At 68.2% G+C, this 44314-nt stretch carries 40 protein-coding genes, 7 pseudogenes and 1 other annotated feature; of the genes and pseudogenes, 25 read left to right on the top strand and 22 right to left on the bottom strand.

Annotation, left to right across the window (positions count from 1 at the left end):
- Positions 1-112 precede the first annotated feature (112 nt).
- Positions 113-1108, bottom strand: a complete 996-nt coding sequence (gene speB / locus HPY23_RS31030) for an agmatinase (protein WP_200601973.1) — start codon at positions 1106-1108, stop codon at positions 113-115.
- Positions 1109-1289: 181 nt separating this feature from the next.
- On the opposite strand from speB, the gene HPY23_RS31025 reads away from it, so the two are divergent.
- Together HPY23_RS31025 and HPY23_RS31020 are read left to right on the top strand one after the other, a co-directional pair.
- Positions 1290-2525: a M24 family metallopeptidase gene (locus HPY23_RS31025; protein ID WP_200601972.1), complete on the top strand. Its 1236-nt coding sequence runs from the start codon at positions 1290-1292 to the stop codon at positions 2523-2525.
- A gap of 44 nt (positions 2526-2569) precedes the next feature.
- Positions 2570-3445, top strand: a complete 876-nt coding sequence (locus HPY23_RS31020; protein ID WP_200601971.1) for a LysR substrate-binding domain-containing protein — start codon at positions 2570-2572, stop codon at positions 3443-3445.
- 141 nt (positions 3446-3586) lie between these two features.
- Here HPY23_RS31020 and HPY23_RS31015 read toward each other — a convergent pair whose 3' ends face one another.
- From HPY23_RS31015 to HPY23_RS30980, 8 genes are all read right to left on the bottom strand, one after another.
- Positions 3587-4405, bottom strand: a complete 819-nt coding sequence (locus HPY23_RS31015) for an ABC transporter permease (RefSeq protein WP_200601976.1) — start codon at positions 4403-4405, stop codon at positions 3587-3589.
- Positions 4406-4418: 13 nt separating this feature from the next.
- Entirely contained in the window at positions 4419-5657 is a 1239-nt protein-coding gene (locus HPY23_RS33725; protein ID WP_200601978.1) for an ABC transporter permease, read from the bottom strand.
- Between the two features lie 4 nt (positions 5658-5661).
- Entirely contained in the window at positions 5662-6801 is a 1140-nt protein-coding gene (locus HPY23_RS31005; RefSeq protein WP_200601970.1) for an ABC transporter ATP-binding protein, read from the bottom strand.
- A 98-nt stretch (positions 6802-6899) separates the two neighbouring features.
- Positions 6900-7946, bottom strand: a complete 1047-nt coding sequence (locus tag HPY23_RS31000) for an ABC transporter substrate-binding protein (RefSeq protein ID WP_200601975.1) — start codon at positions 7944-7946, stop codon at positions 6900-6902.
- Positions 7947-8879: 933 nt separating this feature from the next.
- The gene (locus HPY23_RS30995) at positions 8880-9434 is read right to left on the bottom strand and encodes a sarcosine oxidase subunit gamma (RefSeq protein ID WP_200601969.1); all 555 of its coding nucleotides are present in this window, start codon (positions 9432-9434) and stop codon (positions 8880-8882) included.
- Between the two features lie 8 nt (positions 9435-9442).
- A complete protein-coding gene (locus tag HPY23_RS30990; RefSeq protein WP_200601968.1) occupies positions 9443-12520 on the bottom strand; it encodes a sarcosine oxidase subunit alpha family protein in 3078 nt (1025 codons plus the stop codon).
- The gene (locus tag HPY23_RS30985; protein ID WP_200601967.1) at positions 12517-12819 is read right to left on the bottom strand and encodes a sarcosine oxidase subunit delta; all 303 of its coding nucleotides are present in this window, start codon (positions 12817-12819) and stop codon (positions 12517-12519) included. Before HPY23_RS30985 ends, HPY23_RS30990 begins: the two co-directional genes overlap by 4 nt.
- Positions 12820-13097: 278 nt before the next feature.
- The gene (locus HPY23_RS30980; RefSeq protein WP_200601966.1) at positions 13098-14351 is read right to left on the bottom strand and encodes a sarcosine oxidase subunit beta family protein; all 1254 of its coding nucleotides are present in this window, start codon (positions 14349-14351) and stop codon (positions 13098-13100) included.
- 188 nt (positions 14352-14539) lie between these two features.
- Here HPY23_RS30980 and HPY23_RS30975 point away from each other — a divergent pair, with 188 nt between their 5' ends.
- The 6 genes and pseudogenes from HPY23_RS30975 to HPY23_RS30955 all read left to right on the top strand — a co-directional run bounded on the left by HPY23_RS30975 (position 14540) and on the right by HPY23_RS30955 (position 20876).
- On the top strand, positions 14540-15523 hold the full coding sequence (locus HPY23_RS30975; protein WP_200601965.1) for a GlxA family transcriptional regulator: 984 nt from the start codon (positions 14540-14542) through the stop codon (positions 15521-15523).
- A gap of 169 nt (positions 15524-15692) precedes the next feature.
- Positions 15693-15959, top strand: a complete 267-nt coding sequence (locus tag HPY23_RS33960) for a helix-turn-helix domain-containing protein (RefSeq protein WP_329618733.1) — start codon at positions 15693-15695, stop codon at positions 15957-15959.
- A 319-nt stretch (positions 15960-16278) separates the two neighbouring features.
- Positions 16279-16422, top strand: a pseudogene (locus tag HPY23_RS30970) (IS3 family transposase); the annotation flags it as partial.
- A pseudogene (locus HPY23_RS30965) lies at positions 16414-17625 on the top strand (ATP-binding protein); the annotation flags it as partial. The pseudogenes HPY23_RS30970 and HPY23_RS30965, both read left to right, overlap by 9 nt.
- A 117-nt stretch (positions 17626-17742) precedes the next feature.
- A complete protein-coding gene (locus tag HPY23_RS30960) occupies positions 17743-19221 on the top strand; it encodes a PAS domain-containing protein (RefSeq protein ID WP_200601964.1) in 1479 nt (492 codons plus the stop codon).
- Between the two features lie 119 nt (positions 19222-19340).
- Entirely contained in the window at positions 19341-20876 is a 1536-nt protein-coding gene (locus HPY23_RS30955; protein WP_200601963.1) for a GGDEF domain-containing protein, read from the top strand.
- A 75-nt stretch (positions 20877-20951) separates the two neighbouring features.
- Here HPY23_RS30955 and HPY23_RS30950 read toward each other — a convergent pair whose 3' ends face one another.
- Positions 20952-21962, bottom strand: a complete 1011-nt coding sequence (locus HPY23_RS30950; protein WP_200601962.1) for an HWE histidine kinase domain-containing protein — start codon at positions 21960-21962, stop codon at positions 20952-20954.
- Positions 21963-22185: 223 nt separating this feature from the next.
- Here HPY23_RS30950 and HPY23_RS30945 point away from each other — a divergent pair, with 223 nt between their 5' ends.
- The 8 genes from HPY23_RS30945 to HPY23_RS30910 all read left to right on the top strand — a co-directional run bounded on the left by HPY23_RS30945 (position 22186) and on the right by HPY23_RS30910 (position 28544).
- A complete protein-coding gene (locus tag HPY23_RS30945) occupies positions 22186-22356 on the top strand; it encodes a hypothetical protein (protein WP_003604883.1) in 171 nt (56 codons plus the stop codon).
- A gap of 146 nt (positions 22357-22502) precedes the next feature.
- Entirely contained in the window at positions 22503-22745 is a 243-nt protein-coding gene (locus HPY23_RS30940; protein ID WP_003604884.1) for a hypothetical protein, read from the top strand.
- A gap of 15 nt (positions 22746-22760) precedes the next feature.
- Entirely contained in the window at positions 22761-23636 is an 876-nt protein-coding gene (locus HPY23_RS30935) for a type 1 glutamine amidotransferase (RefSeq protein WP_200601961.1), read from the top strand.
- 109 nt (positions 23637-23745) lie between these two features.
- Entirely contained in the window at positions 23746-24450 is a 705-nt protein-coding gene (gene gntA / locus HPY23_RS30930; RefSeq protein WP_200601960.1) for a guanitoxin biosynthesis heme-dependent pre-guanitoxin N-hydroxylase GntA, read from the top strand.
- Positions 24440-25111, top strand: a complete 672-nt coding sequence (locus HPY23_RS30925) for a DUF1989 domain-containing protein (RefSeq protein WP_200601959.1) — start codon at positions 24440-24442, stop codon at positions 25109-25111. Before gntA ends, HPY23_RS30925 begins: the two co-directional genes overlap by 11 nt.
- A gap of 45 nt (positions 25112-25156) precedes the next feature.
- The gene (locus HPY23_RS30920) at positions 25157-26158 is read left to right on the top strand and encodes an SDR family oxidoreductase (RefSeq protein ID WP_200601958.1); all 1002 of its coding nucleotides are present in this window, start codon (positions 25157-25159) and stop codon (positions 26156-26158) included.
- A gap of 83 nt (positions 26159-26241) precedes the next feature.
- Positions 26242-27420 carry a zinc-dependent alcohol dehydrogenase gene (locus tag HPY23_RS30915; protein WP_200601957.1) on the top strand — a complete coding sequence of 393 codons (1179 nt, stop codon included), beginning with the start codon at positions 26242-26244 and terminating at the stop codon, positions 27418-27420.
- 47 nt (positions 27421-27467) lie between these two features.
- Entirely contained in the window at positions 27468-28544 is a 1077-nt protein-coding gene (locus HPY23_RS30910; protein ID WP_200601956.1) for a patatin-like phospholipase family protein, read from the top strand.
- 65 nt (positions 28545-28609) lie between these two features.
- Here the strand turns inward: HPY23_RS30910 and HPY23_RS30905 are convergent, their stop codons facing one another.
- The 4 genes from HPY23_RS30905 to HPY23_RS30890 all read right to left on the bottom strand — a co-directional run bounded on the left by HPY23_RS30905 (position 28610) and on the right by HPY23_RS30890 (position 33558).
- Entirely contained in the window at positions 28610-30355 is a 1746-nt protein-coding gene (locus HPY23_RS30905) for a methyl-accepting chemotaxis protein (RefSeq protein ID WP_200601955.1), read from the bottom strand.
- Entirely contained in the window at positions 30352-30714 is a 363-nt protein-coding gene (locus HPY23_RS30900) for a hypothetical protein (protein WP_236012853.1), read from the bottom strand. Before HPY23_RS30900 ends, HPY23_RS30905 begins: the two co-directional genes overlap by 4 nt.
- 82 nt (positions 30715-30796) lie before the next feature.
- The gene (locus HPY23_RS30895) at positions 30797-33184 is read right to left on the bottom strand and encodes a bifunctional diguanylate cyclase/phosphodiesterase (RefSeq protein ID WP_200601953.1); all 2388 of its coding nucleotides are present in this window, start codon (positions 33182-33184) and stop codon (positions 30797-30799) included.
- A 170-nt stretch (positions 33185-33354) separates the two neighbouring features.
- The gene (locus tag HPY23_RS30890; RefSeq protein WP_200601977.1) at positions 33355-33558 is read right to left on the bottom strand and encodes a hypothetical protein; all 204 of its coding nucleotides are present in this window, start codon (positions 33556-33558) and stop codon (positions 33355-33357) included.
- On the opposite strand from HPY23_RS30890, the gene HPY23_RS30885 reads away from it, so the two are divergent.
- The gene (locus tag HPY23_RS30885; protein ID WP_200601952.1) at positions 33551-33697 is read left to right on the top strand and encodes a hypothetical protein; all 147 of its coding nucleotides are present in this window, start codon (positions 33551-33553) and stop codon (positions 33695-33697) included. The two genes, HPY23_RS30890 and HPY23_RS30885, sit on opposite strands and share 8 nt — an antisense overlap.
- A gap of 190 nt (positions 33698-33887) precedes the next feature.
- On the opposite strand, the gene HPY23_RS34190 is transcribed toward HPY23_RS30885, so the two are convergent.
- The 6 genes from HPY23_RS34190 to HPY23_RS30855 all read right to left on the bottom strand — a co-directional run bounded on the left by HPY23_RS34190 (position 33888) and on the right by HPY23_RS30855 (position 37244).
- Positions 33888-34274, bottom strand: a complete 387-nt coding sequence (locus HPY23_RS34190; protein ID WP_338101762.1) for a Uma2 family endonuclease — start codon at positions 34272-34274, stop codon at positions 33888-33890.
- A complete protein-coding gene (locus HPY23_RS33955; protein ID WP_200601951.1) occupies positions 34217-34504 on the bottom strand; it encodes a PDDEXK family nuclease in 288 nt (95 codons plus the stop codon). Before HPY23_RS33955 ends, HPY23_RS34190 begins: the two co-directional genes overlap by 58 nt.
- A gap of 549 nt (positions 34505-35053) precedes the next feature.
- Positions 35054-35416 carry a hypothetical protein gene (locus HPY23_RS30870; protein ID WP_200601950.1) on the bottom strand — a complete coding sequence of 121 codons (363 nt, stop codon included), beginning with the start codon at positions 35414-35416 and terminating at the stop codon, positions 35054-35056.
- A 23-nt stretch (positions 35417-35439) separates the two neighbouring features.
- The gene (locus tag HPY23_RS30865; protein ID WP_200601949.1) at positions 35440-35838 is read right to left on the bottom strand and encodes a hypothetical protein; all 399 of its coding nucleotides are present in this window, start codon (positions 35836-35838) and stop codon (positions 35440-35442) included.
- A 385-nt stretch (positions 35839-36223) separates the two neighbouring features.
- Positions 36224-36877, bottom strand: coding sequence for a hypothetical protein (locus HPY23_RS30860; RefSeq protein ID WP_200601948.1), 654 nt, complete (start codon positions 36875-36877; stop codon positions 36224-36226).
- Positions 36878-36995: 118 nt separating this feature from the next.
- On the bottom strand, positions 36996-37244 hold the full coding sequence (locus HPY23_RS30855; RefSeq protein ID WP_200601947.1) for a hypothetical protein: 249 nt from the start codon (positions 37242-37244) through the stop codon (positions 36996-36998).
- Positions 37245-37593: 349 nt separating this feature from the next.
- Here HPY23_RS30855 and HPY23_RS30850 point away from each other — a divergent pair.
- The 3 genes and pseudogenes from HPY23_RS30850 to HPY23_RS30840 all read left to right on the top strand — a co-directional run.
- Positions 37594-38525, top strand: a pseudogene (locus HPY23_RS30850) (IS3 family transposase); the annotation flags it as partial.
- Positions 37875-37991 (top strand) — a sequence feature (AL1L pseudoknot). (Overlaps the previous pseudogene by 117 nt.)
- A gap of 47 nt (positions 38526-38572) precedes the next feature.
- Entirely contained in the window at positions 38573-39973 is a 1401-nt protein-coding gene (locus HPY23_RS30845) for an IS30 family transposase (RefSeq protein WP_200601946.1), read from the top strand.
- Between the two features lie 7 nt (positions 39974-39980).
- A pseudogene (locus HPY23_RS30840) lies at positions 39981-40280 on the top strand (integrase core domain-containing protein); the annotation flags it as partial.
- A 38-nt stretch (positions 40281-40318) separates the two neighbouring features.
- Here HPY23_RS30840 and HPY23_RS30835 read toward each other — a convergent pair.
- Positions 40319-40954, bottom strand: a pseudogene (locus HPY23_RS30835) (IS3 family transposase); the annotation flags it as partial.
- A gap of 883 nt (positions 40955-41837) precedes the next feature.
- On the opposite strand from HPY23_RS30835, the gene HPY23_RS30830 reads away from it, so the two are divergent.
- A complete protein-coding gene (locus HPY23_RS30830; protein WP_200601945.1) occupies positions 41838-42095 on the top strand; it encodes a hypothetical protein in 258 nt (85 codons plus the stop codon).
- 118 nt (positions 42096-42213) lie between these two features.
- Positions 42214-42852, top strand: coding sequence for a hypothetical protein (locus tag HPY23_RS30825; protein WP_200601944.1), 639 nt, complete (start codon positions 42214-42216; stop codon positions 42850-42852).
- On the opposite strand, the pseudogene HPY23_RS30820 reads toward HPY23_RS30825, so the two are convergent.
- Positions 42836-43207, bottom strand: a pseudogene (locus HPY23_RS30820) (ISL3-like element ISMex26 family transposase); the annotation flags it as partial. The gene HPY23_RS30825 and the pseudogene HPY23_RS30820 sit on opposite strands and share 17 nt — an antisense overlap.
- On the opposite strand from HPY23_RS30820, the pseudogene HPY23_RS30815 reads away from it, so the two are divergent.
- The 3 genes and pseudogenes from HPY23_RS30815 to tnpB form a co-directional block, all read left to right on the top strand.
- Positions 43202-43542: pseudogene (locus HPY23_RS30815) on the top strand (transposase); the annotation flags it as partial. The pseudogenes HPY23_RS30820 and HPY23_RS30815 sit on opposite strands and share 6 nt — an antisense overlap.
- A gap of 283 nt (positions 43543-43825) precedes the next feature.
- Entirely contained in the window at positions 43826-44206 is a 381-nt protein-coding gene (tnpA, locus tag HPY23_RS30810; protein ID WP_200601943.1) for an IS66-like element accessory protein TnpA, read from the top strand.
- The coding region (tnpB, locus tag HPY23_RS30805; protein WP_200649727.1) for an IS66 family insertion sequence element accessory protein TnpB at positions 44203-44314 on the top strand (112 nt) is incomplete at its 3' end. The genes tnpA and tnpB, both read left to right, overlap by 4 nt.

Here is a 44314-nt window from a genome sequence, read left to right as displayed (position 1 = left end):
GCCGGCCCGGATGTCTGCTTCATCTTCGCTCCTTGGGGGCTACGATGAACCAGTCATCCTCCGTTCGTGAAGGGCCTCACTCTGTCTCACGGGCGCTGACGGCGGACACACCTTAGAAGGTATGACTCTCAGACTGGTCCACCCTGGAATGATGGCCATCGACTCGGCGAAACAGTACCCGTCCGATTAGATTAAGCAGAAGCTGCGCTGCCAGGATCGCCGTCGTGCCGCTTCGATCATAGTCGGGAGCCACCTCGACCAGATCGATCCCGACGACCGGGTTGCGCTTGATTAAAGCGTCAAGGAATTCCAACACCTCATAGTAGAGGAAGCCGCCGTGACTCGGCGTGCCTGTGCCCGGTGCGATCGAGGGATCGAAGCCGTCGATGTCGATCGTGATGTAGAGCGGCATGCCGGCGGGCACGCGGTCCGCGAGGGCAGCGGTACCGAGTGCCCGAGCCTGCCGCACCGACAGGATGTCCGATCCCAGCGCGCGTGCGGCCTCATACCCTTCCTTTGCGGTCGAGGAGACGTTGCGGATGCCGACCTGCGTCATCCCCGACACCCAGGGCCTTTCGGCCGCGCGTCGCATCGGGCTGCCATGGCCGAAGCGAACACCATGCCGCTCGTCCACGAAGTCGAGATGCGCGTCGATCTGCACCACGTGGATCGGCTCGTGTCCCTCGAAGGCCTTGATGCAGGGGATCGTCACCGAATGGTCGCCGCCGAGGATGACGGGCAGTGCACCGGCCGCGAGGATCGCGCGAACGCCCGCCTCGATGTTGTCGTGGCTCCGCAGCGTATCGGTGTGGATGATGTCCGCATCGCCGATGTCGACGATGTCGACGTCTTCAAGGTACGTCGCGTCGTCCTCGTGGTCGTAGGCGCCCGCGTGGCCGAAGGAGAACAGCGTCGACGCCTCGCGGATCGCGCGGGGTCCGAACCGCGCGCCCGACCGCCACTGCGTGCCGAAATCGTAAGGTGCGCCGAGAATGGCGACATCGGCCGCGATGGCGCTCCAGTCAGGCTGATAGGGACGCTTTCCAAAGGTCGAAATGCCGACGAAGGGCAGGTCGAGCCGCCCGCCTTCGTAACCGTGCCGTGCCATGCCGGGAACCTCCGTCCGAGGGTACTTCGGCAAGTGTAAGCGCCTCGGAACCGCGCCGGCATGAGAAGTGCTGATGCGCCGATTTCGGCTTTTCATTTCATCGGCAAAGGGTCTGCTGCTTAACAACACGAAGACCTGAAGGGCGTCCGCTTTCAGCGCCCGATCACCACGAGGAATGCCGATGACCGAGCCCCTTGCCAGCGGCCAGAACGAACTTCTGCGTCTGCAGCGCATGCATAATGGCGCCAAGGTCACGCCGACCTTCAGTGCTGCAGAGATGAGCCGGCGCCAGGACGGGCTCCGTCATAGCCTCGCCGACCTGAGGCTCGATGCGGCGCTGCTAACTTCCTATCATAATATCAATTATTTTTCGGACTTTTTGTATTGTTCCTTCGGCCGACGCTACGCCTTCGTAGTATCGGCGCATCGTGCCACGTCGATCTCGGCCGGGATCGACGCCGGACAGCCTTGGCGCCGCACTTTCGGGGATAACATCACCTATACGGATTGGCGCAAGGACAACTTCTTCTACGCCCTGCAGGGTGAATTGCAGGGCGCCCGACGCATCGGCATCGAGTTCGATCACGTGTCGGTCGATCTGTTCCGACAGTTGCAGGATGCGCTGCCCGGGGTCGAACTCGTCAATATCGGGCAGGCCACGATGTGGATGCGCACGATCAAGTCGGAGGAGGAGATCGCCCTCATCAAGGCCGGGGCCCGGACGGCCGACCTCGGCGGTGCGGCGATCCGGGACGCCATCCGCGAGGGCGTCGGCGAGCATGAAGTGGCTCTGGCCGGGACGCAGGCGATGGTCCGGCACATCGCCGAAACCTTCCCCTATGCCGAGCTGATGGACACCTGGGTGTGGTTCCAGTCCGGCATCAACACGGACGGTGCCCACAACCCGGTCACGTCGCGCCGCCTGCGCCGGGGCGACATTCTCTCGCTCAACTGCTTCCCGATGATCGCCGGCTATTATACGGCGCTCGAACGGACCCTGTTCCTCGACCATTGCGACGAGGCGAGCCGGCGGATCTGGGAGGTGAACGTCAAGGTGCATCGCCGCGGCCTGGACATTCTTCGCCCCGGCGCAAGGTGCGGCGATATTGCGGCAGAACTGAACGAGATCTACCGATCGGAAGGCCTGCTCGGCTATCGCTCCTTCGGCTACGGCCATTCGTTCGGCGTCCTGTCGCACTATTATGGGCGCGAGGCCGGTGTCGAATTGCGCGAGGACGTGCATACGGTGCTCAAGCCCGGCATGGTCGTCTCCATGGAGCCGATGTTGACGATCCCCGAAGGGATGCCGGGCGCCGGCGGATATCGGGAGCACGACATCCTGGTGCTCACCGAGACCGGGGCCGAGAACATCACCGGCTTCCCGTTCGGACCGGAACACAACATCGTCCCGGCCTGAATCTTGCAAAGACGGCGGCTCCGGACACGAGGGGCCGCTCATCAATGCGCAGTATTCCTACCGACCTGCTCCGTGCATTCGTGACGGTGATCGACCTGAAAGGCTTCACGCGTGCCGGGGAGCGGCTCGGGCGGACACAGCCGGCGATCAGCTTGCAGATGAAGAAGTTGCAGGATCTGGTCGGGCAGCCCCTCTTCGCGAAGGAAGGAGCCGTCAGCGATCTGACCGAGGCCGGTGAAATCGTCGCCGGCTATGCCCGGCAGATCCTGGCGCTCAACGACGATATGATGCTGCGCCTCGCCAAGCGTGACACGCGCGGCAAGCTGCGCCTTGGCATCACCAACGATTATGCGGATCACTTCCTGCCGCGCCTCCTATCCGGGCTCGCGGCCGAAGGTCTGGGCGTCACCTTCGACGTCACGTGCGATCTTTCGATCGATCTGCTGAAGGGCCTGCGCGACGGGCGATACGACATGGTGGTGGCCATGACGCCGGATGGTCCGGCCGAGGGCGCCTTCATGACGTGGCGGGAGAGCCTCACCTGGGCCGGTGCCTTTCAGCGACCGGCCATCCCAGAGGGCGAGCCCGTTCGCCTCGTCTGCTATCCCGAAGGCTGTCTCTATCGTCGCGCCATGCTCTCGGCCTTGCAGCGCGAGGGGCGGTCCTTCGAGATCGTCTATGCCACGCCGAGCCAGTCCGGCATTGAGGCGGCGGTCAATTCGGGTTTCGGTGTCACGGCCATCGCCGGCCGCGTGCTGCCGCGCACGCTTCATGCGCTCGGCGACGAAACCGGCCTGCCGCGGCTGGCGGACATCGTGCTGGGCATTTATCTCGCCGAGGGCCGGAACCGCTCCGTCGTGGCACAGAGCCTCGCCGCGCGTTTCGCCGATATGCTCGTCGACTGCACCAGGGCGGCCTGAGCCATGGATGGCTCCGCACCCGCTGTGGGCTGTCCCCATCGCGCCGCGCTGCCGTCCTTCGCAGGCGTGCGGAGCCGCGGGCTCCGCCGCGCGGGCTCGTGAGACCAGATCCGGACGTGATCGTCCGGATCCGGAATACCATTACGTTTTTACCCGACGCGCCCGCGCGCTGAGCCAGGCGACGGTGACGAACAGGGCGGTGGACAGGGCCAGCAGCAGGGTTGCCGCCGCCATGATGGTCGGGTTGATCTGGTCCCGGATCCCCGAGAACATCTGCACAGGCAGGGTCCGCTGTTCGGCGCTGGTCATGAACAAGGCCACGACGACTTCGTCGAACGACGTCGCAAAGGCGAAGACCGCGCCGGCGACGACGCCCGGCAGGATCACCGGCAATGTCACGCGCCGGAAGGCGGCGAGCGGGGACGCGCCGAGCGAGCGCGCCGCGCGGGTCAGCACGGGGTCGTAGGTCGACAATGTCGCCGACACGGTGATGACCACGAAGGGGGCGGCCAGCGCCGTATGGGCCAGCACCAGTCCGGTCCGGGTGTTGGTGAGACCGAAGAAGCCGAACAGCAGATAATCCCCCACCGCCACGATTACGATAGGCACGATCATCGGCGAGATCAGCAGGGCCATCACGGCGCGGCGACAGGGGAAGTTCGGCCGGGCGAGGCCGAGCGCCGCCATGGTCCCGAGCGTGCTGGCGATCACGGTCGTGAACACGGCCGTGACGACGCTGTTCTCCAGCGCCGCGATCCAGCGCGTATTACTGAAGAAATCGCGGAACCAGCGCAGCGAATAGGTGTGGATCGGGAATGAGAAAAACGGGTCGTTGTTGAAGGACAACGGCACGACGATGAACAGCGGCGCCACCAGGAACGCGAGCACCAAGGTGACGCCGGCAATGAGCGCGAAGCGCGTCACGCGTTCGCGCGTGCCGGCGTAATGCGGAAGTCCCATCTCTGGCATGACGTCACCCGAGCCTGAGCTTGTCGGCGCCGACCACACGCAGGAAGACGCCGTAGATTCCGAGGGTGACGACGAGCAGCACGACCCCGAGCGCGCTCGCGAGCCCCCAGTTGAGTTCGCTGTTGATGTAGATCGAGATGAAGTTGGAGATCATCTGGTCGTTCGGGCCGCCGACGAGCGCCGGAGTGATGTAGTAGCCGAGCGAGAGAATGAAGGTGATGAGCCCGCCGGCCATGACGCCCGGTAGGGTCTGCGGTGCGTAGACCTGCCAGAAGGCGGCCGCCGGTGGAGCGCCGAGCGATCGGGCGGCCCGCATATGGGCGGCCGGGATCGTGCGCATGACGCTGGCGATCGGCAGGATCGTGAAGGGCAGCTGGATATGCGTCATGGCCGCCACCGTGCCGAAGCGCGTGAAGATCAGTTGCAGCCGCTCGCTGCTGAGGCCGAGCGCCAGGATCACGTCGTTGACGACACCATTGGTCTGCAGCAGCACCACCCAGGCCGTGGTGCGCACCAGCAGCGATGTCCATAGCGGGAGCAGGATGCACAGCATCATCACGGATGCGAGCAGCGGCGGTGCCAAGGCCAGCGCGTAGGCGACCGGATAACCGAGGACGAGCGTCAGCACCGTGACGAGCCCGGCGATGAAGAGCGTTCGGCCCAGGATGCCGAGGAAGATGCGCTGGTCCGCCGGTGCCGGGACGATGGCGCCATCGGCCGTCTGTCGCAGATCGGCGGCGGCGAGAAGATAGGAGGGCGTGAGGCGGCGGCCGTCGCGCTTGATCGTCGCCCAGACGATCGGATCGCCCCAGACGGGGTCGAGCTTGATGAAGGCCGCCTTGAAGGGCGCTTGCACCACCCCCGCGCTTCGCGCGGCCGTTATGACCCGGCTGCGCATCCCGGGGATCTCGTAGTTGAGCCGCTTACCGAGTCCGGCCGCCGTGCGCCCGCTGGCCGCACGCGCGAGATCCCGGGCGAAGGCCGCGAAGACGGCTTCGTCCGGCGCCCCTGCGCCCGGCCACGCATCCAGCGCCGCGACCGTCGCGGGCAGCACCGAGCGGGTCTCGGGATTGTCGACGGCCTTCGCGAAGAGCGAGACGATCGGCACCACGAAGGTGACGAGCAGGAACAGCAGCAGCGGGATCGCCAGCGAGAACGAGGCGCGGCTGGCCGGGCGGTTGGCTTTCCGGACGGCGCGGTCGAGGCCGGCCGGCTGCGACCGCGTGGGAAGGTCGGGCGTCACGGTCTCAAGCCTCGAGCAGACGGCAATCGTGAACGTGGCACCGCAACGCGATCGTATCGCCGCAGGCGAGCGGGAGCCGCTGGAGCGCCGGAATGCGCGCCACGATCGGCTTCTCGGCCCCGACATCGACGGCGATGCGGAGATGGTCACCGAGATAGAACAACTCGCTGACGGTACCGCTCAGCCGGTTGGTCTCCGGCGTGTCCCCGGTATCGACGAAGAAGCGTTCCGGGCGTATCGCGAGCGTCGAGGCGCCGGAGGAGCGCGTCGCCGTGGCGGCAGGGGCCCGCAGGATCGTGCCATCGCCGAGCGCCATGACGGCCGTGCCGTTCTCGATCCGCGTCACGTGTGCGGGGATTAGATTGTTCTCCCCGATGAAGCCGGCCACGAAGCGGTTGGCGGGCTGCTCGTAGAGCACTTCCGGCGTCGCGAGTTGCTGGATCCGGCCGTCGTTGAAGACCGCGATGCGGTCCGACATCGTCAGTGCCTCGCCCTGGTCATGCGTGACATAGACCATGGTGATGCCGAGCATGCGTTGAAGCTGCTTGATCTCCACCTGCATGTGCTCACGCAACTGCTTGTCGAGTGCACCGAGCGGCTCGTCCATCAGCACCAGCGTCGGGTCGAAGACCAGCGCACGGGCCAACGCCACACGCTGCTGCTGCCCGCCCGAGAGCTGGCTCGGCTTGCGTTCGCCGAGGTGACCGAGATGCACCATGGCGAGAGCCTTGGCGATCCTGCCCGCGGCGGCCCGGCCCTTGATGCCGCGGTAGCGCAGCGGGAAGGCGACGTTCTCGGCCACTGTCATGTGGGGAAACAAGGCATAGTTCTGGAAGACGAAGCCGATGTTGCGCTTTTCGGGCGGCAGGCGCTCCACCGGCTCGTCGTCCAGGAAGATATGTCCGAAGGTCGGCGCCTCGAAGCCGCCCAGCATCATCAGCGAGGTGGTCTTGCCGGATCCCGAGGGCCCGAGCATGGTGAGAAATTCCCCCTTGCGGACCGCCAGGTTCAGGTCGTCGACGACGAACTGCTTGCCGTCGTAGGATTTGCGTACGCCCTCGAAGCGCACGAAGGATGTGGCGTCCATGATGGCGTCGGCATCCCCGACCCGCACGCGGAAGGACGCAGATGCGACGGCACTCATGGCTTTCTCCCGAAAAGGCTGGAGCGGATGGTCAAGTTCTGCTCCAGACAGGGCAGGATGTCGTTAAAACCGAGGCCGGTGGACGCGAAACGCTCGCCTTACTGCGCCAGCCAGGTCGTAAAGCGCTTGCGGATCTCGTCCGCGTGATCGGCCCAGAAGTTCACGTCGAGCGTGAAGCTGTTGGTCATGTTCTTGGGCGTCGTCGGCAGGTTTTCGGCAATGTCCGGCGCGACGTCTGCAACTGCTGATTGCGTCACCGGACCGTATGGAATGTATTTCGATACTTTTGAAAGGATCTCTGGCTGCACATAAAACTTGATGAAATCATAGGATGCCTGGGGATTCTTGGCGCCCTTGGGGATGACCCACAGGTTCGAGTCGAGCATCTCGTGATCCCATACGATCTTAAACTGCCTGCCCTCCTTGTTGGCGTTGTAGATGCGGCCGTTCCAGGCCGTGGTCATCACCACCTCTCCTGAAGCGAGGAGCTGCGGTGCCTGGGCGCCCGCATCCCACCACACGACATCCTTCTTGATCGTGCCGAGTTTCTTGAAGGCGCGGTCGATCCCTTCCGGCGTGCCGAGGACCTTGTAGACATCGCCGACCGGGACGCCGTCAGCCAGCAGCGCGAATTCCATGTTACCGTAGGGGCTCTTGAACAATCCGCGCTTGCCAGGAAATCTGGCCGTGTCGAACAGATCCGCCATCTTGGTCGGACCGTTCTTCATCTTGGCGGCATCGTACGCCACGATTGTCGCATAGACGATGGTGCCGACGGCGCAGTCGGTCGCCGTGCCCTTGATCCAGTTGGACCGGTCACCGATCCTGCTCCAGTCGATAGTTTCGAACAGACCCTCGTCGCAGCCTTGAGACGCGGTCGGCGCGTCGACGTCGATGACGTCGAGCGTCGTATTGCCGGTATCGACCATCGCCTTGATCTTGGCGATCTCGCCGCCGTATTCCTGCTCGATGATCTTGGTGCCGGTCTTCGCGGTATAAGATTCGAAGACCGCTTTCCGCTGAGCCTCTTGATAGGCGCCGCCGAAGCTCATCAGAGAGAGCGTGGTCTCGGCGCGAGCGGCCGTGCCCGCAACGACGCTCATGCCGCTCAGAAACGAGGCAACCAGGAGACGCTGGCGAAACATCATCGAAATTCCTCTCGTCGAGCCGATATGGGTGAGATCGTGAGCCGGGCGTTGGCAAAAATCGTAAGTTGGGCGTTTCAGAACGGGAAATCAGAAGGCATTATGCCTCGATCAGGGCACCATATGATGCCGCCATTTTTTGCAATATGCTGTGAAGCGCGCATGTTCCGCCGCTTGTTTGGGCGAATGCCGTCATTGCCGTGGAAAGATGCTCACTCTGCCAATCGGGCAATCGCCTGTTGTGTGAGGGAGGGCGCTCCCTCGGGTTTCTGCCGCACATGCGTGGCACGGGGCGTCGTGCGGGCGATGCCGATGCCGGCGACCGGACGCCTTTCAATCGGGCTCGACAGGGGCTTGCCGCAGAGCAGGATCGCGCCTTTGGCAGCGGAAACCACGATGAACAGCGTTCGAGCGACATCGGCGGACGATCGGGATCGATCCGTGCAGCGAACGTGCCTGCATCAGGCAGATTGATCCAACCCTGCCAATAGAAATTTGAGAGTCTGTTTGATCGACTGCGTCGATGAACCCGGCATACCCACCGACACCACTCGACGTCATCCCGGGGCTCGTCGAAGACGAGAACCCGGGATGACGACGGAGTATTCGATTGAATTCATCCCAATCAAACAGGCTCTGATACATGATCGAGGCTTCCGCAATAATTAAATGTTATAATAAAAATCCATAAAAACCGTCATCTGCGCCGATAATTGGAGTCGAATTACGCAATCTGAAAAATTATAATCTCTTTTACGCTCGATTTGACGCTCGAATGCGTCACCATCCTCGGCCGTTGCCGTCGCACGAGTTCCGGTCGCCGCCGGCGATCCCGACGGGATCGCCTCCGCGGTGCGATGAGCCACGACGCTCGAGACGACGTGCCGGTTCTTTACGGGATCTCCGTGCTGAAGCGCCCGGAGATCCCCTCCGTCAGATGTCGAGCGCGATCTCGCGCGAGACGGCCGCGAGCAGGCTCCAGACGTGGTCGGCGAAGGATTGCCACACCTCGATGCGGTATCGCTCCGCGTCGTGCTTGACGAGCACGGCTGGCGCCCTGTCGAGGATGGTACGGGTTGCGGAGCCTGCCGGCATCGACTCGAGATCGAAGGCACAGAAGGACGAGAGAGCGAGCGTCGCGGCCGGGCCGCACACCGCGATCCCCACCTCGCGGTGGCTGACGTCGACGAGGCTGAACGGGCTCGTCGCCGTTGCCGCCATGCGCTCGTCCGCGGCCGCCGCCTCGCACTCGGGCAACAGCACGAACCATTCGTCGGGTCCCAGGCAGATCGCGAGACGCTCGCCGGACTCGTCGACCTCGCCGAACCTGTCGGGCAGCGTGAGGCCGAGGGCCGTTCCGGCCGCCGCGCGGCCCTCCGGTCTCAGCCGCAGGACGAGGCGGGCGCAGTCCGGTGCCAGCGTCACCGCGAGGCGGCCCGGTATGCCGGGGATCGCCGTGCCCTGCAGGGTCTTACATTCCTGGATCATGGTCGCACCTATGCCGCCAGCCGCTGGCCTTCGGGGTCGAGGAACACCATGCCGCTGACCGTCGCCGCATGGACGGTGTCAGGCATCGGCACGTAGATCGTCTGCCCCTGGAGGGACCTGCCTCCCTCGATCACCGCGAGGGCGATCGAGCGGCCGAGCGCCTCGCTCCAGTAGGCGGAGGTGACATGGCCGATCATCCGGCGCGGGATCGGTCCGTCGCGCTCTGCCACGATCTGCCCGCCCTCTTGGAGCACGATCCTGGGATCCTGCGTCAGCAGGCCGACGAGCTGCTTGCGATCGGGCTTCAGCATGTCGAGCCGGGAGAGCGAGCGCTTGCCGACGAAGTCGGCCTTCGCCTTGCCGACCGCCCAGCCGAGGCCGGCATCGTCCGGGGTCAGGGTGCCGTCCGTGTCCTGGCCGACGACGATGTAGCCCTTCTCGGCGCGCAGGACGTGCATCGTCTCGGTGCCGTAAGGCACGATGTCGTAGGGTCGGCCCGCCGCGTGGACCGCCTCCCAGACCGCCCGGCCGTAGCGAGCCGGGACATTGATCTCGAAGCCGAGCTCGCCGGTGAAGCTGACGCGGAACAGGCGCATCGGCACCCCGCAGATGCGCCCCTCCGCCACCGCCATGTGGGGGAAGGCCTCGGGCGCGAGGTCGATCCCCTCGACGAGCGACGCGATCACGTTGCGTGCGTTCGGTCCCTGAACGGCGATCACCGCCCATTGCTCGGTGGTCGACGTCAGGAAGACGTCGAGCTCCGGCCACTCGGTCTGGAGATAGTCCTCCATCGTGTTGAGCACCCGCGCCGCGCCGCCCGTCGAGGTCGTGACGTGGAAGCGGTCGTGGGCCATGCGCCCGATGACACCGTCGTCACGGATGAAGCCGTCCTCGCCAAGCAGCAGGCCGTAGCGGCAGCGCCCGGGTTCGAGCTTGGTCCAGGCGTTGGTGTAGAGGCGGTTCATGAAGGTCGCGGCGTCCGGGCCGACCACCTCGATCTTGCCGAGCGTCGACGCGTCGAACAGGCCGACGCTGGCGCGGACCCCACGGCACTCGCGGGCGACGGCCGCGTGCAGGTCCTCCCCGGCTTTCGGGAAGTAGCGGGCGCGCCGCCACAGGGAGACCGGCTCCCAGACGGCGCCGTTGGCCGCGGCCCAGGCGTCGATCGGCGTGCGCCGGGTGACCTCGAACAGGCTGCCGCGATTGTAGCCGGCGAAAGCCCCGAAGGTGGTCGGCGTGTAGGGCGGCCGGAAGGTGGTCAGGCCGACGCTCGGGGCCGAGCGGTCCAGGGCGTTCGCGGCGATCTGCAAGCCGTTGATGTTCGAGGTCTTGCCCTGATCGGTCGCCATGCCGTTGGTGGTGTAGCGCTTGATGTGCTCGACCGACCGGAAGCCCTCCCGAACGGCCAGCCGGATATCCTTGGCCTGCACGTCGTTTTGGAAATCGACGAAGGCCTTGGCGAAGGCGGCATCACGATCGGTGGGCAGGTCGCGGCAGGCGATGCCGGTCATCGCCGCCTCGCCCTCGACCGCGAATCCACCGGCCTTCGCGGCGAACCCCGCATCGCGCGCGGCCGCCGCCCCGGCCGCCGCCCCGTCGGCGAGCGCCGCGGCGAGGCCGAAGCGGCCGGTGCCCGCGCCTGCGCAACGGCAGGCCTCCGTCGCCTGGCCGGGCAGGAAGATCTGGTCGTCCTCGTCCCAGATCAGCTTGCCCCCGGTATGGGAGAACAGGTGCAGGCTCGGCGTCCAGCCGCCGGACATCAGGAGCACGTCGCAGGCGACCCAGCGCCCCTCCCCGACTGTGCCGGACGCCGCGACCGGGTTGACGCGCACGGCCGAGATCCGGAGCCGGCCCCTGGTATCCGTGACGGTCCCGCCGCACATGACCTCGATGCCGGAGCGGCGCGCCTCGGCGAGCAGGTCCGGGGACACGGTGGGCCGCAGGTCGACGATCAGCGGCACGGCGGTGCCGGTGCGGGCGAGATCGAGGGCGGCCGCCCAGGCCGAGTCGTGAGAGGTCACCACCACAGCCCGCTCGCCGACGCGCACGCCGTAGCGGTTGAGGAAGCTGCGTGCCGCACCCGCCAGCATCACGCCCGGCCGGTCGTTGCCGGCGAAGACGAGCGGCTTCTCGATCGCGCCTTGCGCCAGCACGACCTGCCTGGCCCGGACCTTCCAGAGCCGCTCCCGGGGCGCGCCTTCGGGCACCGTCGCCAGATGGTCGGTCAGCCGCTGGCACAATCCCAGGAAGTTCTGGTGGTAGTATCCGATCGCGGTGGTGCGGGTGAGGACCGTGACGTTCGGCATCCCGGACAGGATGCGCACGACATCCGAGAGCCAGACCCAGGCCGGCCGGCCGTCGATCGTCACGTCGGGCTCCGACAGGAGCCAGCCGCCCGCCTCCGCCTGCTCGTCGACCAGGATGACCTTGGCGCCGCTACGGGCGCCGGCGAGCGCCGCGGCGAGCCCAGCGGCGCCGGCGCCGACGACGAGGAGGTCGCAATGGGCATAGCGGGCCGCGTAGGTATCCGGATCGGGTTCGGTCGGCGGCTTGCCCAGGCCGGCCGCACCACGAATGATCGGCTCGTAAACCTTGTTCCAGAAGGACTTCGGCCACATGAACGTCTTGTAGTAGAAGCCGGCTGAGAACAGCGGCGCGAGGCGGTCGTTGATCGCGCCGACATCGGTCCTGAGCGATGGCCAGCAGTTCTGGCTCGTGCTGCAAAACCCTTCGAAGATCTCCGCGGTGGTCGCGCGGGTATTGGGCTCGTAGCGCCCTTTGCCGCGATCCGTGCCGACGAGGGCGTTCGGCTCCTCGCAGCCGGCCGAGAGTATGCCGCGCGGCCGGTGATACTTGAAGGAGCGGCCGACGAGATGGATGCCGTTGGCGAGGAGCGCCGCGGCGAGCGTGTCGCCCGCCCGTCCGGTCAGGCTGCGGCCATCGAAGCTGAAGCGCACCGGTGCGCCGGCGGCGTTACGGCCCCGGCCGGGCACGCGCAGGCTCGTCGCGGCGACCACGGGGATGACGGATGGCCGGGCGGTGGGGCTCTCGGTCTCCGCAGCGTCGATCACGCGGGCATTGGTCATCGCTGGACACCTTCGGAGAGGAGGGCGGAAGGGCGCGCATCGCCGGCCCTGTAGGTCGCGGCGAACTTGTCCGTGACGGTGTCGCGGGCCGCGTTGAAGAAGCGCCCGCACCCGTTGATGTGGCGCCAGCGCTCGACATGCAGGCCGCGCGTGTTGCTGCGGATGTAGAGGTAATCGCGCCACGCCTCGTCGCCGAGGGCGGCAGGATCGGCCGGGCGGGCGATGTGCGCTTCGCCCGCATAGGCGAATTCGATCTCGGGCCGCGCCGCGGCGCAGTAGGGACAGGTGATGAGGAGCATCGGACGGGTCTCCTGAGCATCATTCGCCGAAGTGGTCATCGGTCCGGCGGCGGGAATGATGCAAAAACAAGGCGCTGGAGCATATTCCGACGAATTGGATGCCGGTTCGTCGAAGAAAATGCGACAGAATCAAAGATCTAGAGCGGTGCTCGATTGCAATATGATCGGGCGCTGCTCTAGAGCATTTTCCGACGAAGTGGATCCCGGTTCGTCGCAGAAAATGCGGCAAAACCAAAGACCTAGAGAGCTTCGCGATTGCAACGCGATCGTGAAGTGCTCTAGTGCGCGACGGCCGCGGCGGCGGCCTCGTCGATGAGGCGGCCGGTCGTGAAGCGCTCGATCGTGAAGGGCGCGTTGATAGGATGCGGCTCGTCGCGTGCCACGGTGTGGGCGAAGACGTTGGCGGCTCCGGGAGTCGCCTTGAAGCCGCCGGTACCCCAGCCGCAATTCACGTAGAGCCCCGGCACCGGCGTCTTGGCGACGATCGGCGAGCGGTCGGGGGTCACGTCGACGATGCCGCCCCATTTGCGCAGCATGCGCATGCGGGTGAAGATCGGGAAGACCTCGCAGATCGCCGCGAGCGTGTGCTCGATCAGCGGCAGGCCACCGCGTTGGCTGTAGGAGACGTACTGGTCCGTGCCCGAGCCGATGACGAGCTCGCCCTTGTCGGACTGGCTCATATAGGCATGGACCGTGTTGGACATGACCACGCAGGGAAAGGCCGGCTTCACCGGCTCCGAGACCAGCGCCTGGAGCGGGTAGCTCTCGAGCGGCAGCCGCACGTCGGCGGTGCCCATCACGACCGAGGTGCTGCCGGCGGCCGAGACCGCGACCTTCTTCGCCCTGATGAAGCCGCGCGCCGTCTCGACGCCGCTGATGCGACCGGAGGCGTCGCGCCGGATGCCGATCACCGGGCAGTTCTGCACGATGTCGACGCCCCGCGCCGCGGCGCCGCGCGCGTAGCCCCAGGCGACCGCATCATGCCGGGCGACGCCCCCGCGCCGCTGCAGCGCGGCGCCGACCACGGGGAACCGCGCGTCGGGCGCGATGTTGAGCGCTGGGCAGAACGCCTTCGCCTGCTGCGCCGTCAACCACTCGTTGTCGATCCCGTTGAGGCGGTTCGCGTGGATGTGGCGGCGGAAGCTCTGCTCGTCGTGGACATTGTGCGCGAGCATCATGACGCCGCGCTGCGAGAACATGACGTTGTAGTTGAGTTCCTGGCTCAACCCTTCCCAGAGCTTCATCGCGTGCTCGTACAGGCGCGCGCTCTCGTCGTAGAGATAGTTCGAGCGGATGATGGTGGTGTTGCGGCCCGTGTTGCCACCGCCGAGCCACCCCTTGTCGATGACGGCGACGTTGGTGATCCCGTGCTCTTTGGCCAGGTAGTAGGCAGTGCCAAGGCCATGGCCGCCTGCGCCCACGACCACGACGTCGTACTCCGCCTTCGGCTCGGCATCCGGCCATTGCGGCTGCCAGCTCTTGTTGCCGGTGAAGGCCTTTGCAAGCAGGGCAGGAAGCGAGAAGTGGCTCATGACGTGGTCCTTGGCCGAACGGACCTGTCCTAGGCCTCCGTCACCCCGCAAGACAGAATGATTGCGTGGGGATAGCATGATATTTGCGACACCGGGTCCGGACGCGGGTACGCCTCGGTCGCGGCCGATAGCGAAACTGGTGCGGCGTCCAGCCGTCGTGGCAGCGATCCTTCAGGAGGGTGCCCGGTATGCAGTCCGACCTCCGCCTCGCCGGGGCGACGCCGCGGGTTCGCCTGCGCGTCGGCTTCATCCTGGCGCGGCGCTTCACCCTTTGCGCCTTCGCGAACTTCGTCGACGTGCTGCGGCTCGCTGCGGACGAGGGCGACCGGAGCCGCCAGATCCTGTGCGAATGGGCGATACTGTCCGACAGCATGGAGCCGGTGATCTCGAGTTGCGGCGTCGCCGTGCAGCCCGACATACGCCTGGAACGCGCCCATGCGTTTGACTATATTGTCGTCGTCGGTGGCCTGATCAATGAGATCCCGAATCTCGGGCTCCGCCTCGTGCACTATTTACAGGCGGCCGCATCCCGGGGAATCCCGCTCGTCGGCGTCTGTACGGGCGCGTTCATCCTGCACCGCGCGGGGCTGATGAACGGGTACCGGTGCTGCGTGAGTTGGTTTCACCATGCCGATTATCTCGAGCAATTCGACGGGCTCGTGCCGGTGTCCGACCAGATCTTCGTCATCGATCGAGACCGTCTGACCTGTTCCGGTGGAGTCAGCTCGGCCCATCTCGCGGCGGCTCTCGTCGAGAAACACGTCGGCATCGCTCAGGCGCGCAAGAGCCTGCAGATCATGATCATCGACGAGGCTGCACGAGCCGACAAGGCGCAGCCGGGTATTCCGCTCGACTTCGTGTCGGCCGACGACTTGATCATGCGATCGCTGCATCACATGCACCAGAACATCGAGACGCCGCTCACCATCGCCGACATCGCGCGCCGCGTCGGGATCGCCCGGCGCAGCCTGGAGCGTCGGTTCAAGCAGTTGCTTGGTCGGTCGCCGAGCGACTGCTATATCGTCATGCGTCTGGATCAGGCCGACCTTCTTCTCAAGAACACCGAACAGACGATCGCCGCGATCGCGACGGCAACCGGCTTCTGCGACACCTCTCATTTCACCCGGACCTACCGCCGGCATCGCGGATCGCTGCCCTCGCACGAGCGTTAAGAAATAAATACAGGATCGAACGTCAGTTCGGCATCAGTGCGCGAGGGCAGCTGCTCAGCCACGCTCTAGAATATTTTTCGTTCAGGTAGAAATCTCTTCGCTTGTTGATAAAATTCCACCCACGTGTGCGGCTGCTGATTCTAATCTTACTGGTGCTCAAGCCGAAGGCATGCCCGCAGCCCTCTCGGTCGATCGTGATCATCGGTTCTTTGCTGCGTTGGGGCAGGGCTTGTCGTGCCCGCAAGCGGCTGACCGGTTCGGTGTCAGTCCAGCCAACGCCAGCCGCTGGCGTGCCCGGCTGAGCACGCACGGTGTGGATCGACTTCGAACTGGGACCCCCAGGCCGGGTGAGCACGAAGCCTGCGATGCGAACTTGGAAAACGTCGTCAAGGTGGAGTCCCGAGCGGCACCGATCAGGAGTATTTTTTTTATTTAAAGTCAATGATTTATCATTATTTCGCGATATAGGTCCGCTTCAATACTGATACACAGTCATGCGGTTCCTCCCCTCGCCGGTTGACTGCACGAGGTGGCCGGACGCCACGGCCCCTTCGGTCCAGCGCTATGACAGCGCATTCCTCCCTACTACGTGCCGTTCTGCCCCTGTGCCCCGCATCGGTACACTGAGCCTAACGGGGGTCACCCGCTCGGCTGTTTCCCTCGGCATCGGGATGTTAGGTCTTCCTGTTCTGGTCAGCCCCCATTGGAGTGGTCCGCCCTGAAGTATGGCTTTGAGCCGATGGAGGACGGACGGGATGGGAACGAAGAAGCACAAGCCGGAAGAGGTGGTGGCCAAGCTGCGGCAGGTGGACGTGCTGGTATCGCAGGGACAGAGCGTGGCTGGCGCGATCCGGGCGATCGGCTTGACGGAGGTCACGTACTACCGCTGGCGCAATGAGGCCGATCAAGCCCGGACAGTGGCCGGCATCGTCATGGACACCACACATCAGCACGAGGCCGAGGAGCGGCTCAACCAGGCCCAGAAGATGGAGGCCATCGGCCAGCTCACGGGCGGCGTGGCACACGACTTCAACAACCTGCTCACCGTCATCGTGGGCAACCTCGACATGATCGTGCGCAAGCCCGACAACGCACAGCGCGTGGAGCGCTTGGCGGCCTCGGCAATGACGGCGGCCAAGCGCGGGGCCGAGGTCACCGAGAAGCTGCTGTCCTTCTCGCGCCGGCAGGTGCTGCGGCCGGAGACGGTCAACCCGAACCGGCTGCTCAAGGACTTCCGGGCCCTGCTCCAGCGCGCGGTGGGCGAGACCATCGAGGTCCGGCTCGACCTCGACGCCAGCCTCGACCCGGTGCGGCTCGACCCCGGCCAGTTCGAGAGCGCGGTGCTCAACCTCGCGGTCAACGCGCGCGACGCGATGCCGGGCGGCGGGACGCTGACGGTGAGGACCTGCAACGCGCACCTCGACGCGCATGAGATCGCCGATCGGCCGGACGTGCGGCCTGGGGCCTACGTGCTCGTCTCGGTCTCTGACACCGGTCACGGGATGGATGACGCCACGCTCGCCCGCGCGTTCGAGCCTTTCTTCACCACGAAAGACGTCGGCAAGGGCACCGGCCTCGGCCTCAGCCAAGTCTACGGTTTCGTGCGGCAGGCCGGCGGCCACGCGCAGATCAAGAGCGAGGCCGGCCGCGGCACGTCCATCGAGCTCTACCTGCCGCGCTCGGCCGAGAAGGAGGCGCAGAACCGACCGGACGGGCCTATGCCCCTGCGCCGCGCCGCTTCGGGCGAGGTAGTGCTGGTGGTCGAGGATGAGCCGGCGGTGCTGGAAATGGCCGTCGAGAGCCTGGGCGAGCTCGGCTACCGGACGCTGACCGCGACGCAGGCCGAGCAGGCCCTGGAGCGGCTTGGCGGCCCGGAGCGGATCGACATCATGTTCTCGGACGTCGTGATGCCCGGCGGCATGAACGGTGTGCAGCTATCGGTGGAGGCGCGTCGCCTGCGCCCCGGCCTGCGGGTGCTGCTCGCCTCCGGCTACACGGGCACGGCGCTCGGCGAGCAGGGCGTGCCGGCCGACCTGCCGCTTCTCAGCAAGCCCTACCGGCGCGACGAGCTCGCGAACAAGCTCCGGGTCATCCTGGGCTGAACGGCGTGTCTGACCACCGACCCAACCGATCGATCACGCTTGCCGCCAAGTCGTGGACCTGTGCTACGGTCATGCCAGGAACCGGGACCCGGAGTACGGGCACGGACGGGCTGTGACGTGACGGACTACCGGGAACACGACCGCATCGACGCGGAGCTGACGCGGTCGGACGCGAGCTCCGACCCGTTCGCGGCCGCCGTGCGGGCGACGCGGATGCCGATGCTCGTCACCGACCCGAACCGGCCCGACAATCCCATCGTCTTCGCCAACGCGGCCTTCACGAAGCTGACCGGCTACACCCGCGACGAGATCCTCGGTCGGAACTGCCGCTTCCTCCAGGGTCCGGAGACCAACCCCTACGACGTCGCCCGAATACGGGACGCCATCGAGCGGCGCGTGCCCATCGAGATCGAGCTGCTCAACCACAAGAAGGACGGCGAGGTCTTCTGGAACCGCCTGCTGGTCTCGCCGGTGTTCGACCGCGACGGTGCGCTGACCTACTTCTTCGCCTCGCAGTTCGACGTCACGCTGGAGCGGAACAAGCTCGTGCGCCTCCAAGGCGAGCTCGCCGCGTTGGAGGACGAGGTCGCACGGCGCAAGGCGGAGCTCGCCCGGACCGATGACCGCATGCGGTTCGCCCTCAAGGCCGGCCGGATCGGCTCCTGGACGCTCGACCTCGCCGACCGCCGGCTGGAGGCGTCCGACATCTGCAAGGAGAACTTCGGTCGGAGCGCGAGCGAGCCGTTCCCGTACGAGGAGCTGCTCGCCGCCATCGTGCCGGCCGACCGGGAGCGGATGCAGGAGGCGGTGCAAACCTCGATCGCCGAGCGCGGAGACTACGACATCGAGTACCGCGCTCGCACGCCGAACGGCGAGGAGCGCTGGCTGCACGTCCGCGGGCAGACATTCTACGACCCGGAGGGCCGGCCTCTGAGCATGGCCGGGGTGTCCATCGACGTCACGGAACGCAAGCGCGGCGAAGAGCACCGCCGCCTCCTGGCGGACGAGCTCACGCATCGGGTCAAGAACTCGATGGCGACGATGCAGTCCATCGCCCACCAGACGCTGCGCAACGCGGGCGGCCTGGACGAGGCGCGCGAGACACTCGACGCACGCCTCGCGTCCCTGGCGGCGGCCCACGACGCCCTGATCCGTGGGGATTGGGGAGGAGCGACGCTGGGCGAGATCGTCGAGCGGGCCTTGCAACCGTTCCGGAGCGGCGCCGCCAGGCGCTTCACCGTCGCCGGTCCGGAGGTCTGGCTGTCGCCGCGGGCGAGCCTGGCGTTCGTGATGGCGTTGCACGAGCTGGCGACGAACGCGGTGAAGTACGGTGCCCTGTCGAACGATTCCGGCCGGGTGGTCCTCGACTGGGGGATCGTGGAGGGACGGCAGCCACCGCACCTCTGGCTGCGCTGGGAGGAGATCGGCGGCCCACCCGTCGCGAAGCCGAAGCGGAACGGCTTCGGCTCGCGCATGATCGAGCGGGCACTGGCGATGGAGCTCGGCGGCACGGCTCGGATCGCGTATCGCCCGGGCGGAGTGGTGTTCACCGTCGAGGCCCCGGCGCCCGAGGTCGCCGTCGCAAGCCAAGCGTAGGCGTCGAAGGTGACGATCGACGTCGGCGGCGTGCCGCGGCGCCGCACACGTAATGCCGGCGTAAGGCTTCGTGTGCCAGAACCCATGCGACGAAGAGAACGCCTGGGGAATGCCCGCCGATGGACCTGCCGCCCCGCCTCGCGAAGCGGCTGCGCTCCGCCCGCACCTGGATCGCGCTCGGCGTCCTGGCGCCCCTCGGCATGCTGGTCGTGTCCGGCCTGATGCTGCTCGACCTGCGCCGCGACGCCTGGGTGCAGGCGGAGCAGACCTCGAAGAACCTGCTGCAGGTCATCGAGCGGGACATCGTCCGCAACGTCGAGATCTTCGACCTGTCCCTGCAGGGCGTGCAGGAGAACCTCCGCGCCTCCGAACTCGACGCGGTGAGCCCGGCGATGCGCCAGCTCGTTCTGTTCGACCGTTCGGCGACGGCCCGAGACATGGGCGTCATGCTCGTCATCGACGAGCGCGGCGACATCGCGGTCGACGCCGGGGCGCTGCCGCCCCGCAAGGGCAACTACGCCGACCGCGACTACTTCCGCGTCCATGCGGAGCGGGGCGACCTCGGCCTCCACATCGGGCGGCCGCTCGTCTCCAGGCTGACGGGCGAGCGCATGCTTCCGTTCAGCCGCCGCATCTCGAAGCCCGACGGATCCTTCGGCGGCGTGGTGCTCGGCACCCTGAAGCTCGCCTACTTCAGCCGGCTCTTCGACCAGCTCGGCCTCGGCCGCGAGGGCGCGATCAACCTGTACCTGCGCGACGGCACGCGCATCATGCGCCAACCCTACGAGGAGGCGGACATCGGCGTGAACATCGCCGGAGCCCCCACCTTCAGGCGGTTCGTGAGCGCCTCTTCGGGCAGCTTCGTCGGCACCTCCGTCCGGGACGGGGTCGAGCGGCACTACGCCTTCACCCAGGTCGGAGATCTGCCTCTGGTGCTCAACGTCGCCCTCGCCACCGACGACATCGAGGCGGGCTGGCGCGCCAAGGCAGCCGTCATCGGCGCGATCGTGCTGGTGCTGTGCGGCCTGACCGCGACCCTGTCGCTCTCGTTCGGACGCGAGCTGAGTCGCCGGGACGCGATGCAGGCCGAGCTCGCCACGCTGTCGCGTACGGACAGCCTCACGGGCTTGGCGAACCGGCGCCGGTTCGACGAGGTGTTCGAGACGGCCTGGGCCAGCGCACGGCGCACGGGCAAGCCTCTGTCCCTCCTCATCGTCGACGCCGACCACTTCAAACGCTTCAACGACCGGTACGGCCACGCGGTCGGCGACGCGGTGCTCAAGGGGCTCGCCCGCTGCCTGTCGGCGAGCGTGCACCGACCCGACGACCTCGTGGCGCGGGTCGGCGGCGAGGAATTCGCGATCCTGCTGCCCGATACCGACGTGGAAGGCGCCGAGCGGGTCGCCAGGAAGGTGCACGCGATGGTCGGGACGCTCGTGGTCGCCTCCGCGGCCATCGGCGCGGGCTCGGTCACGGTCAGCGTCGGCCTCGCGGGCGGCGTCGGCGGGGCGGGCGTGGAGGCGGAGACGGTGTACCGCGCGGCGGATACTGCTCTCTACGCCGCCAAGGAAGGCGGACGCAACCAGACCCGGCGCGCGACGGTGGCTGGTCAAGGCGCCGAACGGCCAGCTTCCCTGCGCGTGGTCCAGGCCTGATCCGGCACGCGCTCCCATCCGGCTGCCGAGGCCGGCAACGGGCCGGGAACCGACCTCGGCGCGCATCGGAGCCCATCAGGCGGCGGTGCCAGGTAGCGGCATCCGGACCGAGACCCGCAGGCCGTCCGGCGCGAAGTCGACATCGACCTCGGCTCGTGTCTGCGTCGCCAGGACCTTGTTGAGCAGGCGGTGGCCGAAGCCCTCGCGCGTGGGATGCGGGGCCGGAGGACCGTCGTGCTCGGACCAGTCCCAGCGCAAGGCGCGTCCGGCAGGTCCCTCCTCGACCCACCAGGCCACCTGGAGCCGACCGGTCGGAGCGGCGAGCGACCCGTGGCGGAGGGCGTTGGTCGTCAGCTCGTGCAGGGCCATACCGACCGGCACGGCGAGCTCCGACGGGAGCACGACCGCCGGGCCCTCCAAGGTCAGGCGCCCGCGCTCGTCGTAGGGGTCGAGCTCGGCGCGCAGCAGCCCCTCGAACGAGGCGGCTTGGGCGAGATCCTCGGTGATCAGCGCGTGCGTCCGGGCCAGCGACGCGATGCGCCCGGACAAGGCCCGGGTGAATTCGGAGACCGAGAGCGACGAGCGCATGGTCGCGTTCAGGACGGCCTGCACCGTCGCCAGCGTGTTCTTCACGCGATGGTGAAGCTCCCGCACCAGCAACGCCTGCCGATCCTCGCCGGCGCGTCGGCCGGTGACGTCTCGCTGGGCGGAGACCCAGTGCCTGGTGCGGCCTTCGGTGTCGCGCACGGGCGTGATCAGCCACTCGACCACGTAGGTCGTCCCGTCCTTGCGGTAGTTCAGCGCCTCGCCCTGGGCCATCTCGCCGGCCTTCATGGCGGCGCGCAACCCATCCAGGACGGCCCGGTCGGTACCGGGACCCTGGAGGAAGCGCGGGGACCGCCCAATGACCTCCTCGGCCTCGTAGCCTGTCATGCGGGTGAAGGCCGGGTTGGCGTACTCGATGCGCGGACCCGGCTCGTCGATGTCGGCCGAGGTGATGAGGATCGCCTCGCCGGTGGCCTCGACCGCCGCGCGCAACAGCCTGGGATCCGGCGCACCCGTTCCCGTCCCGACACGTCCGGCCACCCCACCCTCCAGGATAAGCCGTCGCGTGTCGGCTCTCGAACCTAACGAGACCCTCGACAGGTCCCTGGAGCGTAACCTGGAAGCGGGTCTCGGGTTGCCGCGCCTCTTGCCCAGCGCTGCGCCCCATCGTCCCAGGCGGGAAGGCCGGCGACGAGGATCCCGTCGTTACGGACGTCATCATCGCCCCGGGGCAGGGCCTTGCCGTGGAACGCGGCGGCCGGCGATGACTTCCCATCCCGGTTCATGGAGGCGGGCATGGCGGATAAGAAGGGGGCACGGCAGCGCGACGGCCAAGAAGGCGAACGCGAAGGCGAGCCACGAGGGCAAGTCCAACCCGCGGACCTCCTCGACCGCGCAGGCCGAGCTCGGCAAGAAGGGCGGCAAGGGCAAGTAAGCCGGCGCGGCGCGTGACGTTGGGGCGGCGTAGCCGGGGCCGCATGCCGCAGGTGCGGGGCCAGGACGTTTCGGTGCCGCCGAGGTTGATCCAGGCGGCGCTGCCTTGCTGGGACAGCCGGACCGACCGACGAGGCAAGGGTTACCGTGCCGGACCGAGATGAACAGGGCCGCCCTTACCGGCGGCGCCTCGACGAGATGATGGCTTTTCGCCCCTCGCCGCCCTTCCCCGACCTGGAGGTCGCGCTGTTCAGGCGGTTACAGGCCTTCGACGTGGAGGCCCGGACGGCGGGCGCCTCGCGAGAGACCCTCGGCGCTATCTCGGCCGCACGGACCTCTTTGGGATCGTCTGACCTGAAGCAGTGGCTCCCCATGCCGCGCGGCAACTGAGGACACGTCGGAATCGTGCGATCATCCCACCCGCCGCTCCGCTTCCTCGTAGCCGAGAGCGAGACCCAGCAGGCCCGCGAGAAGCGTCGCGAGAGCGTCGGTCGGTCTTCCGACGAGACCTACCTGGACATCCTGCACAGGCTCGTGCCGGACGCCGCGTGCGACCGCATCCAGCCCGCGGACACCGATGCCGCGCTCCCGCCAGGCCTGTCGCTCACGGGCTACGACGCGGTGCTCCTCACGGGCTCGCCGCTGCACCTCTACGAGGAGACACCCGAGACACGGCGCACGGTCGCCTTCATGCGGGCCGTGTTCGCCTCCGGCACGCCGGCCTTCGGCTCGTGCGCCGGGCTGCAGGTCGCCACCGTCGCGGCCGGGGGCAGCGTGCGCCCGAACGCGCGGAGGCTGGAGGCCGGCTTCGCGCGGCGGATCACGCCGACCGGGGAAGGTCGCGCGCACCCGCTTCTGGCGGGCCGGCCGGCCGCCTACGACGCGCCCGCCATCCACACGGACGAGGTCGAGGCGTTGCCGCCGGGGGCCACCCTGCTCGCCGGCAATCGCTTGACCGCCGTGCAGGCCGCCGAGATCCGCTTCGATGGCGGCGTGTTCTGGGGCGTGCAGTACCACCCCGAGATCGGCCTCGACGAGGTGGCCGGCGCCCTGCGCCGCCAAGCGGACAGCTTGGTCGAGGCGGGCCTCGCGCGGGACGGGGAGGACGTCGAGGCCTACGCGTGGCAGGTCGACGGCCTGCATGCGGATCCCACACGGCGCGACCTCGCTTGGCGCCTCGGCCTGGACGAGCAGGTCACCGACGAGCGCCTCAGGCAGACGGAGATGCGCAACTTCGTCGAGGCCCTCGGGCGGGGGAGACCGCTGGCTGTGGATAGCTAGGACCGGTCCGAGGCCGCGCGGAACGCGGCGGAGGCGGCGCCGTTGCCTGAGGCCCCGCCATCCCACGCGGGTTTCGCGGCCATCCATGCGACGTGCGTGCCGAGCTCCGATGCAACTGCCTAGAGACGACCAGAACCACCCTCGGGCCGAAGCCTTTCGAGCCTTCATCCGCGATGCCGGCTTCCCCTGCGTCGGAGCCAAGTCGGCGCTGACCAAGGGCCAGATGCGGGTCCTGGTCGCCCGCGACATCACCTCGGCCTGGGACGACATGCGCATCTACCCGGCGCTGATGGCGTTCGCGGCCCGCTACCGCCGCCGGCCCGACCTCTTCCAGAGCTTCGCCGTCATTTTCGAGGGACCCGGCGACCTCGACGAGGCCGGCTTCGAGCGGCACCTCTGGGACCGGGTGCAGTCGCTCGCCGACAAGGATGCCTGGCTCGGCCATCCCTGGGACGGTCGCGTCGCGCAGGAGCCGGACAGCCCGCACTTCTCCCTGAGCTTCGCCGGCGAGGCGTTCTTCGTCGTCGGGCTGCACCCGCATGCCAGCCGCCCGGCACGCCGGTTCTCCTCGCCCGCCCTGGTGTTCAACCTGCATGCCCAGTTCGAGCAGCTCCGCGCGGCCGGCCGCTACGAGAAGCTGCGCTCCTCCATCCTGCAGCGGGACGAGGCGCTCGCCGGTTCGGTCAACCCGATGCTGGCGCGGCACGGTGAGATATCGGAGGCGCGCCAGTACAGCGGCCGGGTCGTGGACGCGGGCTGGCGGTGCCCCTTCCGGCCGCGTGGCGCGAACCCCGGGGGCGCCGATGTGCGCTGACGCCGGCACCCACGAGATCGCGCCGCGCTCGGGCGTCGCCTTCACCCTCGACAAGGGCGACCGCCTCACCGTCATCGACCCGCGCGGCGAGCAGGTGGCCGACCTACTCGCCTTCAACCGTCACGACCTCGACGAGGTGATCTCCTCCGGTCGCACGCTCGACTACGCGAGCCGGATCTACTTGACGACCGGCGACCCGCTCTACTCGAACCGCTCGAACGTGCTTCTGCGCATCGTCGAGGATACGGTCGGTCGGCACGACTTCCTGCTGACGCCGTGCTCGGCCGACACCTTCCGCATCATCTACGGCGACGCGGACCCGCACCGGGGCTGCTTCGGCAACCTCGCACACGCACTCGCCCCTTACGGGGTCGCCGCCGACCGCATCCCGGTGGCGTTCAACTGCTTCATGAACGTGCCGGTGGACGGTGCGACGGGGACGTTCACGGTCGAGCCGCCGCTCAGCCGGGCCGGCGACCACATCACCTTCGAGGCGGAAAGGGACCTGGTCATCGGCTTGACCGCCTGCTCGGCGCTCCAATCGAACAACGGCAGCTTCAAGCCCATCCACTACCGGATCGAGCGTGGCCGCCCAGGCGAACCAATTGAGGGGGCGCGCGAAAGCGTCGCCGACCGCAACGCTTTGCCTCCTGGCGCGTAGCCTCGCCAGGCCCCCACCCCGGGGCCGGCGAGGAGCGAACCGGACATGACGCATAAGCCGCTGCGCGAGCAGGTCATCGTGATCACCGGCGCGTCGAGCGGCATCGGTTTGGCCACCGCCCGCATGGCCGCCGAGCGCGGCGCCCGGGTCGTCCTCGCCGCCCGCAGCGGGGAGGTCCTGGCTCAAGTCGCCACCGAGCTCGGCCCGAAGGCTGCCTACGTGGTGGCCGACGTGGGTCGTCGCGAGGACGTCCGGGCCATCGCCGACAAGGCCATCGCGACGTTCGGCGGCTTCGACACCTGGGTCAACGTGGCCGGCCTGACCGTCTACGGCCCCCTAAGCGAGATCGCCTACGAGGATCACCAGCGCCTCATCCAGACCAACCTCTGGGGGACGGTGAACGGCTCGCTGGTCGCGGCGGAGCACCTGCGCCAGCGTGGCGGGGCGCTGATCAACGTCGGCAGCATCGCTTCCGACCTCGCCTTCCCGTTCCAGGGCCTCTACGCCACCTCGAAGCACGCGGTGAAGGGCTTCACCGACACGTTGCGCATGGAGCTCATCGCCGAGGGAGCACCGGTCTCCGTCACCCTGGTGAAGCCCGCCTCCATCGACACGCCCCTACCTAATAGGGCGCGCAACTACATGGACCGTCAGCCTACCCTGCCGCCGCCGATCTACCCGCCCGAGGAGGTGGCCAACGCCATCCTGCACGCCGCCGTGCACCCGCAGCGCGACATCGTCGTGGGCGGCGGCGGCAAGCTGTTCGTGATGGGCAAGGAGTTCGCGCCGGGCGCCTACGACGAGCTCGCGCCGGCCATCATAGCGCTGCAGAAGCGGTCTGAGCCTCCACGGGATCCGCAGGGCGCCCTGCACGCCCCGCGGCATGCCGGCGAGGTACGCGGGGACCCGCCGGTCTACGTCATGCGCACCAGCGCCTACACCCGGGCGACCCTGCATCCGCTCGCGACGGCCGGCGTGCTCGCAGCAGGCTTGGCCGCGACGGCCGCCGTGATCCTCGGCACGCGATCCAGGCGGCGCCATCGCTGATCTTGGGCGCCTCGCCGCGCCGGAACCGAGCCGCGCCCGACCTTCTTACCCATCCGATACGCGACGATCGGAGACGACCGACCATGAAAGCACTCACGTGGCAGAGCCGGGGCAAGATCACCTGCGAGACGGTGCCGGACCCGAAGATCGAGCATGGGCGAGACGTCATCATCAAGGTGACCGCCTGCGCGATCTGCGGCTCCGACCTGCACCTGATGGGCGGGTTCATGCCGACGATGAAGTGCGGCGACATCCTCGGTCACGAGACCATGGGCGAGGTCATCGAGGTCGGCAAGGACAACCACAAGCTCAAGGTCGGCGACCGCATCGTGGTGCCCTTCACCATCTGCTGCGGCGAGTGCCGCCAGTGCAAGTGGGGCAACTGGAGCTGCTGCGAGCGCACCAACCCGAACGGCAAGCTGCAGGCCGAGACCTACGGCTACCCGCTTGCCGGCCTGTTCGGCTTCTCCCACATCACCGGCGGCTTCGCCGGCGGCCAGGCCGAGTACCTGCGGGTGCCCTACGCCGACGTCGGGCCGATCGTCGTCCCCGAGGGCCTCACTGACGAGCAGGTGCTGTTCCTCTCCGACATTTTCCCCACCGCCTACCAGGCCGCCGAGCACTGCGACATCGGCCCGGAGGACACCGTCGCCATCTGGGGCTGCGGCCCGGTCGGCGTGCTGGCGGTGAAGTGCTGCTACCTGCTGGGTGCCAAGCGCGTCATCGCCATCGACAGCGTGCCGGAGCGCCTGGCCCTTGCCCGCGAGGCGGGCGCAGAAACCATCGACCTGTCGAGCCAGAACGTGCAGGACACGCTCATGGAGATGACCCACGGCCTCGGGCCCGATTCGGTCATCGAGGCGGTCGGCATGGAGTCCCACGGGGCCGACACCACGCTCCAGAAGGTCTCCTCCGCCATCATGGAGCACACCGTCAGCCTGGAGCGGCCTTTCGCGCTCAACCAGGCCATCCTCGCCTGCAGGCCCGGCGGCAACGTCTCGATGCCCGGTGTCTTTGCCGGTTCCGTCGGCCCCGTCGCCCTCGGCGTGCTCATGAACAAGGGCCTGACCCTGAAGACAGGTCAGACCCACATGGTGCGGTACATGAAGCCGCTCCTGGAGCGCATCCAGAAGGGCGAGATCGACCCCTCTTTCATCATCAGCCACCGCTCGACGAACCTGGAGGAGGGCCCAGCCCTCTACGAAGCGTTCCGCGACAAGACCGACAACTGCACCAAAGTGGTGTTCAAGCCGCACGGCTGACGCCGGCTGGGTCCCGGCCGCGAACGGCCTCAACGCACGAAGGCACGATGGTGGACGACACACGCGACCTCGCCCTGGTCTTTGCCGGCGGCAACGCCGTCGGCGCCTACCATGCCGGGACCTACGAGGCGCTGCACGAACACGGGCTCAGGCCCGACTGGGTCGTGGGCGCATCCATCGGCGCGGTCACGGCGGCCATCGTCGCGGGCAACGCCCCCGAGGACAGGGTTGCCAAGCTCCGGATGTCCTGGGACGAGGCGACCCAGGCCACGGGCCCGAGCCCGATCGGGCTGCTCAAGCCGCGCCAGGTCTACAACGGACTGCACGCCCTACTGGCGCTCGCCTGGGGACGCCCGAGCATCTTCGGCCACCGGTTGCCCGGCCCGTGGTCGGCGCTGCCATGGGTGCCGAACGATGTGGCCCTGTTCGACAACAGGCCGCTTCTCCGGACCTTGGAGCGCCTCGTCGATTTCGAGTGGCTGAACAGGGGCGACACCCGCCTGACGGTCGGCTGCGTCGACATCGAGACTGGCGAGGAGGTCTACTTCGACACCGCCCGCCAGGAGGTCCGGTCCGAGCACATCCTGGCCAGCACGGCGATCCTGCCCGCCTTCCCGCCCGTGGAGGTGGACGGGCGCGTCCTGTGCGACGCGGGCTACACCAACAACCTGCCCCTCGACCCGCTCTTCGAGACCGAGCCCGAGCGGGACCTCCTCTGCATCGCCTCGGACCTGTTCTCCCTGCGGGCGCCGCGTCCCGCCTCCCTCGACGCGGTGCTGGAACGCGCCAACGACCTCATCTTCGCCAGCGCCCCGCGCCGGGCGGTTGCGGGCCTCAGGCGCGAGTACGAGTTGCGCGAGAGGCTCGATCCCGAGGGACCGGCGGTGACGCTGCTCCACCTCGTCTATCAGGCCGGTGCCGACGAGCTCGCGGCCAAGAGCTTCGACTTCTCGCCCTCCTCGATCCGCGACCGTTGGGCCGCGGGCCAACGCGACGCGGAGCGCGGCCTGGGGTTGTTGAGGCCGGGCAGGAGTGCGAGCAGCCGCTTCGAGTATTTCACCCTTCCCGACGGCCCCGGCACCCGGAAAGCCGCGGAGCCTCGGGCCGCTTCCGCAGTGGCGTAACCTTGGCGGTGCCGGAGGTAGCCGACCTCGTGGCGGTCGGCGAGCCGGCCAGGCGCGGGCTCCCGTCAGGCCGCCACGCCGAGGCCCCCTTCGAGGGCCGAGTGGCGCAGGCCGGCGCGGATGTCGAGCCCCGCCGTGCCGCCCTCGCTCCACGCGACCGCCGCCGGCGTGCGCCCCCCGTCGGCCATCTCGAACTCGACCGCCTCGCCGGGCGCGAGTTGCGGGGCGCCCGCGATGCGGGCGCCGTGGGAGGAGACCTCCGCGAGGCGGACCGAATGCCGCCGCCCCCGCACGTGCAGGAAGGCCGCCTCGTCGACGGCGACACGAACCGTGCCGCGGCGCTCCTCCAGGTCGGTCGTCACCCGTTGCACGAACTGGGTCACCGAACGCGCGAGGTCGGCCGCGACCGCCTTGAGGGACTCGGACGCGGACAGGGCGCTGTCGGCGTGCCGCCGCGTCTCCAGGGTGGCCTCCGAGACCGAGACGGCTCCGGCGTGCGCCTCGGAACTGCCCTGGGCGACCTGCGCCACGGTGCGGGAGATCTCCTGTGTCGCCGCCCGCTGCTGGTCGACCGACACGGCAATCGACGTGGTCAGGGCGTTCACCTCCTGCGTGGCCGAGGCCATCGCGTGGACGGAGCCGACGGTGCGCCGCGTAGAGGCCTGGATGGCCTCCACCTGGGACACGATCTCGTCGGCCGCCCGCATGGTCTGGCCCGACAGCGCCTTCACCTCCGAGGCCACCACCGCGAAGCCGCGGCCGGCGGCGCCGGCGCGCGCTGCCTCGATGGTGGCGTTGAGCGCCAGGAGGTTGGTCTGGTCGGCCACCGACTTGATCAGGCCCATGACGGTGCCGATGCGGTCGGCCACGACGGCGAGCTGCTCGACCTCCTCGTTCGTGTTCCGCGCGATATCGGTCATGCGCGCGATGAGCTGGCTCGCCCGCTCTGTCTGGCCGGCGATGTCGGAGATGGAGGCGCTGAGTTCCTCGGCCCCCGCCGAGACCGAGAGCACGTTCTGTGCCGTCGCCGACGCCGTGGCCTCGGAGGCGGCCGCCTGACGGCTCGAATGCTCGGCGACGCCGCTGAGGGCGAGCGCGGTCTCGCGCATGCCGCCGGTCTCGCGTTCGACCGTGCGCTCGATCTCGACGAGGGCGTCGCGGAACTCGGCGACGACCTCGCCGAGGCGGCGCTGGCGGTGGGCCTCCAGGTTACGGTCCTGGCCGGCCGCCGCCTCGGCGCGGCGCTGCGCCAGCACGCTGTCGGCGGCCTGCCGGGTGGCCGCCTCCGCGGAGGCCAGCGCCTTGGCGAGCTGGCGGGCGGCCAGCACCAGGGCGGCGGCCTCGGTGACGAGGACGACGGCATGCAGCACGACGCGCAGGTACTCGGCCCCGTTCGGGAACACGGCGGCCGGGTAGAGTACGTTCAACGCGAGGTGGTGGACGGCCACGACGCCGGCCGCCACGAGGATGGACGACCAGCAGCACCAGCCGGCGGCGACCGCAAGGGCGGCGAAGAACACCATGTGCAGGTCGATCTGCAGGTGCGTGCCCGAGGCGGCCAGCACCAGCAGGCCGACCAGCATCATCAAGGAGGCCGACGAGAGGTGGCGCGTGATGGCCGCCGCCCCGTGCTGGCGGGCGGCGGCGAGGGTCGCGCCGGGCAGGAGGACCGCGAGGACCGTCACGGGCACGGGCATGACGTCTCGCCACCAGGCGAATGCCGTGACGATGACGGCGAGCACGCCGAGCGCGCCGAGCATCACCGGCAGGAAGGCGAGGCGGAGACGGTCGAGGCTGCCGCTGTCGGTCATGACGGGGATGGTCCGGTGAGGATCGGGGTAGACCGGTAGCCCGGGAGGCAGGCGCCCAGGGGTCCGGCGGCGAGGACGATGAAGGCGCCGGCCCGGCGCAGGTCGGCGGCGGCGTCGCCCCCGGAGGCGTCGAGCACCGCGACGTGCCCGCCGGTGGAGAGCCACAGGATGGAGGCGCCCGAGGCGGCGACGGCCTTGGGGATTGGGGCGTCGGGGAAGAGGGTGAGGACCGCGACGGGCTCGCCGGGGCGTGGCGCGAGGGCCAGGGCGACCGGGGCGAGGCCGCAGCCGGCGACCAGGGCGCATGTCAAAGCGGCGACCCGGAGCGGCGGGAGTGTCGTGGACGTGTCTCGTGTCATGCGCCCCTTCATGCCCGCCCCCGTCCAAGCCGACCCGACACCCTGATGCGGACGAGATCGACGCTCGCCCCCGCCGACAGGCTCAGGCGCGTTTTCGGTCGTCGGCGATGACGGGAACCGTGCCATGCGTGTGCTGGGCGAACTCTCCGATGGGCGACGGGCGGCCCATCAGGTAGCCCTGGGCGGCGTGGCACTGCTCGGCAGCGAGGAAGCCGAGCTCGGCGTCGGTCTCGACGCCTTCCGCCAGCACCGGCAGGCCGAGACCGCGCCCCAGGCCAAGCACCGAGCGCACGATGGCCGCGGTCTGCTCGTTGCTGTCGACGGAGCGCACGAACGAGCCGTCGATTTTGATCTTGTCGAACGGGAACGAGCGCAGGTTCGAGAGCGACGAGTAGCCAGTGCCGAAGTCGTCCATGGCGATGCGCAGCCCCAGCGACTTCAACTGCCTCAAGGTCAGCAGCGCTCGGTTCGGGTCGCTGATCAGGGCAGTCTCGGTCACCTCGACCTCAAGGCGGCCGGGCGCCAGCCCGGTCTTGAGCAGCACCTCGTGCACCAGCCCGACGAAGTGCGGGCTGTGGATCTGCACCGCCGAGACGTTGACGGCGATGGACAGCGGATTCGGCCAGGTCGCTGCCTCCCGGCAGGCCTCGCGCAGCACCCACTCGCCGATCTGCAGGATGGCGTCGCTTTCCTCGGCGATGGGGATGAACAGGGCGGGCGAGACGTAGCCGCGCTCCGGGTGCTTCCAGCGCAGCAGCGCTTCGAAGCCGATTACCTCGCCCGAGCCGACGTCGGTCTGAGGCTGGTACACGAGCTGCATCTCGCCGCGGGCCACGGCGTGGCGCAGGTCGTGCTCCAGCAGGCGGCGCTCGCGCACCTCGACGCCCATCCTCGCCTCGAAGAAGCGGTAGGTGCCGCGGCCTTCCGACTTGGCACGGTAGAGCGCGGTGTCGGCGTAGCTCAGGAGGGCCGCGCGCTCCTGCGCGTCGTCCGGGTAGAGGGCGACGCCGATGCTGGTGGCGATCTGCGGTCCGCCCGCATCCGCCCGGCCGGAGCGCAGCGCCTCCAGGATGCGCTCGGCGAGACGGCCGGCCTCCGACGGGCCGCCGCAGGGCATCAGCACGGCGAACTCGTCGCCGCCGAGCCGGGCCATCATCTGGGTGTCGTCGAGCTCGGCCGAGACGATCCGGGCGACCCCCTCCAGCATGGCGTCGCCGGCTGCGTGGCCGAACAGGTCGTTGACCTCCTTGAAGCGGTCGAGGTCGAGGCAGAGCACCGCGAGCTTGCGGCCGCCCGCGTCGGCGGCGTGCATCTCCTGGTCGAGGCGCTTGCCGAAGCTGGCCCGGTTGGCCAGCCCGGTGAGGGCGTCGTGGTGGGCGAGGAACTGGATCTGGCGCTCGGCCTGACGCCGCGCCCGCAGGTCGCGCACGGCGACGGCGTAGTGCGGCCGACCGGCATGATCGACCGGCTGCATGATGATCTCGACCGGCACGAGCGTGCCGTCGGCCTGGCGAAGCTCGGCCTCGACCGGGCGCTCGGGCTGGCCGGCGAGCGCGAGCCGGGCGGCGTCGCCCGGCAGGTACGCCGACAGGGCCGCGCCCGCGAGCGCACTGGGCGGCAGGCCGACCAGCTTGGCGAAGCTGCGGTTGGCGCTGACGATCGCGTCGCCGGTGCAGACGACGAGACCCTCGACCGCGGCGTTGGCGAGGCTGTGCAGGCGGTCGGCCTCCACCTTGGCGTGACGGCGGTCGCGCACGTCGAGCGCGAGTGCGGCCCCGGCCAGCAGCAGGATGGCGAAGCTCGCGAGGGCCACGGCGACGGCGAGCCAGGCGTTCGGGATCGCGGCCTCCGAGACGGCGCGTGCCGGGTCGGGCGTGACGGTGACGGCGCCCATGGCGGTGAAGTGGTGGCTGCAGATGGCGAGCAGCAGCAGGAGCGCCGCCGGCACCTGGCGAGCGAGGCCGCGGGCGCCGAGCTGGGCCGCCAGGGCGGCGCCGCCGAGGATGCCGCCCAGCGCGAGCGAGACGCCAACGGTTGCGGGATCCCACGCCTTGTGGCCGGCCACCTCGTAGGCGGCCATGCCGGTATAGTGCATCGCCGCGATGCCGAGGCCGAGGATCGCGCCGCCGGCCCAGGCCGCGGCCCGGCCGCCGACGAGGACGGCAAGGGACAGGCCGGAGCCGACCAAGGCGACGGCGATGGCGAGGGACAGGCCGGTGAGCGCGACATCGTAGCCGCTCGGCACGCCCGGCGCGAAGGCGAGCATGGCGATGAAGTGGGTCGCCCAGATGCCGGAGCCGCCCGCCGTCGCCGCGACGGCGAGCCACCCGGCCTGGGCCCACCCGCCCGCCCTGCGCGCGCGGCTGACGAGGCAGACTGTCGTCAGTGCCGAGAGGGCGCAGATCCCGGCCGCCAAGGCGACGAGCCGGAAGTCATGGGCTTCGACGAGGCAACCGACGACGGTGAGCATGGGGCGACCCCGCGGATGTGTCGATCCGCAAGATGGGCCATGCCGGTGTAGAACGATTTAATCGGGCGCGATCCCCGGACGATCCGGAGGTCGAGGATCCGCGCGACGGGAGCGACGTACGGTCGCGGGAGCCGCCTACGAGCATGCCTCGGCGGCCGTCCCGAGGTCCCTCAACTGTCGGCCTTCGAGCCGCTGAGCGTCAGGTCGAGGTAGATCTTGGTGACCGGCTCAATCAGACCCACGATTTCCTCGGCCGCCTTGGTCTCCTCCTCGACCGCGGCACGGAAGAACGGGCGGCCTGCTTTTCGGGTGTTCTCCGTGGTGTCGGCCGCATCCTGCGTTGACGCGCCTACCCGGAGGATGACGATGAACAACAACGCACTCAAGACGCTCGTGGCCCAGGGGCTCGCCGCCATGACGAACGGCGGCAACGTCGCCGCGCAGGCCACCGACGAGATCCGGAACGACGCCTACCATCCCGACCTCAAGGCCGCCCTGAAGCAAGGCAACTAAACCTCGCAGCAGTGAGCGAAGTGCATCGACCAAGCCCTGCAGGAGGCAGGCGGTGTGGTTCGACACCGAAGTGGGACCCTGGGCTGGAACAGGAGCAAGCTCCTGAAGCTACATTGGAAATGTCGGCCAAGGCGGGGTCCCGATCGGCGCCGATCGGGACCCCGCTAGGGGCCGGCATTCTGTTGCAAAATCAAAGCTCTAGGCCACATCCTGTGCGGGGGCCTGCTTCGGTGCTGATACACACCCTGGAGACTGAGTAGCTGCCGTCGTAGACGTCTGACATGCAAAGCGTCACGCCGATCTGCGGCAGGTCGATCTCCGCATCCAAGCCCTCGACGATCTGGCGCGACCAAGACCCGTCGCCCGCCTTCCGCCAAAGCCTGACGGCGGGTTGGTTGGGTTCAACCAGCAGAATGTATTCGAGGCCCGGGACCGATTTGTACTCGTCGAGCTTCTCGAAGGCGTCGAAGTCTCGGGTGTTTGGCGATAGGACCTCGACGACGAGGCGTGGGCCAGCCGCTATGGTGGAGCCAGGGTCACGGCTTCCGCAATCCAATCCGGCATCCGGACGCCTGATCTGATTTGGCCCAGTCCGTACGGTGCCGTCTCCGGTGAACGGGCGGCAACCCGAGCCACGGGCTGGTTCTTCAGGTCGGCGAGGATGTTGACGACGATGTCGTCATGAACGTTCTTGGCGCCGGCCATTGATTGAGGCCGGCCGCCGACCAGTTCGTATAGGTCTGGCTGCTTTTCCTGCCATGCGAAGAATTCCTCGATCGTCAGGCGACGCAATGCCGGATCGGCCATGGCAGACATCCCAGGAAAGGATTTCATCATACAGCCGGGTGCCGCCCGACGCCAGCGTTGCTCGTTGCGCGGTTGCTACAGCCTCCAACTGAGCCCGCATTTTCGCAACGTTTAAGGCAGATCGGGCTTTCTGTCTTAGATTTGTTTCGAAAATCCCTCCTCGCGATCCCTCGCGACGAGGACTTCCCCCACGAGCTCGGCCACCCGCTGCGCCGCGGCGCGGGCGCGCTTCTCCCGGAGGCCGACGATGCGGGGGCGTCCCCGGCGCCGAGACGACGAGCTCCCCGTCGGCCGCGAGGGTGACCACGGCTAGGAGGGCCTCCCCGCGGCCGGGCGGCTGCCCCTCCACTTCGGATATCGACGCGACCAGGCGACCCAATCGGCGCAGAATTCCTCAAGCCTCGCGTCCACGTCCGAGAGGGCCTCCCGCATTCGCGTGAGCGTCCCCTGCCGAACGCCCTCCCGTAGATAGCCAATGGCCGCTGCCCGTGTCGGGGGGCATCCTCGCGCCTGCTCCCGCCCGAGGGCAAGACCAGCCGGTGCGGAGGCTCAGGGGTACAGGGGATCCAGCGCGTCGGCGTCCTGGGAAGGCACGGGCGGGGGCGCCCACCTGGCGCGGATTTCGTCGACGCGCCTGGCCATCTCAGCTGCGACCCGCAGCGCGAGATCGCGCAGGGGCTCGACCATTGCCTCGGGCACGGGCCGGTAGCCCGAGATCCAGTGGGAGACCTGCGCCTGGCGAACCGGCCTGCCGGCGTGCTGGGAGAGCTCGGCCGCGAAGACGCTCTGCCAGCGCGCCCCGAAGGCCATCTCGCCGAGCATGATGACCTGCTCGCGCAGGAAAATCTGGCGCTGCGTGAGACCGCTCAGGTCGACCTGGACCTCGCGGCGGGGGGCGGACTTCTCGACCATGGGGGCTCCTGGCTGTGTGGATTTCAGATCACGAGGCTGGCGAGCGCCTCGACATCGTCGTCGGTGGGGTCGCGAGGCGGCGCCGCCGCCTCAGCAAGCGCTCGGTAGCGGTCCGCAACCGCATCCCACAGTTTCGGCGCCAGCGTCACGAATGCCGGGACGACGGCGGCCGTGCCGAGCTCGAACTTCTCGTGAACGGCCCGGGCGCTCTCCAGCGCGTCCACGGCGTGGAGCGCCCGGGCCAGCCTGTTCTCGGCCTTCCGCGATCGCCACGCCTCAGTGGCGTACCGCTCCGCGAGCGTGATGCCCGAAGCGACGATCGCCAAGCCATCGGCAGTCGAGCGCTCGCGGTTTCTCGGGATTACGGTGGTCTCCTGGCGGAAGAATAAATTCTTGAAATCGACCTCGTATTGCGCCTTCACCGCCGCCGCATCCTCAGCGTAAGAAGGCCTTCGAGACGACGATAGAGCGTGGATACCCTCGACATGGACTACGAGTATCTCTGGATGGTTGTAGCGTATACTCTCAACAATCTGGACTCGGTCCGCTCGCGCGTACGGATCCTCTACTAAGAGGATAAACTGTCGGGTTGGCGTCCGTCCTTCCGGTCCTAGGCAGGAGCACATGCGGTGTTTAGCTTTCTTTGATGTCCCCCACATATGGAATGGGTTTGTTTCCGCATCTGCCCGCTGACTGATAACAGTTCTGTTGAGCATACCCATGTTGCAATCTCCGTGAGGTGGTGACTGAGGCCAGTGCGAGGCCGGCGGGATCCGCTCTGCGGCGGCGGCGGCCCCAAGGCGGGGCTCAGGCGGCGGCGGTCGAGGCGGCGTCGGCGAGGGCCGCCCGGATCGCGTCGATCAGGAGGCCGACGCGGTCGTAATCGCGGTAGGGCCGCTCCACCCTCGCCTGGACGGTGTCGCCCCGGGTCAGGGCGTACAGCGAGCGCACTTTGAATATATCGGTGCCGCCGTTCTTCTGGCCGGCGACCACCGGCGTGACCGCGTAAGTGCCGCTCGCGTCGCGGTGGACGAGCTGCGCTCCCCGGCGCAGGTTCGGGATCCGCCAATCCACTTCGAGCTCCTCCCCCTGCTCCTCGCCGTCGTCATCGTGGCTGATGACGAACAGGTCACCGCGGACCGGGCGGGCCTTCTGCTGCGACTTCCAGGCCGTGAAGCCCGCCTCGTCGAGGAACCGGATGCGCCTGTCGCGGGCGATCTGGCGCGCCTTAGCCTCGGGCTCGGCCGCGTCATCGTCCCAGTGCAGGGCGCCGCCGGAACCGCCACCGATCCACGAACCGAAAACCTGAACCGCGTCGCCGTTGCGAGCCCACCGGCGCACGTAGCCGCCGGGCGGCCCATCGACGTAGGACGTGATCTCGCGGACGACGATGCGGTAGTCCTCCTGGACGGTGTGAAACAGCGTCGGGGAGGTCCCAACGACGGTGACGATCTCGCGCATGACGATCTCCGATGCGGATGCCCGAGGGAGGCGGGTGATGGGGGGCTCCCTGGCGAGTCTTCCCGGCGCGGGGGCGGTCGGCAAGGGAGACCGGGGCGATGCCTCGGTCCCTGGTTCCTCAGAAGGCGTTGAGGTCGGCGAAGTGGCGGAGCTGGGCGCCCCGGTCGGCGAAGGCCTCGGCGCCGGCCATACGCTCGGCGATCGTCACGGCCACGGCCGGGTCCTCGGAGAAGGCCACGCTGTTGCGGCCGGTCTCGCCCTTGACGCAGCGGGCGCCGCCGGCGGGGAAGTCCACCAGGATCTCGCCGGTCTCGGCGAGGGTGGCGGTGAGGCCAAGGGCGGTGATGGCGGTGATGGCGGTGTTCATCGGAAGGGCTCCGGGTCGTCGGAGCTTTCGTCGGCCCCGATGAGAGTAATTATTCTCTCACCAGAGGCGGATGCAAGGGCTGAGAGTAAAAAATATCTCACATTGATGCGGGTTTTTCCGAGGGTGCAGCCGGGCCGGGGTCCGGTGCCGATGGGAGAGCAAACCTCCTCGGGCGCTGCCGCGCGCCCCCGCCCTTGAGGCTGCCCGGCCGATCGAGCGGCTGCCGGTGCCCGAACGCTGGCGGTCGACCCCAAGGTAACCACGGTGCCCGGCTCAGCCAAGGCTGCGGCGCCAGGGCGTGAACCGCTCCGTGTTTCCCGGAGGCTCCAACTTCTGAGAGGATGGAGCCATGACGAAGCGAACAACGCCGTTTTCCCCTGAGGTGCGTGAGCGCGCTGTGCGGATGGTCCGCGAGCACGAGGGCGAGCACGGCTCGCAGTGGTCGGCGACCCAGTCGATCGCCGCCAAGATTGGCTGCTCGGGCGAGACACTGCGGAACTGGGTGCGCCAGTCCGAACGCGACCAGGGCGTGCGTCCTGGCCAGACGACGGACGAGCACGAGCGGATCAAGGTGCTCGAACGGGAGAACCGTGAGCTACGCCAGGCCAACGAGATCCTGCGCAAGGCGAGCGCATGTTTCGCGTTGGCGAAGCTCGACCGCCGGTCTCGGCCATGATCAGCTTCATCGACGATCATCGGGCCGTTTACGGGGTCAAGCCGATCTGCAGGGTGCTGCCGATTGCCCCGTCGACCTACTACCTGCACACTGCCCGGCGTGCCGATCCCGAGAAGCAGCCGGTTCGCGCTCGCAGCGACGCCGCGTTGATGATCGAGATCCAGCGCGTGTTCGAGGCGAACTTCTGCGTCTACGGCGTGCGTAAGATCTGGCGGCAGTTGGCTCGAGAGGGGATCGTGACCACGCGATGCACGGTGGCGCGGCTGATGCGCAGGATGGGCTTGGCGGGGGTGGTGCGTGGCAGGACCATGCGCACCACGATCCCCGACCCGGCCGCAGCTTGCCCCCTCGACCGCGTCAACCGTCAGTTCAAGGCGCCCCGGCCGAATGCTCTGTGGGTCAGCGACTTCACCTACGTGGCGACGTGGTCGGGCTTCGTCTATGTCGCCTTCGTCATTGACGTGTTTGCTCGGCGCATCGTTGGTTGGCGAGCATCACGCCGCGCCCATGCAAGCTTCGTTCTGGATGCCCTGGAGCAAGCCCTGCACGAGCGTCGTCCCGCCCAGGGCAGCGGGCTGGTTCATCACTCGGACCGCGGTTCGCAAGGTGGATTCAAGTGGTCGTCGCAACGGCTTGGCGGAGGGCGGTTGTGATGGCAGGTCGGCGACGTTCGGATCGATGCCTTCGGGAGAAGCTGCAGTCACCGGGTCGTCCCGGGGTCGGTCGACGCGAGACGCGGCGGGAGTTCTGGGCGTTCATCGCCCAAGGTCGTTCGAGCGAGGACGCAGCGATGAAGGTCGGGATCTCGCCACCGCTCGGCTCGCGGTGGTTCCGGACGGCAGGCGGGATGGCGCCCACCCATCTATCGCCGTCATCCAAGCTTCCTTCGGCGCGCTATCTGTCGTTGGCCGAGCGGGAGGAGATCGCGCTGCTGCGAGCCCAGGGGCATGGCGTTTGCGAAGTCGCTCGGCGTCTGGGACGGGCGGCGTCGACCATCTCGCGCGAGTTACGGCGTAACGCAGCGACCCGCAGTGGCGGCCTGGACTATCGCGCCACGACAGCGCAGTGGCACGCTGAACGCGCGGCACGCCGGCCCAAGCCAGCAAAGCTGGCGGGGAACGCCGCGCTGCGGATCTACGTGCAGGACCGGCTCGCCGGTGCCGTGGGGACACCGAGCGGGAGCGCTCTGCCTGGACCGAGCGTTGCCTGGAAGGGACGGCGACACGGGCGACGCCAGAGCCGGCGATGGGGTCGCTCCTGGAGCCCGCAGCAGATCGCCGAGCGCCTGCGGCTCGACTTTCCGGACGATCCGACGATGCGCATCAGTCACGAGGCGATCTATCAGGCACTCTACATTCAGGGCCGGGGGGCGCTGAAGCGTGAGCTGACTGCGTGTCTTCGCACAGGGCGGGCTTTGCGCGTGCCGCGGGCACGCTGCCTGCGCCGCGGCAAATCGTTCGTCACCCCCGAGGTGCTGATCAGCGAGCGTCCGCCCGAGGTGGAGGATCGCGCGGTACCGGGTCACTGGGAGGGAGACCTGATCCTGGGTCTGAAGAGCTCGGCGATCGGGACCCTGGTCGAGCGCACGACACGTTTTACGATGCTGCTGCATCTTCCACCGATGGACGGCCATGGGGTGACACCGCGTGCTAAGAACGGCCCGGCGCTGGCGGGGCACGGGGCCGGGGCGGTCCGCGAGGCGATCGCCGGCACGATCGCGCGCTTGCCAGAGCATCTGCGGCGCTCATTGACCTGGGACCAGGGAGCAGAGATGGCCGAGCATGCGCGCTTGCGGATCGACGCAGGTCTGCAGGTGTACTTCTGCGATCCACGCTTACCCTGGCAGCGGGGGACGAACGAGAATACGAACGGGTTGCTGCGTCAATACTTCCCGAAAGGAACGGATCTGAGCGCTCACAGCGTGGACGATCTTGCTGCTGTGGCCGCGGCCCTCAACAGCAGACCGCGCAAGACGCTGAACTGGAAGACGCCGGCAGAGGCACTCGACGCTGTTCTCGCAACCGGGCAAGATGGTGTTGCGACGACCGCTTGACCCCAAGCAATACTTGGCTTTGCGCTACACTGAGCGCTTGGCCGGAGCGGGTATCGAGCCGTCCGTCGGCAGCGTCAGCGACTCATACGACAATGCCCTGGCGGAAACGATCAACGGCTTGTTCAAGGCGGAGGTGATCCACCGACGCGGCCCGTGGCGCTCCTTCGAGGCGGTCGAGTACGCCACCCTGGAATGGGTCGACTGGTACAACTACCGCCGCCTGCTCGCGCCGATCGGCAACATCCCTCCCGCCGAGGCCGAGGGGCACTATTATACCCACGTCAGCGACCAAGCCATGGCCGCCTGACCCAAGACAATCAGCCTCCGATAAACCCGGAGCGGTTCATTGCGGTGCTCGGGCCGCAGCCGGACACAGGAGCCATCCCCGTCCCACAGCCGGCCCTTCTTGGGCTGACGGGCCGGTACCTTCAGCCCCTCCTGCCGCCACAGCCGCTCCACCCGCTTGTCGTTGACCAACCAGCCCGCCGCCCGCAGCAGGGCGGCGATCTTGCGGTAGCCGTAGCGGCCGTACCGGCGCGCCAACTCGACCAGGTCGGCCAGCAGCGCCGTCTCGTCGTCTCTCCCCCGCGGCACCTTGCGCCGCGTCGAGCGATGCTGTCCGAGGGCGCGACAGGCGCGCCGCTCGGAGACCGTCAGCACGGTCCGGACATGCTCGATGCAGACGCGCCGGCGCGCGGGGCTCAGAAGTTTCCCCGGGCGGCCTCCTGCAGGATCAGCTTGTCGAGGGTGAGATCCGCAATCGCCTTGCGCAGCCGCTGGTTCTCGGTCTCCAGCTCTTTCATCCGGCGCACCTGGTCGGACTTCAGCCCACCGAACTCCTTGCGCCAGCGGTAATACGTGACCTCGGTCACGCCGATACCCCGGATCGCGTCTGCCACGCTCTACCCCTGCGAGACCAGCACGTCCACCTGCCCGCAGCTTGGCCACGACCTCTTCCGGTTTGTTCTTCTTCGTTCCCATCGCGTCCGTCCTCCGTTGGCTCAAAGCCATACTTCAGGGCGGACCACTCCTATGGGGGCTGACCACTCGACACGTACGAGCGCGAGCGACCGATCGTGGAGCGGATGCTGCGGGCGGCCCCGCAGGTCGTGCCGCCTGAGCCCACGTCTGACCCCGAGCCTGTCGTGCGCAGGCCGGGCCGGCCAAGGAAGCCCAAATCGGAGAAAAAGCCCCGGCGTTGACCCCTCCCCTACCGCTCTTGCCCTTCGCTACATGGATGGGCGAATTTCCCTCGATCGCCAACGTAAGAGCACCGGCAGCCGCTCGATCGGCCGGATAGCCCTAAGGGCGGGGGCGTCACGGCCGCGCCCGGGAAGGTTCCCTCTTTCCTCCATGTCGAACTTCGGTGGTCTCGCGCGAAGGATAGGTGGTCAGCTGGAGACCTCCCCGTGCCCGCCAACGCCTACCTCGGCCTGACCTCGCTCTCAGGCACCCGCCCGCACGCCGTGCCCGACGATGTCCGGGGCTTCCGCCGCGAGGATCCCGCCGGGCGCTGCTCTTCCTGCCGGCACCACGCGCGCATCGAGGGCCCGGGCTCGCAACCCAGCACACTTACATCGCCGACGTCTGCCGGTCTTACCGGCGCGAGCTCCTCGTCGCCCGGCCAACGATCAGGTCGTGCGGGCGCCATGCTCGGCGCTGGTCCTTTCCTGACAAGATGTCATGCACGGTCTAGCGCCGCCGTCCACTGCCACACCAAAGCTCCGATCCCGGCTCCGTCGCATCCATAAAAATCTGAACCTCGCGAGATATTTTTTCTCTCACCCCTTGCGCTCGCCGTTTGTGAGAGTAAATTATCTCTCATTGAGGCTGATGAGGCCCCGACGACGCGGAACCCTCCCCGATGAATATCCAGTCCACCCTCACCGCAATCCGCGACTTCGACAAGGCCGCCTTCAACCGCGAGACCTGCGAGTACCGCGTCGACTTCCGCTGCAACGACCCCCGCCTGATCGCCGAGACCGCGCCGGGCAAAGGCAGCGCCTTCTACTGCAAGGATCCGGCTGTGGCGCTCTCCGCCGCCGAGCGGATGACCAATGTCAGCTGGTTCATCGACCCGGCTGCCCACCGCCAGCATATCGCCGGGCTCAACGTCCTCTAAGAGCGCCACGGGACCGGGGCCCGCCCCCGGTCTCTCTCGCAAGCCGCCCCCGCGCCGGGACGGCTCGTCGGGGAGACCGCCCACCGGCCGCCTCCCTCGGGCACCCTCGGAGATCGCCATGGCCAAGATCGTCACCGTCGTTGGAAGCTCCCCGACGCTCTTCCACGCCGTCCAGAAGGACTACCGCATGGTCGTCCGCCAGGGCGCGTCCTACGTCGACGGCATGCCGGGCGGGTACGTGCGCCGGTGGGCGCAGAACGGAGACGCGGTGCAAGTCTTTGGTTCGTGGATCGGCGGCGGCTCCGGCGGGGCCATGCACTGGGACAAGGACGCGGTAAGGCCTGTGGACAAAGCGCGCCAGATCGCCCGGGACCTGCGCATCCGGTTCCTCAACGAGGCGGGTTTCGCGGCCTGGAAGGCGCAGCAGGAGGCTCGCCCGGTCCGCGGCGACCTGCTCTTCGTTAGCCAAGACGACGGCGACGAACACTGGTGCGAGCTCAACGTGAACTGGCACGTCCCCGACCTGCGCCGGGGAACGCGGATCGCTTACCGCGACGCCAGCGGAACGTACGAGGTCACGTCCGAAGATCTCGCCTCGAAGGACGGCGGTCCCGTACGCTCGCTCTACACCCTAACCCGAGACGACGTCGTCCAGGCCCGGGTGGAGAGGCCCTACTGCGAAAATGACCGCATCGGCCTCTTGGTCGACGCATTCCGGGCGGCCCTCACCGACGCCGCCTCGTTCGCCGCCGCCTGACGCAAGCCTCGGGGCTGGCGCCGCGCACCGCGGATCCCGTCGGCCTTGCACGGGCTTCATCCCGCGTGATCGTCAGCAGACGCGCGAGACCGCGAGCCGACGGAACCTGGCCGAGTGCGCCGTCCGGGACCTGCTCGCTGCGGTGTCGGCGCGTCACCCACTCCCCGACCACCCACAGGCTGCCGGTGAACCCTTTCGCACAAAGTTGCCGCCATAGCTCCGCCCCGTTCCGGCAGCCCGCCTTCCACTCGCCCTCCAGCCAGGGCAGATGAGCGTCCAGACTGCTCTGGCGAGAGCGGAACATGTCGCCCGTCAGGCCGCGCACCACGTTGCGGACGAGCTTGCGGCTGTGGCCCCGACGCTGGACGCGATCCCACCCTTGCGTAGCGGGCGGCGTGGACGCCCGCGCCGGCGCCCCGACAAGCTACACGCTGACAAGGCCTATGATGCCCGCGTGCGGCGGCAGGAGTGCCAGGTGCGGGGGATCAGGTCGCGGATTGCCCGGCGCGGCATCGCGCGGAGCGCCAGGCTCGGGCGGCACCGCTGGGTGGTCGAGCGCAGCCATGCCTGGTTCAACCGAACCCGCCGCTTGCCCGTCCGCTACGAACGCCGCGCCGACGTCTACGAGGCCTTCACATTCCTGCAGGCCGGCCTCATCACCCCCTCAATCAGATCAAAAGGTTCTGTTAGGCGCTCTTAGCTCGACTTTGGCCAATCGCGCCTCGTTACCTGTGTAGGGCATGCATCCGTGAGCCAGGATCCGTACGCGTCCTGCGTCCTATGGCGTCCAAAGGCAAAGCCGATTCGTTACGGTAACGAGGATGTTCCCCGGTGAGTAACTGCTTGGCAGGTCCGATGGGGACTTTCGCCATGTCGTAAGCTCTCGGTGACGGCCGTCTTGTGCGTGTAGTGCTTTGCTCTGGATACAGGTGCTGGCGTCAGATGGCGCGGTATCGGCCCTGTATCTGGACCTATGACCAACTCTCCTCACGTCGTCGTTGCGGGCACGCGCCGCGTCTGGTCGCCCGAGCAGAAGCGCGCCATCTTGGCCGAGGCGGACGACCCCGCCACGACCGCCTCAGAGGTGGCGCGCCGGCACGGTCTGCACTCCAGCCTGCTGCTCCGATGGCGGCGCGCCTTGCTGGCCGAGCAGCAGACCTCGGCTGCGTCTGCTCCACCGACCTTCATCCCGCTCGCCCTGCCGCCCCCGGCCCCAGCCACGGCGGCAGCCGAGGTGCCGGCCGGGGCGGGCCTGATCGAGATCGAGCTGGCCGGCGGGCATCGCGTGCGGGCCGCAGCCGGAGCGGACCTGACGCTCCTCCAGGGCGCGATCGCCGCGCTGCTCGGTCGATGATCCCCGTCCCGTCCGGCTCGCGCGTCTGGCTGGCCACCGGGCACACCGACATGCGCAAGGGCTTCGACGGGCTGGCCGCCCTCGTCCAGGACCATCTGGCGCGCGATC

The organism is Methylobacterium ajmalii (assembly GCF_016613415.1).
Taxonomy (GTDB): Bacteria; Pseudomonadota; Alphaproteobacteria; order Rhizobiales; family Beijerinckiaceae; genus Methylobacterium; species Methylobacterium ajmalii.
Note: the sequence above shows the minus strand (reverse complement) of the source record. Positions and strands in the feature narration are given on the sequence as shown.

What these genes read in the sequence shown, in the direction of transcription:
- HPY23_RS31015 (WP_200601976.1), bottom strand. Translation starts at nt 4,405, where the DNA reads ATGGGACTTCCGCATTACGCCGGCACGCGCGAACGCGTGACGCGCTTC.
- HPY23_RS30925 (WP_200601959.1), top strand. Translation starts at nt 24,440, where the DNA reads ATGTGCGCTGACGCCGGCACCCACGAGATCGCGCCGCGCTCGGGCGTC.
- HPY23_RS30990 (WP_200601968.1), bottom strand. Translation starts at nt 12,520, where the DNA reads ATGACCAATGCCCGCGTGATCGACGCTGCGGAGACCGAGAGCCCCACC.
- HPY23_RS30905 (WP_200601955.1), bottom strand. Translation starts at nt 30,355, where the DNA reads ATGACCGACAGCGGCAGCCTCGACCGTCTCCGCCTCGCCTTCCTGCCG.
- HPY23_RS30985 (WP_200601967.1), bottom strand. Translation starts at nt 12,819, where the DNA reads ATGCTCCTCATCACCTGTCCCTACTGCGCCGCGGCGCGGCCCGAGATC.
- HPY23_RS33960 (WP_329618733.1), top strand. Translation starts at nt 15,693, where the DNA reads ATGCCCGCAGCCCTCTCGGTCGATCGTGATCATCGGTTCTTTGCTGCG.
- HPY23_RS30995 (WP_200601969.1), bottom strand. Translation starts at nt 9,434, where the DNA reads ATGATCCAGGAATGTAAGACCCTGCAGGGCACGGCGATCCCCGGCATA.
- HPY23_RS30910 (WP_200601956.1), top strand. Translation starts at nt 27,468, where the DNA reads ATGGTGGACGACACACGCGACCTCGCCCTGGTCTTTGCCGGCGGCAAC.
- HPY23_RS30825 (WP_200601944.1), top strand. Translation starts at nt 42,214, where the DNA reads ATGGCCAAGATCGTCACCGTCGTTGGAAGCTCCCCGACGCTCTTCCAC.
- HPY23_RS30845 (WP_200601946.1), top strand. Translation starts at nt 38,573, where the DNA reads ATGGCAGGTCGGCGACGTTCGGATCGATGCCTTCGGGAGAAGCTGCAG.
- HPY23_RS30860 (WP_200601948.1), bottom strand. Translation starts at nt 36,877, where the DNA reads ATGCGCGAGATCGTCACCGTCGTTGGGACCTCCCCGACGCTGTTTCAC.
- speB (WP_200601973.1), bottom strand. Translation starts at nt 1,108, where the DNA reads ATGGCACGGCACGGTTACGAAGGCGGGCGGCTCGACCTGCCCTTCGTC.
- HPY23_RS31025 (WP_200601972.1), top strand. Translation starts at nt 1,290, where the DNA reads ATGACCGAGCCCCTTGCCAGCGGCCAGAACGAACTTCTGCGTCTGCAG.
- HPY23_RS31005 (WP_200601970.1), bottom strand. Translation starts at nt 6,801, where the DNA reads ATGAGTGCCGTCGCATCTGCGTCCTTCCGCGTGCGGGTCGGGGATGCC.
- HPY23_RS30975 (WP_200601965.1), top strand. Translation starts at nt 14,540, where the DNA reads ATGCAGTCCGACCTCCGCCTCGCCGGGGCGACGCCGCGGGTTCGCCTG.
- HPY23_RS30895 (WP_200601953.1), bottom strand. Translation starts at nt 33,184, where the DNA reads ATGCTCACCGTCGTCGGTTGCCTCGTCGAAGCCCATGACTTCCGGCTC.
- HPY23_RS30855 (WP_200601947.1), bottom strand. Translation starts at nt 37,244, where the DNA reads ATGAACACCGCCATCACCGCCATCACCGCCCTTGGCCTCACCGCCACC.
- HPY23_RS30980 (WP_200601966.1), bottom strand. Translation starts at nt 14,351, where the DNA reads ATGAGCCACTTCTCGCTTCCTGCCCTGCTTGCAAAGGCCTTCACCGGC.
- HPY23_RS31000 (WP_200601975.1), bottom strand. Translation starts at nt 7,946, where the DNA reads ATGTTTCGCCAGCGTCTCCTGGTTGCCTCGTTTCTGAGCGGCATGAGC.
- tnpA (WP_200601943.1), top strand. Translation starts at nt 43,826, where the DNA reads ATGACCAACTCTCCTCACGTCGTCGTTGCGGGCACGCGCCGCGTCTGG.
- HPY23_RS30885 (WP_200601952.1), top strand. Translation starts at nt 33,551, where the DNA reads ATGAACAACAACGCACTCAAGACGCTCGTGGCCCAGGGGCTCGCCGCC.
- HPY23_RS30900 (WP_236012853.1), bottom strand. Translation starts at nt 30,714, where the DNA reads ATGACACGAGACACGTCCACGACACTCCCGCCGCTCCGGGTCGCCGCT.
- HPY23_RS31020 (WP_200601971.1), top strand. Translation starts at nt 2,570, where the DNA reads ATGCGCAGTATTCCTACCGACCTGCTCCGTGCATTCGTGACGGTGATC.
- gntA (WP_200601960.1), top strand. Translation starts at nt 23,746, where the DNA reads ATGCAACTGCCTAGAGACGACCAGAACCACCCTCGGGCCGAAGCCTTT.
- HPY23_RS30920 (WP_200601958.1), top strand. Translation starts at nt 25,157, where the DNA reads ATGACGCATAAGCCGCTGCGCGAGCAGGTCATCGTGATCACCGGCGCG.
- HPY23_RS30830 (WP_200601945.1), top strand. Translation starts at nt 41,838, where the DNA reads ATGAATATCCAGTCCACCCTCACCGCAATCCGCGACTTCGACAAGGCC.
- HPY23_RS33955 (WP_200601951.1), bottom strand. Translation starts at nt 34,504, where the DNA reads ATGGCCGATCCGGCATTGCGTCGCCTGACGATCGAGGAATTCTTCGCA.
- HPY23_RS30945 (WP_003604883.1), top strand. Translation starts at nt 22,186, where the DNA reads ATGACTTCCCATCCCGGTTCATGGAGGCGGGCATGGCGGATAAGAAGG.
- HPY23_RS30915 (WP_200601957.1), top strand. Translation starts at nt 26,242, where the DNA reads ATGAAAGCACTCACGTGGCAGAGCCGGGGCAAGATCACCTGCGAGACG.
- HPY23_RS30870 (WP_200601950.1), bottom strand. Translation starts at nt 35,416, where the DNA reads ATGGTCGAGAAGTCCGCCCCCCGCCGCGAGGTCCAGGTCGACCTGAGC.
- HPY23_RS30955 (WP_200601963.1), top strand. Translation starts at nt 19,341, where the DNA reads ATGGACCTGCCGCCCCGCCTCGCGAAGCGGCTGCGCTCCGCCCGCACC.